Origin of the sequence: Streptomyces sp. NPDC087263 (assembly GCF_044744645.1) — a bacterium.
Taxonomy (GTDB): domain Bacteria; phylum Actinomycetota; class Actinomycetes; order Streptomycetales; family Streptomycetaceae; genus Streptomyces.
In genome coordinates this window covers 54,897-103,566 of record NZ_JBIUYT010000017.1, presented here as the reverse complement: position 1 = coordinate 103,566, position 48,670 = coordinate 54,897, and the positions used below count along the sequence as shown (strand labels likewise).

Annotated in this window: 42 protein-coding genes, 1 pseudogene and 1 riboswitch (1 of these 44 running past the window's edge); of the genes and pseudogenes, 19 read left to right on the top strand and 24 right to left on the bottom strand. The window is 71.0% G+C overall.

The window, feature by feature from the left end; all coding sequences use genetic code 11:
• Positions 1-109 precede the first annotated feature (109 nt).
• From ACIPC1_RS38470 to ACIPC1_RS38450, 5 genes and pseudogenes are all read left to right on the top strand, one after another.
• The gene (locus ACIPC1_RS38470) at positions 110-244 is read left to right on the top strand and encodes a zinc ribbon domain-containing protein (protein ID WP_402525984.1); all 135 of its coding nucleotides are present in this window, start codon (positions 110-112) and stop codon (positions 242-244) included.
• A 101-nt stretch (positions 245-345) separates the two neighbouring features.
• Positions 346-804, top strand: a pseudogene (locus tag ACIPC1_RS38465) (DJ-1/PfpI family protein); the annotation flags it as partial.
• A complete protein-coding gene (locus ACIPC1_RS38460) occupies positions 801-1,301 on the top strand; it encodes a GNAT family N-acetyltransferase (RefSeq protein ID WP_402525970.1) in 501 nt (166 codons plus the stop codon). The pseudogene ACIPC1_RS38465 and the gene ACIPC1_RS38460, both read left to right, overlap by 4 nt.
• A gap of 75 nt (positions 1,302-1,376) precedes the next feature.
• Positions 1,377-2,096: a DsbA family oxidoreductase gene (locus ACIPC1_RS38455; RefSeq protein ID WP_402525967.1), complete on the top strand. Its 720-nt coding sequence runs from the start codon at positions 1,377-1,379 to the stop codon at positions 2,094-2,096.
• A gap of 96 nt (positions 2,097-2,192) precedes the next feature.
• Entirely contained in the window at positions 2,193-3,242 is a 1,050-nt protein-coding gene (locus ACIPC1_RS38450; RefSeq protein ID WP_402525965.1) for an aminotransferase class V-fold PLP-dependent enzyme, read from the top strand.
• Positions 3,243-3,377: 135 nt separating this feature from the next.
• Here the strand turns inward: ACIPC1_RS38450 and thpD are convergent, their stop codons facing one another.
• The 4 genes from thpD to ectA all read right to left on the bottom strand — a co-directional run bounded on the left by thpD (position 3,378) and on the right by ectA (position 6,671).
• On the bottom strand, positions 3,378-4,265 hold the full coding sequence (gene thpD / locus ACIPC1_RS38445) for an ectoine hydroxylase (RefSeq protein WP_402525962.1): 888 nt from the start codon (positions 4,263-4,265) through the stop codon (positions 3,378-3,380).
• Positions 4,266-4,270: 5 nt separating this feature from the next.
• On the bottom strand, positions 4,271-4,675 hold the full coding sequence (locus ACIPC1_RS38440; protein ID WP_402525960.1) for an ectoine synthase: 405 nt from the start codon (positions 4,673-4,675) through the stop codon (positions 4,271-4,273).
• A 72-nt stretch (positions 4,676-4,747) separates the two neighbouring features.
• Positions 4,748-6,019: a diaminobutyrate--2-oxoglutarate transaminase gene (gene ectB, locus ACIPC1_RS38435; RefSeq protein WP_402525958.1), complete on the bottom strand. Its 1,272-nt coding sequence runs from the start codon at positions 6,017-6,019 to the stop codon at positions 4,748-4,750.
• A 112-nt stretch (positions 6,020-6,131) separates the two neighbouring features.
• A complete protein-coding gene (ectA, locus tag ACIPC1_RS38430) occupies positions 6,132-6,671 on the bottom strand; it encodes a diaminobutyrate acetyltransferase (protein WP_402525956.1) in 540 nt (179 codons plus the stop codon).
• 768 nt (positions 6,672-7,439) lie between these two features.
• On the opposite strand from ectA, the gene ACIPC1_RS38425 reads away from it, so the two are divergent.
• Genes ACIPC1_RS38425 through ACIPC1_RS38415 form a run of 3 tightly spaced genes read left to right on the top strand, consistent with a single transcriptional unit; the run spans position 7,440 to position 11,951 of the window.
• On the top strand, positions 7,440-10,340 hold the full coding sequence (locus ACIPC1_RS38425) for a YfhO family protein (protein ID WP_402525953.1): 2,901 nt from the start codon (positions 7,440-7,442) through the stop codon (positions 10,338-10,340).
• A gap of 31 nt (positions 10,341-10,371) precedes the next feature.
• Positions 10,372-11,469, top strand: coding sequence for a glycosyltransferase family 2 protein (locus ACIPC1_RS38420; protein ID WP_402525951.1), 1,098 nt, complete (start codon positions 10,372-10,374; stop codon positions 11,467-11,469).
• On the top strand, positions 11,469-11,951 hold the full coding sequence (locus tag ACIPC1_RS38415; protein WP_402525949.1) for a GtrA family protein: 483 nt from the start codon (positions 11,469-11,471) through the stop codon (positions 11,949-11,951). Before ACIPC1_RS38420 ends, ACIPC1_RS38415 begins: the two co-directional genes overlap by 1 nt.
• Here the strand turns inward: ACIPC1_RS38415 and ACIPC1_RS38410 are convergent.
• Positions 11,863-12,963: a pyridoxal-phosphate-dependent aminotransferase family protein gene (locus ACIPC1_RS38410; protein ID WP_402525981.1), complete on the bottom strand. Its 1,101-nt coding sequence runs from the start codon at positions 12,961-12,963 to the stop codon at positions 11,863-11,865. The genes ACIPC1_RS38415 and ACIPC1_RS38410 overlap by 89 nt on opposite strands.
• A 203-nt stretch (positions 12,964-13,166) precedes the next feature.
• Here ACIPC1_RS38410 and ACIPC1_RS38405 point away from each other — a divergent pair, with 203 nt between their 5' ends.
• From ACIPC1_RS38405 to ACIPC1_RS38390, 4 genes are read left to right on the top strand one after another with little or no spacing between them, the layout of a single operon-like run.
• Positions 13,167-14,099 (top strand): basic amino acid ABC transporter substrate-binding protein, encoded by a 933-nt coding sequence (locus tag ACIPC1_RS38405; RefSeq protein ID WP_402525947.1) that lies wholly within the window; start codon positions 13,167-13,169, stop codon positions 14,097-14,099.
• Entirely contained in the window at positions 14,096-14,929 is an 834-nt protein-coding gene (locus ACIPC1_RS38400; RefSeq protein WP_402525945.1) for an amino acid ABC transporter permease, read from the top strand. The genes ACIPC1_RS38405 and ACIPC1_RS38400 overlap by 4 nt, the downstream gene beginning before the upstream one ends.
• Positions 14,926-15,732 (top strand): amino acid ABC transporter ATP-binding protein, encoded by an 807-nt coding sequence (locus ACIPC1_RS38395; protein ID WP_402525942.1) that lies wholly within the window; start codon positions 14,926-14,928, stop codon positions 15,730-15,732. The genes ACIPC1_RS38400 and ACIPC1_RS38395 overlap by 4 nt, the downstream gene beginning before the upstream one ends.
• Positions 15,733-15,742: 10 nt before the next feature.
• The gene (locus ACIPC1_RS38390) at positions 15,743-16,834 is read left to right on the top strand and encodes an amidohydrolase family protein (protein ID WP_402525940.1); all 1,092 of its coding nucleotides are present in this window, start codon (positions 15,743-15,745) and stop codon (positions 16,832-16,834) included.
• 176 nt (positions 16,835-17,010) lie between these two features.
• Here ACIPC1_RS38390 and ACIPC1_RS38385 read toward each other — a convergent pair whose 3' ends face one another.
• Positions 17,011-18,063: a hypothetical protein gene (locus tag ACIPC1_RS38385; RefSeq protein ID WP_402525938.1), complete on the bottom strand. Its 1,053-nt coding sequence runs from the start codon at positions 18,061-18,063 to the stop codon at positions 17,011-17,013.
• 403 nt (positions 18,064-18,466) lie between these two features.
• Between ACIPC1_RS38385 and ACIPC1_RS38380 the strand changes: the two genes are divergently transcribed.
• Complete coding sequence (locus tag ACIPC1_RS38380; RefSeq protein ID WP_402525936.1) at positions 18,467-19,372, top strand: SCO1860 family LAETG-anchored protein; 906 nt, start codon at positions 18,467-18,469, stop codon at positions 19,370-19,372.
• A 189-nt stretch (positions 19,373-19,561) separates the two neighbouring features.
• Here the strand turns inward: ACIPC1_RS38380 and cobC are convergent, their stop codons facing one another.
• The 6 genes from cobC to cobM are packed head-to-tail and all read right to left on the bottom strand — an operon-like array spanning position 19,562 to position 25,993.
• Entirely contained in the window at positions 19,562-20,656 is a 1,095-nt protein-coding gene (cobC, locus tag ACIPC1_RS38375) for an Rv2231c family pyridoxal phosphate-dependent protein CobC (RefSeq protein ID WP_402525934.1), read from the bottom strand.
• Positions 20,640-21,572: a sirohydrochlorin chelatase gene (locus ACIPC1_RS38370; protein WP_402525932.1), complete on the bottom strand. Its 933-nt coding sequence runs from the start codon at positions 21,570-21,572 to the stop codon at positions 20,640-20,642. Before ACIPC1_RS38370 ends, cobC begins: the two co-directional genes overlap by 17 nt.
• A complete protein-coding gene (locus ACIPC1_RS38365; protein WP_402525979.1) occupies positions 21,569-22,183 on the bottom strand; it encodes a precorrin-8X methylmutase in 615 nt (204 codons plus the stop codon). Before ACIPC1_RS38365 ends, ACIPC1_RS38370 begins: the two co-directional genes overlap by 4 nt.
• A gap of 14 nt (positions 22,184-22,197) precedes the next feature.
• Positions 22,198-23,889, bottom strand: coding sequence for a precorrin-3B C(17)-methyltransferase (gene cobJ, locus ACIPC1_RS38360; protein ID WP_402525930.1), 1,692 nt, complete (start codon positions 23,887-23,889; stop codon positions 22,198-22,200).
• The gene (cbiE, locus tag ACIPC1_RS38355) at positions 23,886-25,160 is read right to left on the bottom strand and encodes a precorrin-6y C5,15-methyltransferase (decarboxylating) subunit CbiE (protein WP_402525928.1); all 1,275 of its coding nucleotides are present in this window, start codon (positions 25,158-25,160) and stop codon (positions 23,886-23,888) included. Before cbiE ends, cobJ begins: the two co-directional genes overlap by 4 nt.
• Positions 25,157-25,993, bottom strand: a complete 837-nt coding sequence (gene cobM, locus ACIPC1_RS38350; RefSeq protein WP_402525925.1) for a precorrin-4 C(11)-methyltransferase — start codon at positions 25,991-25,993, stop codon at positions 25,157-25,159. Before cobM ends, cbiE begins: the two co-directional genes overlap by 4 nt.
• Positions 25,994-26,168: 175 nt before the next feature.
• Here cobM and ACIPC1_RS38345 point away from each other — a divergent pair, with 175 nt between their 5' ends.
• A complete protein-coding gene (locus tag ACIPC1_RS38345; protein ID WP_402525923.1) occupies positions 26,169-26,897 on the top strand; it encodes a ZIP family metal transporter in 729 nt (242 codons plus the stop codon).
• An 11-nt stretch (positions 26,898-26,908) separates the two neighbouring features.
• Here ACIPC1_RS38345 and cobI read toward each other — a convergent pair whose 3' ends face one another.
• From cobI to ACIPC1_RS38295, 10 genes are all read right to left on the bottom strand, one after another.
• Entirely contained in the window at positions 26,909-27,658 is a 750-nt protein-coding gene (gene cobI / locus ACIPC1_RS38340; protein ID WP_402525920.1) for a precorrin-2 C(20)-methyltransferase, read from the bottom strand.
• Entirely contained in the window at positions 27,655-29,097 is a 1,443-nt protein-coding gene (locus tag ACIPC1_RS38335) for a cobyrinate a,c-diamide synthase (protein ID WP_402525918.1), read from the bottom strand. The genes cobI and ACIPC1_RS38335 overlap by 4 nt, the downstream gene beginning before the upstream one ends.
• Positions 29,091-29,690 (bottom strand): cob(I)yrinic acid a,c-diamide adenosyltransferase, encoded by a 600-nt coding sequence (gene cobO / locus ACIPC1_RS38330; RefSeq protein WP_402525916.1) that lies wholly within the window; start codon positions 29,688-29,690, stop codon positions 29,091-29,093. The genes ACIPC1_RS38335 and cobO overlap by 7 nt, the downstream gene beginning before the upstream one ends.
• Entirely contained in the window at positions 29,690-31,690 is a 2,001-nt protein-coding gene (locus ACIPC1_RS38325) for a putative cobaltochelatase (protein ID WP_402525913.1), read from the bottom strand. Before ACIPC1_RS38325 ends, cobO begins: the two co-directional genes overlap by 1 nt.
• The gene (gene cobN / locus ACIPC1_RS38320) at positions 31,687-35,340 is read right to left on the bottom strand and encodes a cobaltochelatase subunit CobN (protein WP_402525911.1); all 3,654 of its coding nucleotides are present in this window, start codon (positions 35,338-35,340) and stop codon (positions 31,687-31,689) included. The genes ACIPC1_RS38325 and cobN overlap by 4 nt, the downstream gene beginning before the upstream one ends.
• On the bottom strand, positions 35,337-36,845 hold the full coding sequence (locus ACIPC1_RS38315; RefSeq protein ID WP_402525909.1) for a cobyric acid synthase: 1,509 nt from the start codon (positions 36,843-36,845) through the stop codon (positions 35,337-35,339). Before ACIPC1_RS38315 ends, cobN begins: the two co-directional genes overlap by 4 nt.
• On the bottom strand, positions 36,842-37,783 hold the full coding sequence (locus ACIPC1_RS38310) for a cobalamin biosynthesis protein (RefSeq protein ID WP_402525906.1): 942 nt from the start codon (positions 37,781-37,783) through the stop codon (positions 36,842-36,844). Before ACIPC1_RS38310 ends, ACIPC1_RS38315 begins: the two co-directional genes overlap by 4 nt.
• 100 nt (positions 37,784-37,883) lie before the next feature.
• Positions 37,884-38,025: riboswitch (cobalamin riboswitch) on the bottom strand.
• A 119-nt stretch (positions 38,026-38,144) separates the two neighbouring features.
• The gene (locus ACIPC1_RS38305) at positions 38,145-38,366 is read right to left on the bottom strand and encodes a hypothetical protein (protein ID WP_365428332.1); all 222 of its coding nucleotides are present in this window, start codon (positions 38,364-38,366) and stop codon (positions 38,145-38,147) included.
• Positions 38,367-38,378: 12 nt separating this feature from the next.
• The gene (locus ACIPC1_RS38300; protein WP_402525903.1) at positions 38,379-39,623 is read right to left on the bottom strand and encodes an anion permease; all 1,245 of its coding nucleotides are present in this window, start codon (positions 39,621-39,623) and stop codon (positions 38,379-38,381) included.
• 201 nt (positions 39,624-39,824) lie between these two features.
• Positions 39,825-40,568: a lysozyme gene (locus ACIPC1_RS38295; RefSeq protein ID WP_402525901.1), complete on the bottom strand. Its 744-nt coding sequence runs from the start codon at positions 40,566-40,568 to the stop codon at positions 39,825-39,827.
• Positions 40,569-40,764: 196 nt separating this feature from the next.
• On the opposite strand from ACIPC1_RS38295, the gene ACIPC1_RS38290 reads away from it, so the two are divergent.
• The 3 genes from ACIPC1_RS38290 (at position 40,765) to ACIPC1_RS38280 (ending at position 45,186) form a co-directional block, all read left to right on the top strand.
• Positions 40,765-41,496, top strand: a complete 732-nt coding sequence (locus tag ACIPC1_RS38290) for a class II aldolase/adducin family protein (RefSeq protein ID WP_402525898.1) — start codon at positions 40,765-40,767, stop codon at positions 41,494-41,496.
• A 1,015-nt stretch (positions 41,497-42,511) separates the two neighbouring features.
• Positions 42,512-43,639, top strand: coding sequence for an alpha/beta hydrolase family protein (locus ACIPC1_RS38285; RefSeq protein ID WP_402525896.1), 1,128 nt, complete (start codon positions 42,512-42,514; stop codon positions 43,637-43,639).
• Positions 43,640-43,785: 146 nt separating this feature from the next.
• Positions 43,786-45,186 carry a hypothetical protein gene (locus ACIPC1_RS38280; RefSeq protein ID WP_384385156.1) on the top strand — a complete coding sequence of 467 codons (1,401 nt, stop codon included), beginning with the start codon at positions 43,786-43,788 and terminating at the stop codon, positions 45,184-45,186.
• A gap of 61 nt (positions 45,187-45,247) precedes the next feature.
• Here the strand turns inward: ACIPC1_RS38280 and ACIPC1_RS38275 are convergent, their stop codons facing one another.
• Positions 45,248-45,661, bottom strand: coding sequence for a VOC family protein (locus ACIPC1_RS38275; RefSeq protein ID WP_402525894.1), 414 nt, complete (start codon positions 45,659-45,661; stop codon positions 45,248-45,250).
• Between the two features lie 95 nt (positions 45,662-45,756).
• Complete coding sequence (locus ACIPC1_RS38270; RefSeq protein WP_402525977.1) at positions 45,757-46,647, bottom strand: neutral zinc metallopeptidase; 891 nt, start codon at positions 46,645-46,647, stop codon at positions 45,757-45,759.
• Positions 46,648-46,839: 192 nt separating this feature from the next.
• On the opposite strand from ACIPC1_RS38270, the gene ACIPC1_RS38265 reads away from it, so the two are divergent.
• Together ACIPC1_RS38265 and ACIPC1_RS38260 are read left to right on the top strand one after the other, a co-directional pair.
• Positions 46,840-47,676, top strand: a complete 837-nt coding sequence (locus ACIPC1_RS38265) for a hypothetical protein (protein WP_402525891.1) — start codon at positions 46,840-46,842, stop codon at positions 47,674-47,676.
• A gap of 91 nt (positions 47,677-47,767) precedes the next feature.
• On the top strand, positions 47,768-48,670 hold the 5' portion of the coding sequence (locus tag ACIPC1_RS38260; protein WP_402525888.1) for an ABC-F family ATP-binding cassette domain-containing protein. The gene runs 696 nt beyond the window's last position; the window shows 903 of its 1,599 coding nt (coding positions 1-903); it begins with the start codon at positions 47,768-47,770; the stop codon falls past the right edge of the window.

Here is a 48,670-nt window from a genome sequence, read left to right as displayed (position 1 = left end):
AAGACCCTCGGCTGGCGGACACCCGCCGAGGTCTTCGAAGAGCAGCTACGCTCGCTGCAACAGCCCGGCGTTGCAACGACTGGTTGAACTCGCCCGGTCTTCCCAGGCCGTGTTCGCCTGCAGGTCCTGCGGCTTCGTTGAGCATGCGGATCTGAACGCGTCCCACAACATCGCCGCTCGCGGATGGTGGTCGTGGGTTTGCGGGGCTGAGTCACAAGCCCCTGTCCTCACGCTCGTCGCGTGACGGCTGGACGCGGCCGGGCCTCATCGAAGCCATCGATGACTCGAGCCGCAAGCCCGGGACCTCAGTCCCTGGTAGTTGACCCTCGCCATTCCGAAGTTGCCACCGGCGAACGCTACCCGTCCGACCCCCGGACCGTCACCGCCGTCCGCGAAGCCGCCGCCGAGGGTAAGCGTATCGCCTTCATCGGCAGAGGCGCCTCCGTCGTCGCCGAGGCGGGGCTGCTCGACGGCCGCAGTGTCACGGCGTACTGGGAACCGGCGGAGGAACTGCGCAAGCGGTACCCGGCGCTCGACCTCAAGGGCGACGTCCTCTACGTGCAGGACGGCCAGGTCATGACCTCCATCGGGTCCGCCACAGGAACCGACCTCTGCCTGCGCATCATCCGGATGGACTGCGGGCCTGCGGCGGCGAATCAGTTGGCCCGCGCCAGCGGCCTGGGCACCGCCGACTCGCTCCGCGCCCACCTGGTTCGCCGTGCCGGTCTCACCCCGAGCGCGTACCGCACGCAGTTCAGCCGCCTCGGAACCACACCGGATCCCGTCCCGTCTTCCCCTGCATGATCAGAACCCACCGCAGCGCCGGCGCCCTCGTGATCAGGACCGCGCTGCCCAGCGAGGCCGCCGCCATCGCAGAGCTGCACGGCCGGGCACGCGCGACCTACTACCCGGACGGCCTGCCGGAAGACGGCTTCGACTGGCCCGCGCGCTGGCGGACTGTTATCGAGCGCCCGGACGCGCACGTCCTGTGTGCGGTCCGCGACGGGCGTCTCGTCGGCATCGCCTCCTTCCGCACCGCCGACGCCGCCCCCGCCGACACCGTGACCCTCTTCCAGTTCCATGTCGACCCCGGAAACTGGCGTACCGGCATCGGCGCCGACCTGCACGCGGCCTGCCTGGAACAGTGGCGGGCCGACGGCAAGCGGACCGCCCTACTCGATGTGCACGTCGACAACGAGCGGGCGCAGGCCTTCTACGCCCGCCAGGGCTGGACCCCGGACCGGGAGCCCGTGGCGGACGAGCACCATGTGACCCTCCGGCTCGTGGTCGCCGGGGAATGAGCGGGGCCGCTTGAACGTTCACGTAGCGAGCGGAGGGCGCCTCCGTACCCGTACGACCTGGAAAGAGCCGAAGACATGCGCGTCGAGATCTGGAGCGACATCGCCTGCCCCTGGTGCTACGTGGGCAAGGCCCGCTTCGAGAAGGCGCTCGACGCCTTCCCGCACCGTGACGAGGTCGAGGTGGTGCACCGTTCCTTCGAGCTCGACCCGAACCGTGCCAAGGACGACATCCAGCCCGTCCTGAAGATGCTGACCAAGAAGTACGGCATGAGCGAGGCGCAGGCGCGGGCCGGTGAGGAGAACCTCGGCACGCAGGCCGCCGCCGAGGGCCTTGCGTACCGCACCCGGGACCGCGACCACGGCAACACCTTCGACATGCACCGCCTGCTCCACTTCGCCAAGGCGCAGGGCAGGCAGGACGAGCTGATCGGCGCCCTCTACCGGGCGAACTTCGCCGAGGAGCGGTCCGTCTTCGGGGACGATGAGCGGCTCGTGGAGCTGGCCGTCGCCGCCGGGCTCGACGCGGACGCGGCCCGCAGGGTGCTCGCCGACCCGGCCGTGTACGCCGAGGACGTCCGCGCCGACGAGCGCGAGGCGGCCGAGCTGGGCGCGAACGGTGTCCCGTTCTTCGTCCTCGACCGCAAGTTCGGTGTCTCCGGCGCCCAGCCCGCCGAGGTCTTCGCGCAGGCGCTGACGCAGGCGTGGGGCGAGCGCCCGCCGCTGAAGCTGATCCAGCAGGGTCCCGCCGACTCCGAGGTCTGCGGGCCGGACGGGTGCGCCGTACCGCAGAACTGAAAAGCCCAGGTCGGAGGGCATGTATAAGCAGCCCTTGGCGGATCTGAGAAGAAAATGGCGATGGACGGGGAGTTCACGGGGCCGCAGAGTGGCCCCATGGAGACCTTCGAGACTCTCGTACAAGCTGAGTTCGCCCCGAAGAACACCTACCTGAACACCGCGAGTACCGGGCTGCTCCCGGCCCGCGCGGTCGCCGCCATGCGGGCCGGCATCGAATCCGTGGCGGCAGGGCAGCCGCAGGACATGTTCGCGGACGTGGAGGCGGCCAGGGCCGGCTTCGCCCGCCTGGTCGGCGTCCCGGACCGCCGGGTCGCGGCCGGGGCCTCGGTCGCCGTCTACACCGGCCTGATCGCCGCCTCGCTCCCCGAGGGTGCCGAAGTCCTCACCGCCGAGGCCGACTTCGCCTCCGTCGTGAACCCGTTCCACATGCGCCGCGACCTCAAGGTCCGCACGGTGCCGCTGGAGCGGATCGCCGAGTCGGTACGCCCGGACACCGCGCTCGTCGCGGTCAGCGCCGCGCAGTCCGCCGACGGCCGGATCGCCGACCTGCCGGCGATCCGCGCGGCCGCGCGCGAGCACGGCGCCCGTACGTACGTGGACGCGTCCCAGGCCGCGGGCTGGCTGCCGGTCGAGGCGGACGCGTACGACTACGTCTCCTCCGTCGCCTTCAAGTGGCTCGTGTGCCCGCGCGGCGTGGCCTTCCTGGTCGTTCCGGAGGACCTCGGCGACCTCGTTCCGGTCTTCGCGAGCTGGGTCGCGGGCGAACATCCCTGGGACAGCTGCTACGGCCCCGTCCAGGAACTCGCCCACTCCGCACGGCGGTTCGACGAGAGCCCCAGCCTCTTCTCGTACGCGGGCGCCCGGCACTCACTGGCGCTGATCGAGGAGCTGGGCGTCGACACCGTACGCGCCCATGACCTCGCCCTGGCCGACCGCTTCCGCGCGGGCCTGCACGGACTGGGGCACGAACTCGTCCCCGCCCCCGGCTCGCCCATCGTCTCCGTGCCCGGACTCGGCCACCGGCAGCCGGAGTTGAGCCGCGCCGGAGTCGAAGTCTCCGACCGCGCGGGTAACTTGAGGGCCGCCTTCCACCTGTACAACACCACCGCCGACGTCGACCGGCTGCTGGACGTCCTGTCCGGCTGAGCCCCTCTCCCACTGGCGCGGGTTCCCCGGGGACGCCAGGAAGGGCACCACGAGGTGGTGGCGCCGGCGGGAACCGACGCTCGTGGTGAGCGGCGGGTACGTACCCGGGGACCGGCTCCGCCGACCGGAAAGGACTCACTTCACCGGCGTGAAGTCCCGCGCCCCGATGAACTCCGGCCGCCGCACCGGCGCCGCGAACGGCTCGACCGCCGCGTTCTCCACGCTGTTGAAGACGATGAAGACGTTGCTGCGCGGGAACGGGGTGATGTTGTCGCCCGAGCCGTGCATGCAGTTGCAGTCGAACCAGGTCGCCGAACCGGCCTTGCCCGTGAAGAGCTTGATGCCGTGCCGGGTGGCGACGCGGGTGAGTGCCTCGTCGGAGGGGGTGCCGGCGTCCTGCATCTGGAGGGACTTCTTGTAGTTGTCCGTCGGCGTGGCGCCCGCGCACCCGAGGAAGGTCTTGTGCGACCCCGGCATGATCATGAGGCCGCCGTTGGTGTCGTAGTTCTCGGTCAGCGCGATCGAGACGGACACGGTCCGCATGTTCGGCAGACCGTCCTCGGCGTGCCAGGTCTCGAAGTCCGAGTGCCAGTAGAAGCCGCTCGCGCCGAAGCCGGGCTTGACGTTGATCCGCGACTGGTGGACGTACACGTCGGAGCCGAGGATCTGCCGGGCCCGGCCGACGACCCGCTCGTCGCGCACGAGACGGGCGAAGACCTCGCTGATCCGGTGCACCTCGAAGACGGACCGGATCTCCTGCGACTTCGGTTCGACGATGGACCGCTCGTCGGCGCGGATCGCGGGATCGGTGACGATCCGCTCCAACTCCTGCCGGTAGACGGCGACTTCGTCATCGCCGATGAGCTCCTTGACAGGGAGGAAGCCGTCGCGCTCGTACGCCTGGAGTTCGGACACCGCGATCGGTCCCGGTGTGCCGGGGGCACCCCAGACGACCGGGTCCCGGCGGGGCGCCGACACCTCGGTGGCGGCGCGGCTCGGATAGAGATCGGTGAGCGTGGTCATGGGATTCAGACCTCCTCGGGTTCGGTCAGCAGGGGGTAGACGCCGTTCTCGTCGTGGTCCTCCCGTCCGGTGACGGGCGGGTTGAAGACGCAGACGCACCGGAAGTCGGTCCTGGGACGCATCGTGTGGCGCTCGTGGCCGTTCAGGAGATACATCGTCCCGGGCTCGATCCAGTGGGTCTCGCCGGTCTCGTCGTTGGTCAGTTCGGCCTCGCCCTCGACGCAGAGCACGGCCTCGATGTGGTTCGCGTACCACATCGACGTCTCGGTACCCGCGTACAGCGTCGTCTCGTGGAGGGAGAAGCCGACCTTCTCCTTGGCGAGCACGATGCGCTTGCTCTCCCAGGTACCGGATGCCGCCTTCACATGCCGGTCGGTGCCTTCGACGTCCTTGAACGAACGGACTATCACGGTGGTGCGCTCCCTTTCTCTCGTGCTCTCTCGTGCTCTCTCGCGCTGTGTTGCTTGTTTCTCTGGTGTCTCTCAGACGGTTTCCCGTACGGCGCGGGCGAGGGTGCGCAGTCCCTCGTCCAGCTCGTCCGGCGTGATCGTCAGTGCCGGAAGCAGCTTGACGACCTCGCTCTCGGGGCCCGAGGTCTCGATGAGCAACCCGAGTTCGAAGGCGCGCTGTGCGATGCGCCCGGCGCGCTTCTTGTCCTTGAACTCGATGCCCCAGACGAGGCCACGCCCCCGGTACTCCTTGATGTCGGCGAGGTTCTCCTCGGTGATGGAGATCAGCGTCTGCTCGACCTGCTCGCCCCGGGCGCGGGTCTGCTTCTCCATGGCGGAGCCGTCGGTCCAGTACGTCTCCAGCGCGGCGGCGGCCGTGACGAACGCCGGGTTGTTGCCGCGGAAGGTGCCGTTGTGCTCGCCCGGCTCCCAGATGTCCAGCTCGGGCTTGAACAGGCAGAGCGACATGGGCAGTCCGTAGCCGGAGATGGACTTGGACACGGTGACGATGTCGGGCACGATCCCCGCCTCCTCGAAGGAGAAGAACGCCCCCGTACGGCCGCAGCCCATCTGGATGTCGTCGACGATCAGCAGCATGTCCTGCCGCTCGCACAGCTCGGCCAGCGCCCGCAGCCACTCCGGGCGCGCGGCGTTGACGCCGCCCTCGCCCTGCACGGTCTCGACGATCACGGCGGCGGGCTTGTTGAGCCCGGAGCCCTGGTCCTCCAGGAGCCGCTCGAACCACAGGAAGTCCGGGACCTGGCCCTCGAAGTAGTTGTCGAACGGCATCGGGGTGCTGTGCACCAGCGGGATGCCGGCGCCGGCCCGCTTGAACGCGTTGCCGGTCACGGCGAGCGAGCCCAGTGACATCCCGTGGAAGGCGTTGGTGAAGGACACGATGGCCTCGCGCCCCTTCACCTTCCGGGCCAGCTTCAGCGCGGACTCGACGGCGTTGGTGCCCGTCGGGCCCGGGAACATGACCTTGTACGGCAGATCGCGCGGCCTCAGGACCACCTTCTGGAAGGACTCCAGGAACGCGCGTTTGGCGGTCGTCGACATGTCGAGGCCGTGGGTGACACCGTCCCGCTCCAGGTAGTCGATCAACGCCCGTTTGAGTACGGGGTTGTTGTGCCCGTAGTTGAGTGACCCGGCGCCCGCGAAGAAGTCCAGGTACTCATGGCCGTCCTCGTCGTACATACGGCTGCCCTGCGCACGGTCGAAGACGGTGGGCCAGCTGCGGCAGTAGCTCCGCACCTCCGACTCCAGGGTCTCGAACACGCTCAGGTCGGGCTGGGTGATGGTCACAGTGAATCTCCTCCTGGAGACGAAGTCGTGGGGGGTCGAAGACGCCGTGTAGTCGGTTCGGATGGACGGGGGGAAACCGTGCGGTTCGTACGGACAGGCGAAGTCGTGGGGTTCAGAACGCCAGGGGCCCGATGCGGTACAGCACCTCGGGGTCGTGCGAGCCGTCCGGGAACTGCCCTGCCTGGAACAGCACTTCACGTTCGACGTCCGCACCGTGGCGACGCGCGTACGAGGTGAACAGCCGCTCGGAGGCGGTGTTGCCCGGCGTGATGGTGGTCTCGACGGTGGTCATCGGCTGTTCCTGGGCGACGCGCGCGGTCAGCCCGTCGAGCAGCGCCGCGGCGAGACCGCGCCCGCGGTGGTCGCCGTCGACGGCGACCTGCCAGACGAGCAGCGTGTCCGGGCGGTCGGGCCGGACGAACCCGGTGACGAAACCGACGGGCACGCCCTGTGCGTCCCGTGCCACCGCCGACGTACCGGCGAAGTCACGGCACCACAGCAGATAGCTGTACGAGGAGTTCAGGTCGAGGGTCCCGGAGTCCTTGGCGATACGCCAGAGAGCGGCCCCGTCGGCCACCTCCGGGCGGTCGATCCGAAGGCTCTGGGGCATTTCCAGGAATTCCGCTTGCGGGTCTGCGTGTGCGGCGGTCATGCGGAATGAATTTACCCAGGGAAATTCTAAATTGCATGGCCGGGTGGGGTTACATACGTGGCGCTCACGTGTTATCACGCAGGCGCGGACGGCCCACGGATGGGTTCTATTTAGTACCTTTTGCCCGGAAAATAGTCCAGAAAACGGACGCTCTGTGGAGTGCGTCACAGTCACGTAATCACCACGAGATGTGCCCGAATTATGAGATCGCCGTTCGCCAAATCTTGGCGTTTACGTACGAAAAAAGCGGGCAGGAGAATATGGGGAGCTGCGCCGAATTAATATCGGAATACGCCTCCGAATAAGCCCCGCAAATCAGGCTTCGCCGACCCGTCGACAGGTCGTGCGCGATGCCGGACGTGTGTGATGCCGGTCGTGTGCGATGCCGGACGGGCACCCGGAGCGGGCCGGCATCCAGGCCTGCCATCCCCGGCCTGGGGCGTCCGCGACTGATCGAGTTCACCTTCTCGTTGTCTGGCGTGCGTTTACTTTCTCTGTGGTCCTAGTTGCCTGATGACGAACTGCCCCAGTGCGATGTGGAGTTCATGTTCACACTTGCGGCGACCGGACAACCCTTCCGCAGGGGTGCGCATCTAGGACAGCGAATCGAGGAGCCGGGGAGCACTCCCCGGCCCAGGGGCCCCGCGCCCCACAATTCTCTGGGGGCTTGTCGAGGATGGTTTGTTCGGTCGTGCGCACGGAGGGGCTTCTCCGTGGTGGGGGCATCGCTCGCGGGACCGCGGTGCGTCGATCGGTCGGGGCCAGGGTGTGAAGCGCATAACCCGCCCCGAGCCGCTGACCGGAACGGTCCACCGCGCCGACCGGTCGCCCGCTCCCGCGCCGCGCCCGCCGGCCCGGTCGCTGTCCGGCCGCGGCCATGGCCGGTGGACGTGGCTCCGGCTGCCGGGCTCGACGGGACCGAGGCCGACCGCCGCCCTGCTCGCGGCCGTCATCACCGTCACCGTGTTCTGCGCCGGTGACGTCGTCGCCGGCAGCTACCCGTTCGGCCCGCGGACCCGGAGCGTCAACGACCTCGGTAACCAGTACGTGCCGTTCCACGCCCACCTGTGGGACCTGCTGCACGGCAGGGCCGACGGCGGCTTGCTCATCAACTGGCAGTCCGGCTTCGGCTCCAGCTTCCTTCCTGACCTCGGTACGTACCTCAGCAGCCCGTTCGCCCTGCTCGTGGTGGTTTTCCCACGGGACGAGATCGACCTCGCGGTGTATGTGATCACGCTGCTGAAGATGGCGTCGGCCGGGGCCGCCATGGCCTGGCTGCTGCTCAGGATGCGCCCCGGCCGCTGGTGGGCGGCGGGACTGCTGGGCGCGTCCTACGCCCTGTGCGGCTGGACCCTGACGAGCGCCGCGTACAACCCGATGTGGCTCGACGGCCTCGTCGCCCTGCCGCTGCTGTGCCTGGTCGGCGAGTGGATGCTGAACGAGCGGCGCCCGGTCCTCGGTGTGCTGATCGTGGCGCTCGCCTGGATCGCCAACTTCTACACCGCGTACATGGCCACGCTGGCCGCCGGTCTCGTGTTCCTGCTCCGGCTGTGGCTCGCCGACCTCCCGCGCCGGCGGAGCCTCGCGGTGGCGGGCCGGGCGGCTGTGACCGTCGCGCTCGGCATGGGCCTGGCCGCACCGCTGGTGATGGTGGTGTACTTCGGCACCACGCACGCCTACCCGGGCGCGGCCGGACAGTTCGAGCCGGCGACGACGCCGGACCTGCTGGCCCGCCTGCTGCCGACGACGTACAGCTTCGGTTCGCCGGCCGTGTACGTGGGCACCACGGCGCTGCTGCTCGTCCTCGCCCTGCCCTTCCACCGGGCGGTACCCCGACGGGTGCGCACGGGGTGGACCCTGCTGGTGGTCGTGGTGGCCCTGTCGTTGCAGTGGGGCCCGACCCATCTGGTCTGGCACGCCTTCGCCACCCCACAGGGGAGTCCCTACCGGCAAGCCTTCGTGCTCTGCGCGCTGCTGGTCATCGCCGCCTGGCACGCGCTCTCCTACGGCGTGCCCGACCGGCGTGCGCTGTGCGCGGCGGGTGCTCTGCTCGCCCTCATCACCGCCGTCGCGAGCGCAAACGGGGCGACGGACCCGCCCTATGTACTGCCGCTGGTGGCACTCGCCGCCGTGGGCGCGCTGGGCGGACTGGCCCTGCTGGCGATCCAGGACCGCGGCCCTGGCTCCGGCCTCAGCCCTGGCTCCGGCCTCAGCTCCCGCCCTGGCCCTGGCCCGGAGTCCGGGGCTGGCTCCGGCTCCGGCCTCAACTCCGGCCCTGGCTCCCGTTTCGGATCCGGCCTCAGCCCCGGCGCAGGCGGTCGGCGCCGCGCCGTACTGACCGGGCTGGCCGTGACGCTCCTCATCGGTACACAGCTCGGCGAGGCCACCGCCACCTCCGCCGTGGCCACCCGACTGCGGCTCGCACACCTGGACGACTACGCGCCCTGGGGAGCACGACAGGAGCAGCAGGCGGAGAAGATCGCCGAGGCCGACGGCTGGCCCCGGTACCGCACCGACCCGGGCCGTGAGCAGACCGTCGGCAACGATCCGCTGCTGGTGGGCGGGCAGGGCGCCCAGTACTACAGCAGCCTCACCGCGGACGTCCTCAGCCGCACGCTCACCGCTCTGGGAGACGGCTGGACCTCGCGGGGCCGCAACGTGCAGAGTCTGGACAACGCCGTCACGGACGTGATCTTCTCGGTCGGCGCGCGGGTGCACTCTCCGCCGGACCCGCATCAGAAGTGGTTCCCGGATGACGGCGGCCGGGCGAGCGTGACCCGCCAGGACGTACCACCGCTGGTCACTGTTCGGCCCGCAGGTTCCGACCAGCAGGCCGCCACAAGCCCCGCCGCCTTCGGAGCGTCGCCGTACCGGAACCAGGAACTGCTGCTGGGCACCCGCGTCTACACCGTGCCCCCCTTCGCGGTGCGGGACAGCGCCGGGAAGACACCGAAGCGCAGTGACGACGACCGGCCCGGTCTGCTCATCCGCGTTCCTCGCGGGACCGCCGCCCAAAATGCGACGATCACGGCCAACTGCCGGGCCGGCAGCGAGGTGTATCTGTGGGCGCCGCACTTCTCGGGCACCGCACAGCTCACCGGCGCGAGCGCGCAGGGCCTGACCGGCCGCTTCAGGTCCGACTATCCCGTCACCAAGATCGCCTCGATGCAACGGCTCGGCACGGTTCCGGCGTCCGGACAAGTCCGCATCGAGCTGTCCCCCGACAAAACGGGCGTCATCCCCGACGGCGCGGTCGGCTGCCTGGACACCGCCAGGCTGAACACCGCGGTCGAACAGCTCAAGGCCACCGGCGCCACCGAGGTGACCGTGTCCGACGGCACCGTCCGGGCCCAACTCCCGGCGGGCAGCACGGGAATCGCCGTCCTCGCGGCCCCTCGCATCGCCGGGTGGCGCTGTGCGCCGGGTGACGGTCCCGCCGTACCCGCGGGGGAGTACTACGGGCTGATCGCCGTACCCCTCGACGGTTCAGCGACCAGCGTCACCTGCACGTTCCACCCGCCCGGTCTGCGACTGGGCACGGCTGTCGGGGCAACCTCGCTGCTGGGCGTGATGCTGCTCGGTGCCCTCACAACCGTCCGCCGACGGCGTGGCGCGGGCCGCCTCGCAGCGTCAACGCCCGCCCGCCGACACGACGGTACGCCCGCATGACCGGCGCTCGCCAAGTCCCAGGGAGAGAACCATGCTCATCTCGATCGTCGCACCCTGTTACGACGAAGAAGACGTCATAGGACGATTCCACGACCAGGTCATGAAGGTCGCGGAGGAACTCCTGCCGCTCGGCCACGACATGGAGTTCGTGTACGTCGACGACGGCAGCGGCGACGGGACCCTCGCCACCCTGGAGAAACTGGCCGAACTCGACCCGCGCGTGCGCTACGTCTCCTTCAGCCGCAACTTCGGCAAGGAAGCGGCGCTGCTGGCCGGCCTGCGGCACGCCTCGGGAGACTCCGTGGTCGTCATGGACGCGGACCTCCAACACCCGCCCGAACTGATAAAGCGCATGGTGGACGTGCGCGGACAGGGCTACGACCAGGTCATCGCCAGGCGTACCAGGAGCGGCGACAGGATCAGCCGCACCGTCACCGCCCGCCTGTACTACCGGCTCGTCAACCGACTCGTCGACGTGGAACTCGTGGACGGTGTGGGCGACTTCCGGCTGCTGTCCCGGCGGGTGGTGGACGCGGTCCTGGACCTCACCGAGTACAACCGGTTCTCCAAGGGCCTGTTCGCGTGGGTCGGTTTCCCCAGCACCACCGTCGAGTACGAGAACGCCCTGCGTGCACAGGGCAGTAGCTCGTGGACCTTCCGAAGCCTGCTCAACTACGGGCTCGACGGACTGCTCTCCTTCAACAACAGGCCGCTGCGCGCCGCTCTCTACCTCGGTATGGGGCTGCTGCTGTGTACCGGGCTGTACACGGCGTGGATCGTGGTCGCCGCACTCGTCCGCGGGGTGGAGACCCCCGGCTATGTCACGATCATCACCGCCGTCACCGCTGCCGCCGCGATGCAAATGATCATGCTCGGAATTATGGGGGAGTACACCGGCCGGATCTACTACGAGGTCAAGGGCCGCCCGCACTTCCTGGTGAAGGCGACCAACGTCGAACGAATACCGGACCGACCGAAGGATCGACTACAGGACCGAGCGCCGGACGGAACGCAGGAACGAACTCAGGACGGAATGCAGGAACGAACCCAGGAACGAACTCAGGACCGAGCGCCGGACGGAACGCAGGACCGCGCACCGAGCCCCACGACCAAGGACCTCATTCCCTGATGCGCACCGGACCCGCTCGCCCGATATCGCGACAGATCATCGCCTTCGCGCTGGTCGGCGTCGTCAACACGCTGACGTACTACGGCTTTTACCTGCTGTTCCTGACCCGGCTGCCGTATCTCGCCGCACACGTTCTCGCGTCCGTCCTCAGCATGATCGGGTCCTTCTTCCTCAACGCGCGGTTCACCTACCGGACGCGGCCGACGCTGCGGAAATTCCTGCTGTTCCCGCTGACGAACGCGACCAACTTCCTGGTCACGACGGCGGGTGTGTACGTGGTCGTCGGCGTCTTCCATGCCGGGGACCGATTCGCTCCGCTGCTCGCCTCCGTGGTGGCGATTCCGGTGACCTTCGTGGTCTCCCGCATGATCATGCTCCCGCAGGGCGCACCCGTTACCGCCACGCCTCCGTCACCGCACGCCGAGCCCCCTCCGTGTCCACCGGCACTCCCTGCTCCGCCAGTGCGGCCCCCAGCGCGGTGAGGCAGGAGCGGACCACCCGCTCACTCGCGTCCGCCCCGTAGTGGTTGACCCGGATCATCTCCTTCGCGAGCGCGCCCCCGCCCGCGGCCAGCGGCAGCGCCGGATCCGCGGCCAGCGCCCTGGCGACCAGCGCGGACGCGTCGAGCCCCGGCGGTGTCCGCAGGGTCGTGGCGACGGGCGCCGCGTCGGCGGCCTCGTGCACATACGGCTCAAGACCCCCGCCCAGGGCGAGGGTCCCCGCCCGGGTGGCCGCCGCGGCCGCCGCGTGCCGTGCCATCACCACGTCGAGCCCCTCACCCTCGATCCGCTCGACACACGCGTCGAGCGCCAGCATCTCCAGCTGTGCGGGGGCGTGCAGCAGGGCCTTGCGGCCCCCGTCGATCCACCGCTCCTTCCAGTCGAGGAGCGAGAGATACGACCGGCGCGGCGCCCGCGGGTTCGCGGCCATCCGCGCCCACGCCCGCTCACTCACCGACACCGCCGACACCCCGGCGGGTCCGCCCATCGCCTTCTGCGCCCCGATCACGCACAGGTCGACACCCCACGCGTCCGGCAGCACCGGCTCGGCGCCGATCGAGGCGACGGCGTCGACATAGAAGAGGGCGCCGTGTTCCCGTACGACTTCGCCGATCTCCGCGACGGGGTTGGTGTTCCCGGTCGCGGCCTCCGCGTGCACCAGCGACACGAAGTCGATCGAGGGATGCCCGGAGAACGCCTCCCGCACCTGCGCGGCGGTGACCGCCGTGTGGAACGGCACCGCCAGGTCGATCACCGTCGCCCCGCAGTCCCGCAGCCAGTCACCGAAGGTCTGCCCGTACGGGCCGGTGATCACGTTGAGCGCGGTCGTGCCGGGCCCCGCCGTCCCGCGGATGGCCCCCTCCAGGGGAAGCAGCGCCTCGCCCTGCATGATCACGACGTCCTGCTCGGTGGAGAGCAGCCGCGCCACACGGTCCTCGATCGCCGCGAAGTGCGCCGCGTCGAGCGGGGCCAGGTCCAGGAAGGGGTGGGTCACGACGGTGCTCTCTTCGCTCACAGGGTCTAACGAGGCCCACGAGGGGCAATGAATCGGATGGGTCAGAGCGTAACCGGCGCTGTTGCTCAGCCCCGGACCGGCGACTTCTGAGGCCGGACGGCCCAGTGACCATCGGATTGGTTTGAGTGCCCCAAACCTTTCCTTATAATCAGAACCCACTGTTCCCCCACAGGAGGTCTCCCGTGAACCCGGTCCTCGGACGCCGATCCCGCTTTCTGGCCGCCACCACCGCGACGGCCGGGCTGCTGCTCGTGGCCGGCTGCTCCTCGGACGGCGGCGGAGGCTCGACCACCGTCAAGGGCGTCAAGCTCGTCAAGGCGGGACAGATCACCACCTGCACCCACCTTCCCTACCCGCCCTTCCAGTCGGAGATCGACGGCAAGGTGCAGGGCTTCGACGTCTCGCTGATCGATCTGGTCGCCAAGGACCTGGGCGTGAAGCAGGAGTTCATCGACACGCCCTTCGAGAACTTCAAGACCGGCGCGTTCCTCAACTCCGGCGAGTGCGACCTCGCCGCGGCCGGCATGACGATCACCGACGAGCGCAAGAAGAACGTCGACTTCTCGGACCCGTACTTCGACGCGACGCAGGCCGTCCTCGTCGACAAGAAGAGCGGCATCACCTCCTTCGCCGACCTCAAGGGCAAGAAGGTCGGCACCCAGGCCCAGACCACCGGCGAGGACTACGCCACGAGCCACGGCCTGGACCCCGTCTCCTTCGAGTCCTCCGACGCCGTCCTCAACGGCCTGCGCACCGGCCAGGTCCAGGCCGTCATCATCGACTACCCGGTCGTCCAGGGCTGGTTGAAGGACAAGGCCAACGCGGACGCCTTCCAGGTCGCCGACAACATCAACACCGGTGAGCAGTACGGCTTCTCGGTGAAGAAGGGCAACACCGCGCTCCTCGACGCCATCAACAAGGCGCTCACGGACGCGAAGGCGGACGGCACGTACAAGACGCTGTACGAGAAGTGGATCGGCCCGTACGACGAGTCCGCGGCCTCCGCGTCCCCGTCGGCCTCGGCGTCCCCCTCGCCGTCCGACTCGGCCGTCTCCACCCCGTCCGACTCCACCACCCCGACAGACGCCGTCTCGGCCTCCGTCTCCGCCTCATGAGTGGTAGCGACGCGCAACTCCAGCCCCGCAAAAGCGGACTGACCCGACGTCAGAAGCGCACACTGTCACGCGGCGCCCAGTACGTCGTGTTCGTCGCGGCCGTGATCGCCTTCGCGCTCACGGCCGACTGGGCGCAGTTGAAGAACCAGTTCGCGCAGTGGGACCTGGTCACGCAGATGTTCCCGGACGTCATCACGATGGCGCTGAAGAACACCGTGCTCTACACGATGTCCGGCTTCGTCTTCGGCCTCGTGCTCGGCATGGTCGTCGCCCTGATGCGGCTGTCCCCGGTGGGCCCCTACCGCTGGGTCGCCGGCATCTACATCGAGATCTTCCGCGGCCTGCCCGCCCTGCTGATCTTCGTGTTCGTGGGCGTCGCCGTGCCGCTCGCGTTCCCGGGCACGGAGATCCCCGGCGGCACCTACGGCAAGGTGGCCCTCGCCCTCGGCCTGGTCTCGGCCGCGTACATGGCCGAGACGATCCGCGCGGGCATCCAGGCGGTGCCCAAGGGGCAGATGGAGGCGGCCCGTTCGCTGGGCTTCTCGCACACCCGGGCCATGGTCTCGATCATCATCCCGCAGGCGTTCCGCATCGTGATCCCGCCGCTCACCAACGAACTCGTCCTCCTCTTCAAGGACTCCTCGCTGGTGCTGTTCCTCGGTGTCACGCTGGAGGAGCGCGAACTCACCAAGTTCGGGCGCGACCTGGCGAGCCAGACCGCCAACTCCACGCCGATCCTGGTCGCGGGCCTGTGCTATCTGCTGGTCACGATCCCGCTCGGCTTCGTCGTGCGCCGCCTCGAGACGAAGGCCGGGGAGGCCACCAAGTGAGCAGCACTCCAGAAATCCAAGTAAAGGGCCTGCACAAGTCCTTCGGCGACAACGAGGTGCTGCGCGGCATCGACCTGGAGATCGGCTCGGGCGAGGTCGTCTGCGTCATCGGCCCGTCCGGCTCGGGCAAGTCCACCCTGCTGCGCTGTGTGAACCTCCTTGAGGAGCCCACCAAGGGCGAGGTCTTCGTCGGCGGTACGGAGGTCACGCACCCCGACGTCGACATCGACGCCGTACGCCGCCGTATCGGCATGGTCTTCCAGCAGTTCAACCTCTTCCCGCACCTGTCGGTCACCGACAACCTCACGCTGCCGCAGCGCCGGGTGCTGAAGCGGGACAAGGCCGAGGCCGCCCGGATCGCCGCGGAGAACCTGCGGCGCGTGGGCCTGTCCGAGAAGGCCGACGCCTACCCGGCCTCCCTCTCCGGCGGCCAGCAGCAGCGCGTCGCGATCGCCCGCGCGCTGGCCATGGGCCCCGAGGTGATGCTCTTCGACGAGCCGACCTCGGCCCTCGACCCCGAACTCGTCGGCGACGTACTCGCGGTCATGCGGATGCTCGCCAACGAGGGCATGACGATGATGGTCGTCACCCACGAGATGACCTTCGCCCGCGAGGTCGCCGACCGCGTCGTCTTCATGGACGGCGGCGTGATCGTCGAGGAGGGCGCCCCCGCCCAGGTCATCGGCAACCCGAGCCATGAGCGCACCCGCCACTTCCTGTCCCGTCTCCTCGACCCCGCGATGGCGGACGTGGAGGAAGAGGTCCCGGACCAGGGGGGCAAGGGAGAGCAGGGCCCCAATTAGGGTGCAGTCCATGAGCGATCGCACCGTGCTGCACGTGAGGGGACGGGTCCTCGTCGGGCCCGAGGACGTCCGGGACGAACTCTGGGTCGTCGGCGGCCGGATCTCGTACGAGCGCCCCGCCGGCGCCCGTGACATCCGCACCGTCGACGGCTGGGCCCTGCCCGGTCTCGTCGACGCGCACTGCCACGTCGGGCTCGGACTGCACGGCCCCGTCCCCGCCGAGGTAGCCGAGAAGCAGGCGCTGACCGACCGCGAGGCCGGCACCCTGCTCCTCCGGGACGCGGGTTCGCCCTCCGACACCCGCTGGACCGACGACCGCGAAGACCTCCCGAAGATCATCCGCGCGGGCCGCCACATCGCGCGCACCCGCCGCTACATCCGCAACTTCGCCCACGAGATCGAGCCGGAGGATCTCGTCGCGTACGTCGCCCAGGAGGCCCGGCGCGGTGACGGCTGGGTCAAGCTGGTGGGCGACTGGATCGACCGCGGCACCGGCGATCTGAGCGCCTGCTGGCCCCGGGACGCGGTCGAGGCCGCGATCGCCGAGGCCCACCGTCTCGGTGCCCGCGTCACCGCGCACTGCTTCGCCGAGGACTCCCTGCGGGACCTGGTCGAGGCCGGCATCGACTGCATCGAGCACGCGACGGGCCTGACCGAGGACACCATCCCGCTCTTCGCCGAGCACGGAGTGGCGATCGTCCCGACCCTCGTCAACATCGCGACCTTCCCGCAGCTCGCCGACGGCGGCGAGGCGAGGTTCCCCCAATGGTCCACGCACATGCGCCAGTTGCACGACCGCCGCTACGACACCGTGCGCGCCGCCTACGACGCCGGGATCCCCGTGTACGTCGGCACCGACGCGGGCGGTGCGCTGGCGCACGGGCTGGTGGCGGACGAGGTCGCCGAGCTGACGAAGGCGGGTCTGCCGCCGGTCGAGGCGCTGTCGGCCACGACGTGGGGTGCACGGCGGTGGCTGGGACGGCCGGGGCTGGACGAGGGGGCACCTGCGGACCTCGTGGTGTACGAGGGGGATCCGCGGGCCGACGTACGGGTGCTGGCCGATCCTCGTCGGGTGGTGCTGAACGGGCGGGTGGTGGGTTAGATCCGGGGGCGGAGGTCGTGGCTCAGGCCTTGGGGGCGGAGGTCGTGGCTCAGGCCTTGGGGCAGAGAGGTTCACTCGCCTTCAGTGAGAGAGCGCCGCCCGGGGATGATCGATTCGGCAAGCGTCGACGTGGCCGAATTCATCGGGCGCCGGTAGGGAGGGCATCGCCCGGCGTCTCATCCTCCATTCTGGTCGTCGAGCAGGACGCGCATGCTGTCGACGGCCCGTACCGCCTGTTCCGATGTACGGCGGCCCAGGCCGCAGGCGGTGGCGATGTCCGCCCGGCGGCCGAGTGCTCCTTCCACCAGGGCCCGGACCGCCACCTGCTCACCCACCGACTGCTCCTCGTGCGCGATCCCGGCCACCACCGGGACGTCTGCCGGAACCCGCAGCCGGCGGAGCGGGTCGTAGTAGGCGGCGGAGGTGACGGGGGGTTGATCGCCACCGGACAGCGGGAGGTGGACGAACTCCAGCGGCCGATCCCGGGGCCAGCGGCGTACCAGAGCGTTGGCCAGGACCACCTGGGGGGCTGCCGACGACGGTATTTTCAAGGCCCGGTGGCCAAGATCTCCGAGGCACAGGTGGACACCGAAGCGGCTGCCCCGTGGTGCCTTCGCGACCTGGCTGGTGACCAGGCGCGCCATCAGCCGGGCGAGCAGCGGACGCAGCGGGCGGGGCGCCGACACCACGGCGATGAGGGCGGCGGGCACTTCCAGCTGGAAGACCACGGCGTCGCCGGCCGCGCGGTGGACGTCCGCGATCTGCTCGGCCGTCGCGTCGCGGAACGCACGGGCGTGGCGGAAGACACCGACCGGTCCGAAGACGAACAGGGCCATGTCGAGGTAGCCCGGTACGCCGACCTGTAGGGGCAGACCGGCGGATGCCGGCGTGCCGAGGGCGTCCAACGCGGCCAGTTCCTCCCGCGCGTACTCGCCCAGCCGCATCGGGATGTCGCCGGGCGTGAGGCGGCTGCCGCGCTGGACCTTCAGCCGGTCCGTGTCGTCGTAGCCGGTCCACTCACCGTCCTGCACGGTACGGATGTGCGGCAGCCCCTTGAGGGCCTTGACCAGGGGCACGAACCACTGAAGTCGCGGTCCGGTCTCGCCGCCGGACAGGCGCCGCACGCGTCCCGCGAGCTCATCCTGCTGCCAGCGGAGGGCGGACTTGGCGTCGTCGAACTGCGGCAGGCTGCCGACGAAGTGCAGACGACGGCGGTCGGTGGAAGCCACCTGGGAACGCTCCTGGTGTCGTGATGACCGTCGAACAAAGAGACAGTCGAACAAAGAGACAGTCGGCTCACCCTAGGACATCGCGCGGCACGCACTTCCAGTCGCCCCTCGTCCAGTGCCGCCCGTCCGTGGAGCCACAGATCGCACAGGGCGCTCTGGTTGACGGAGCGTGACGAGCTGGTGTGTTGACTCGTTGTGCACCCCGTCCTGCGCGCCCGGCAACAACCGGCGTGTTCGCGCAGGGGGGTCGAACGGGTGACGGTGGCGAACAACCGTGTCGTGTGATTCGAAGAGATGTGCTGAATCTCCACGTTGGAGTGAAGTCACGCCGGATTACTGACTGTTCACTCTCAGTGCGTAATTCTTGCCGGGTCCCGAGCTATCTCTTATGGGGGTCCCACCCTTGAACAGCAACAACTTGCCCATGTCCGCGCGCCGTTGTGCCGTCGTCGCCGCGGCCACCGTCCTCGCCGCCGGTCCTGCGGTGCTGGCCGGATCGGTGTCCGCGCACGCGACCGACGACACGGCCGAGCAGGGTCGAGCGAGCGCCGTCGTGCTGCGCACCGGGCTCGACGTGTCCCTGCTCAACAAGACGGTGAACGTTCCGCTCGCCGTCTCCCTAAACGAGGTCTCGGCGCCGCAGAGCGCCGAGAGGACCGCGCTCACCGCCCGCTTGGACGGCGTCGACGGCGGAAAGGCGTTCACCGTGCTGGGCGCGGAGGTCGCCACCGCGAGGGCGACGGTGTCGGCGACGAAGGCCGAGGGGTACACCAACCTCGCGCACGCGAAGGTCCATGTCCCCGGGCTTCCGCTGCTCTCCCTCATCGAGGTCGAGTCGGTCACTTCGAAGGCGACCTGTGAGGCGGGCAAGACGCCCGTGGCCACCTCGAATCTGCTGGGCGCGGTCACGGTGCTCGGCAAGAAGGTGACGCTGTCCGCCGGCGGCCCGACGGTGGTGAACGTGCCCGCCGTCGGCGAGGTCCGGCTCGACCTCTCCAAGACGCAGACCACGTCCCGTACGGCGGCTGCGTCCGCGCTCGAACTCACGGTGTCCATCAACCCGTTGAAGCTGAACGTGGCCGAGGTTGAAGGAACGTTGACCCTGGCGGGGGCGACCTGCGAAGCGCCGGCCGTACCGGCGACCCCCGAAAAGCCGGTGGCCGACGTGAAGCCGCAGGGGGCACCCGCGGAGGCGGGGCTCGCCGAGACCGGAGGCGGGTCGATGACGCCGTACGTCGTGGGTGGGGCGGTTGTGCTGCTTGCGGTGGGTGGGGGAGCGGTGCTGGCGGGGCGGCGTAGTCGGGGGTGACGGGGGCTTTTTCGCCCTCTCCGCCCCTACCCGTCCCTTGTTCCTGGGGGCCGCCGCCCCCAGACCCCTGCATCGCGCTGAACGCGCTCGTCCTCAAACGCCGGGCGGGCTGAAAATCTCCAGCGGGGTCTGGGGCGGAGCCCCAGAAACACGGGACGGGCAGGGGCGGAGAGGGCGATACCCCCCACCTCAACCCCCCACCACCGTCACCGCCCGATCAAGCGCCAGCAAGAACCCATTCACCGTCACCCGGTCCCGAACAGCCACCCGTATCCACTCCTCTCCCAGCCCGGGAAAGGTGTCCCCCCGCCGCACGGCGAAACCGAGCCCCCGCAGCTGACGCCGTACGAGGGCGGCCCGCGGCAGCCGCACCAGCACGAACGGCCCCTCCGCAGGCCCCACCACCCGCACCCCGTCCGACTCGAACTCCTGGAGCCCGGCCACCAGATGGGCCCGATCCGCCGAGACCCGCCGCGCCGCGAGGGCGGCCTCCGCGAGCGCCCCGGAGGACACGCACGCCGACGCCGCGGCGAGCGCGGGCGTGGACACCGGCCACAGCGGCTGGGCACGCTCCAGTTCCACGATCGTCTCGGGGCCGGCGAGGACGTAGCCGATACGAAGTCCGGCCAGCCCCCACGTCTTCGTGAGGCTCCGCAGTACCACGAGACCGGGCACGTCCGTCCGCCCGGCGAGCGCCTCCCGCTCGTCCGGCACGGCGTCCATGAACGCCTCGTCGACGACCAACGTCCGCCAGGGCCGGGCGAGTCCGGCGATCAGGGCGGCCGGATGCAGCACGGAGGTCGGATTGGTCGGGTTCCCGATCACGACGAGATCCGCGTCCTCGGGAACGGCCGCGGGGTCGAGCCGGAAGCCGTCCTCCTCGCGGAGCAGGACCCGGTCGACGGAGTGCCCGGCGCCCCGCAGCGCCGCCTCCGGCTCGGTGAACTGCGGGTGCACGACCACCGTCCGGCGCACCTTCAGGGCGCGTGCGAGCAGCACGAAGGCCTCGGCGGCACCCGCCGTGAGCAGCACCCGTTCGACGGGCAGCCCGTGTCGCTCCGCCACCGCGACCCGCGCGTCCCGCCCGTCGGGGTACGCGGCAAGCCCGGTCAGCGAGGCGGCGATCCGCTCGCGCAGCCACTCCGGAGGCGTGCCCGCGCGGACGTTCACCGCCAGATCGGTGAGCGCCGAACCGTCGTCGCGCACCTCGGCGTCCCCGTGGTGGCGCAGATCGTGCCCGTCGCCCACGCCCGCCGAGGGCGCCCCCTCAGTGGGCGTGGGCATGGCCGTCATGGTGGTGCCCGTGGTGTCCGTGGTGGTGGTCACCGTCGTCGTCCGGGTGGAAGTGCGGCTGCTGGGGCAGACCGACCTTGTCCTCGAAGCCGGGCAGGGCGATGCGGTACACGCAGGAGTCGCAGTTCATCCGCAGGTCCCCTCGCACCGCCTCGCGGTAGCGCTCCATGACGAGGTCGAGCAACTCCGGCTCGGGGCCGATGACATCGGCGGAGCGCACCTCGACGTCCGGGTGCGCGGCCGCCCAGCCCTCGGTCTGCCGGCGCACCCGGTCCGGCAGGATGCCGGTGAAGAGGAAGTAGGGGAGGACGACGATCCGGCGCGCCCCCAGCTTCACGCAGCGGTCGAGACCGGACGGCACGTCCGGCGCGGCCAGCGACACGAACGCCGTCTCGACGCCCGCGTACCCCCGGCCCTCCCACAGCAGTCGCGCCGCCTTGAGCACTTCGGCGTTGGCGTCCGGGTCGGTGGAGCCGCGGCCCACCAGCAGCACGGTCACATCGGCCCGGTCCTGGGGACTGCGGGAGGCGGAGCCCAGGACCTCGTCGAGCCGCCGCTCAAGGACGCTGAGGAGCGCCGGGTGCGGACCCAGCGGACGCCCGTAGGTGTACGAGATCCCGGGGTGCCGCTCCTTCTCACGGGTCAGCGCCGCCGGGATGTCCCCCTTGGCGTGCCCGGCGGAGACCAGCATCAGCGGTACGGCGGCGAAACGTCGTACCCCCTGCTCGACCAGCTCGGTCACGGCGTCACCCAGCGGCGGCGGCGACAGCTCGATGAAGCCGCCCGCGACGGGCAGTTCGGGATTGCGGCGCCCCAACTCCCGTACGAAGGCCCGGAAGGCATCGGCACCGGCCTCGTCCCGGGTGCCGTGTCCGGCGATGAGCAGGGCGGGGGGCGGGGTGGTCACGACTTCTCCTCAGGAACAGAAACAGAAACAGGTACAGAGACAGAAACAGGTTGGTACAGCAGGGCGTTGAGCGCCGCCGCGGCGACCGCGGAGCCGCCCTTCTCGGACACGTTGCTGACGGCGGGCAGTCCGCTCGCGCGCAACGCGGCCTTGGACTCGGCCGCGCCGACGAAACCGACGGGCAGACCGATGACGAGCGCGGGATCGGCGTCCAGGGTGAGCAGTTCCTCCAGGGCGGTCGGCGCGCAGCCGATCACCCAGAGCGCACCGGGCCCGACCTCCTCGTACGCGAGGCGGATCGCGTGCGCCGAACGGGTCAGCCCAGGACCGGACCTGGCGTCCTTGAGGCGACAGACCGTGTCGCGGCGGGTGATGCCCGCCGCGACCATCTCGACGTCGACGACGACGGGCGCCCCGGCGTGCAGTGCGAGATGCCCGCGCTCCAGGGCACGTTCGTCGACGACGAGATCGTCCGCGTACTCCAGGTCGGCCGCGGAGTGGATGACCCGCTCCACGACCGCCCGCGTCAGCGGCGGGAAGTGTGAGGTGTCCAGGCGCGTGCGCAGCCGCCGGAAGGACTCCTGCTCGATGGGGTGCACCACACGGGGCACCCCGGTCGTAGCGCTCACTTGGCCTCCTCCTGCCAGCGGTAGCCGCGCGGTGTCACCATGCGGCCGGCGATCTCACGGGTCGCCGTGTTGCCTACGGTCACCACGGTCATCATGTCCACCGTCGCCGGGTCGAGTCCCGAGAGGGTGGTGAGGCGGCTGGACTCGTCGGGGCGGGAGGCGTTCCGTACGACACCCACCGGCGTCGTCGGTTCCCGGTGCTCGGCGAGGACCGCCAGCGCCTTCGGAAGCTGCCAGTCACGGCCCCGGCTGCGCGGGTTGTAGAACGTCACGACGATGTCGGCCTCGGCCGCCGCCCGTACCCGCCGTTCGATGACCTCCCACGGCGTGTGCAGATCGGAGAGGCTGATCGACACATGGTCGTGCCCGAGCGGCGCGCCCAGGATCGCCCCCGCGGCCAGCGCGGCGGTCACCCCGGGCACCCCGACCACGTCGATGTCGTCGGACGCCTCGGCCAGCGCGGGCGACGCCATCGCGTACACCCCCGCGTCCCCGCTGCCGATCAGGGCGACGGCCTGCCCGCGCCGGGCCTCCTCGACCGCCGTACGCGCCCGCTCCTCCTCGGCGCCGAGCCCCGACTCCAGGACGCGGGTCCCCGGCCGCAGCAGATCGCGGATCTGGTCGACGTACTGGTCGAGCCCGACGAGCACGGACGCCCGCCGCAGCTCCGCCTTCGCGCGCGGCGTCAGCAGGTCGCGGGCGCCGGGACCGAGCCCGACCACCGCGAGCCGGCCGCGCGCGGCCCGGCGTACCACCGCACACGTCGCCATCGCCGGCCGTCCGTCCGCGCGTACCGACTTCCGCTTGGGGACGAGGAGTTCACCGCCGCCCGCGAGCGCCGCGGCCTCCGCGACGGAGGGAGTACCGACCGCGGCGAGCGGCGCGTCGGAGGGGTTCGGCACGTCGACCTTCGCCAACTCCTCGGCGCTGTACGTCACCACGGGCACCCCGAGCCGCTCGGCGGCCCCGACGATGCCGGGCTCCTGCGCCTTGGCATCGACGGTCGCGAACCCGGCGACCGACTTCACCGACAACCCGGCGTCGAGCAGGGCGCCTTGGACGAGATCGAGGACTTCGTCGACGGGCGCACCCTTGGAGGCGCCGACACCGACGACGAGGGAGGGCGGACGCAGCACCACGTTCTGGTCGGCGGGCGGAACCAGACGGTCGGTGACCCGGATCGCGTGCACACCTCCCGACGCGACCGGCAGCGGCGGGAGAGGCCACGCCAACTCGGCGTGCAGAGCGACGGGTTCACCGTCGAGCAGAGCCCGGGTGACCCCGGCGACATCCCCCTCCACCGGGAAACCGAGCGTGTCGAGCCCCGGCATCCCCACCGAATCGGTCGCCGTGGTCACCACCGGCTCCGCCCCGAGCAACTCACCCACCTCGCAGGCGAGTTCATTGGCGCCCCCGGCATGCCCTCCGACCAGCGACACGGCGAACCGCCCCGCCTCGTCGACGCACACGACCCCCGGGTCCGACGCTTTGTCGCCCAACAGCGGTGCGATCAACCGCACCACCGCCCCGGTGGCGAGGAAGCACACCACCTGCTCGCACTCGGCGAACGCCCTCCGCACGGCGTCCCCGACGGACCCGTCGTACACCCGCGCACGCGTGGGCCAGGCCGCGGCCAGCCGGTCACGGCCGGCCGCGCCGGCCGCCGTGGCGGAAATCAGGCCGATCACTGGGGGACTCCTTCGGTACGCGCCGGAGGCCGGACGCCCCACAGCAGGAAAACGGGATTGGTGGCCGAGAGCCGGTCGACGCCACCGGGCAGCGGCGCGAGCCGGGACGACTGCAACAGCACGCCCTCGCAGTCGAACCCGGCACCGGTGAGCGCGTCCCGCGCCGCGGGCACCCGGTCGAGGGCGGCCATCGCGACCACGACGGCCCGCCGGGTCCGCCGCGCGCAGGCCGTGACGATGGCAGGCAGTTCGCGCCCCCCGCCGCCGATGAAGACGGCGTCCGGGTCGTCCAGATCGGACAGCACCGTCGGCGCGGCCCCGTGCACGACGTGTACGTCCACGCCGTGCGCCTCGGCGTTGGCGCGGACGCGCTCGCAGCCGTCCCGCGTCTTCTCGACGGCGGTGACGGCGGCGCCGAAGCGCGCGCACTCCACGGCGACGGAGCCGGAGCCCGCGCCGATGTCCCAGATCAGCTCGCCGAGCCGCGGACCTATCCGGGCCAGTGCGAGTGCCCGTACCTCGAACTTGCTGATCATCGAGTCGCGGTGGGTGAACTCCCGCTCGTCCAGAGCCCATTGGGCGGGCCCGGCGGACGGTCCGGCGACGGTCCGCACGGGGGCGAGGGCGCGCGACTCGTCCAGGCACAGGACGACGCTCACCGCCGTACCCCAGTCACGGGCGGCGGCCTCGGCGGGCGTGACGCGCTCCACGCGCTCGTGCTCGGGGTCGCCCAGGGCGCTCGCGACGACGAGGACGCGTTCGCGGGGGTGGTAGGCGAGCGCGGCGCCCAGTTCGGCGGGCCCGGAGCCCGGACCGGTCAGCACGGCCACCTTCGGCCGCGACCGGCAGACGTTGACGGCCGTACGCAGCTCGCGACCGTGAGCGCTGACCACCACGGCGTCGTCCCAGGGCAGCCCGATCCGGGCGAAGGCGGTGGCGACGGACGAGACGCCGGGCCGGACGTCCAGCCGCTCCGCGCCGAAGCGGTCGGCCAGCGCCCGCACGATCCCGAAGAACCCGGGGTCACCGGAGGCGAGCACGACGACCCGGCCCTGCTTGTCCACATACCGTTCGATCACGTCGAGCGCGGGCACGAGCGGACCGAGCACGAGCTGCTCCGCCCCCTCCGGCAGCCGTGCCGCCGCCAGATGCCGCCGGGCCCCGACGACGAGCCCGGCCTCGGCGAGGGCGGACTCCGCTTCGGGAGGCAACGGCGCCCCCGTACCCGTACCGACGACGGTGATCGCAGCCGCACCTTCGACGGCCGTCACGACGGACTGTCCTGGCGCGCCGCACGCCGCGCCGCGCGCAGTTCCGCCCGCGCCCGAGGATCGGCCTTGCGGAACTCGTGGAAGTGACCGGGGTGGTAGAGGTGCGAGCGCGTGCCGCTCGCGTCCAGGGCCGGGCCGACCAGGAAGAGGGTGTGCTTCCAGAGCTTGTGTTCCTTGACGGTCTCCTCCAGCGTCTCGATCGTGCACCGCACGAGGAGTTCCTCCGGCCAGGTCACCTGGTAGGCCACCACGACCGGCGTGGACGTCGGGTAGCCGCCCTCAAGGAGCTCGCGCACCAGCTGGCCGCTGCGCGCCGCCGACAGGAACAGCGCCATGGTCGTCCCGTGCCGGGCGAACTCCCGTACTTCCTCACCCGGAGGCATCGGTGTCTTGCCGCCGCCGAGCCGGGTGAGGATCACCGACTGCGCGACCTCGGGAATCGTCAGCTCGCGTTGCGCGAGCGCGGCCACGGCGGAGAAGGAGGAGACGCCCGGGATGATCTCGGTCTCGACCCCGATGTCCGCACACCGGTCGAGCTGCTCCTGCGTACCGCCCCACAGCGCGGGATCGCCGGAGTGGATGCGGGCCACCTTCAGCCCCTGCTCGGCGGCGCGCTCGTACACGGCGACCACGTCCTCCAGCGACATCGTCGCCGAATCCAGGATCTCCGCGCCCGCGCGCGCGTGGTCCAGGACCTCCGCCTGCACCAGGCTGGCCGCCCAGATCACGACGTCGGCCTCGGCGATGGCGCACGCGGCGCGGAACGTCAGCAGGTCGGCGGCGCCGGGCCCTGCCCCGACGATGGTCACCTTGCCGGTGGGGGCGTCGGCCATGGGATGGGGTCCTCTCCTACAGAGCATGCGAATCACGGGGAACATGCGAATCACGTGGAACATGTGGAACATCAGTGCGCTCGTACGGTGTGTGCGTTGCGAAACTTCAGGGTGTACCCGCGGACACGGGCCCGCGGAGGTGCGCGAACGGCGGTTGATCGGATAGCAAGGGCTTATGGCGGTCCTCGTCGCGCTCGGCGCGTTCCTGATGACGCTGGCCGGCGGCTGGACGGCACAGCGGGTGACCGACCGCCGTCATCTGGTCCTGGGCCTGGCCGGCGGCCTGATGCTCGGCGTGGTCGGCCTCGATCTGCTGCCGGAGGCGCTGCATGCGGCGGGCGAGGAGGTCTTCGGCGTACCGGCCGCGCTGCTGCTCTTCGTGGCCGGGTTCCTCCTCGCCCATCTGGTGGAACGTCTGCTGGCGGCACGCCAGGCGGCGCACGGCGGCGAGGAGAAGGAGGGCCGGGCGCCCGAGGTGGGCCTGACGGCGGCTGCCGCGATGGTCGGCCACAGCGTGATGGACGGTGTGGCGATCGGTGCGGCCTTCCAGGTCGGCGGCGGAATGGGCCTGGCCGTGGCCCTCGCGGTGATCGCCCACGACTTCGCGGACGGCTTCAACACGTACACGATCACGAGCCTGTACGGGAACGACCGCCGCAAGGCGATCATGATGCTCGTCGCCGACGCGGCGGCCCCCGTGGTCGGCGCCGCCTCGACGCTCTTCGTCACCATCCCGGAGCAACTGCTCGGCTGCTATCTCGGCCTCTTCGGCGGCGTACTCCTCTATCTCGCGGCCGCCGAGATCCTCCCCGAGGCACACCACGAACACCCCGCCCGTTCGACCCTGCTGTGCACGGTCGCGGGCGCGGCCTTCATCTGGCTGGTGGTGGGCCTCGCGGGCTGACGAACCGCTTGTCATAGTTTCCCGCCGCGTCCGCTCTCGCGCCGCGCGGGCGCGATGAGCGTGGAGAGGTAGGGCAGCGGTCCGCCGTCGAGTTCGGCCGCGGGCCGGATCGACTCGTTCTCCAGGCCGAGCGCGGACCCCCACACGGCGTCGTCGAGCCGCCCGGTCTCGCGCAGCGCCTCGGCCACCTCCGCGGCCTGCCGCCCGAACTTGTACGCGACGACGGTGCCCGGCCCGTTGAGAGCGTCCTTGAGGACAGCGGCCCCGGCCGTCACCGGCACGAGGGTGAGCGGTTCGGTCCCCTCGGTGAGTACGGCTCCCGACCGCGCGGCGAGATCCTGCATGGCGGTGATACCGGGCACGGTCTCGACGACGGTCCCCGGCACCAGCTCCGCGATGGTCTGCGCGAGATAGGTGAAGGTGGAGTACACGTTGGGATCGCCGATGGTGGCGAAGGCGACGACGGCGTGCGCGCCCAGCAGTCCGGCCACCCGCTCCCCGGCCGCATCCCAGGCGGCCTCCCGCCGCCCCCGGTCGGTCCGCTCGTTCAGCGCGAACACGACCCGTACGACCTTCTCCTCGGGCACGTAGTGCAGGACGGTGGCCTCGGCCCGCCCCCGCTCGCCCCCATCTTTTCCATCAGACGCAGCCATCACGGGTACGACGACGACCTCGGCGGCGCGCAGGGCGTTGACGCCCTTGACGGTCACCAGCTCGGGGTCACCGGGCCCGACCCCGACTCCGATCAGTTTGCTGCTCATGACGTCAGGCACCTCTCCACGAACCGACGGGCGACACCGGGCTCGGACGCCCAGTGCGTGTGCAGATAACTCGCGTGCACCCCGTGTTGTACGAAACCTTCGACCCGCTTCCGAGGCGCTCGCACACCCCAGGCGGGAGCCGCCCCGGCGCCGGGCTCGACGACGGTCCGGTGGAACTCGTGCCCCCGCATCCGCGTCCCGGCCACGGCCAGCACACTGTCCGAGACGGCGACGGCGTCCCGGTATCCCAGGGTCAGCCGCTCGTCCATACGGGCCTTCGCGTCGATGACCCCGCACATCGGCTGCCCGTCGAGCTCACGCGACAGATACAGCAGCCCGGCACACTCGGCGGCGACCGGCGCCCCACTCTCGGCGAGCGCCGCAACAGCCATCCGCAAGGGCTCATTGGCGGACAACTCAGGCGCGAACACCTCGGGAAACCCACCCCCGATGACCAACCCGCCCGTCCCTTCGGGCAGTTGCTCATCACGCAGGGGATCAAAGGTGACAACTTCGGCCCCGGCAGCGGAGAGCAACTCGGCGTGCTCGGCGTAGGAGAAGGTGAAGGCGGCCCCACCGGCCACGGCGACAACTTTCAGCCCGTCCGGCGTTTGAGGACGAGGCCGTTCAGGCCGATACGGGGGTCTGGGGGCAGAGCCCCCAGTGCCGGGAACGGGCAGGGGCGGAGGGGGCGAAACACCCACAACCTCAGCCGCATCCCAAGCCGCACCCGACAACGCAGGCGCACTACGCGCCAACGCAAGCAGAGCATCGAGATCGCACCCCTCCCGCACCTGCGAGGCCATGGCGGCAACCGCCGAAACGGCTTCCGACGCCCGCTCGGCAACAGGCACCAGCCCAAGATGCCGAGAAGGCGTCTCCACCTGAGGCGCCCGCCGCAGAACCCCGAGCACAGGCACCCCCGACTCGTCGAGAGCCTCCCGCAGCATGCCCTCGTGCCGAACGGAACCCACCTTGTTGAGAATCACCCCGGCCACCCGCACCTCCGGATCCCACGAAGCGAACCCATGCACAAGAGCGGCCACGGACCGGGACTGCGACGATGCGTCGACAACCAGCACCACAGGCGCCCGAAGCAACTTCGCGACATGAGCGGTGGAGGCCAACTCCCCTTCCCCCGCGGCCCCGTCGTACAGCCCCATCACACCCTCGACAACAGCGAGATCGCACCCCCGGGCCCCGTGCCCGAACAACGGCGCGACCAACTCCGCCCCACACAGATACGCGTCGAGGTTCCGCCCCACACGCCCGGTGGCGAGCGCGTGATACCCGGGATCGATGTAGTCGGGCCCCACCTTATGCGGGGACACGGCAAGGCCCCGCGAGGCGAACGCGGCCATCAGCCCCGTGGCAACGGTGGTCTTGCCGCTGCCCGAGGAAGGCGCGGCAATGACCAGCCGAGGAACGGAAATCACCACTCGATGCCCCTCTGGCCCTTCTGGCCGGCGTCCATCGGATGCTTGACCTTGGACATGTCGGTCACCAGATCGGCGAGTTCCACCAGCTTCTCGGGAGCATTACGCCCGGTGATCACCACATGCTGGGTCCCGGGCCGGTCCCGCAGCACACCCACCACCTCGTCGACATCGATCCAGCCCCAGTGCATGGGGTAGGCGAACTCGTCGAGCACGTACAGCTGGTACGTCTCGGCGGCCAGGTCCCTCTTGACCTGCTCCCACCCCTCGCGGGCCTTCTCCTCGTTGTCCATCTGGGAGTCGCGTTGCACCCAGGACCAGCCCTCGCCCATCTTGTGCCAGTCGACGGTCCCGCCCTCACCGCTGGCGCCGAGCACCCGCAGCGCGTTCTCCTCGCCGACCTTCCACTTCGCCGACTTGACGAACTGGAACACGCCGATGGGCCAGCCCTGATTCCAGGCGCGCAGCGCAAGCCCGAACGCGGCCGTCGACTTGCCCTTCCCCACGCCCGTGTGCACCACGACCAGCGGTCGGTTCCGCCGCTGCCGTGTCGTCAGCCCGTCCTCCGGTACGACACTCGGCTGCCCCTGCGGCACTACGCGGCCCTCCTGTTGTTGCCCTGCACGTCCCTGACCAGACCGGCGATGGAGTCGGCCCGCAACTCCTCCAGGGTCACCGCGGTGCCCCCCAGCTCCACGGCGAGCTGCCCGGCGAGCCCCAGCCGTACGGCCCCCGCCTCGCAGTCCACGACCACGGAGGCGACCGAGTCGGCTGCGAACAGCCGCGCCGCACGCCCGGCCAGCGTCACCGGCTCCGGACCTCCGGTGGCCCGCCCGTCCGTCACCAGGACGACCAACGGCCGCCGCGCGGCATCCCGCAGCCGCTCGACCCGCAGCACGTCATGCGCCTTGAGCAGACCCGCCGCGAGCGGCGTCCGGCCGCCCGTCGGCAGGGACTCCAGCCGTGCCGCCGCCGCGTCCACCGAGGAGGTGGGCGGCAACGCGAGCTCGGCCGCGGACCCGCGGAAGGTCACGAGCCCCACCTTGTCCCGCCGCTGATACGCGTCGAGCAGCAGTGACAGCACCGCACCCTTCACGGCGCTCATCCGCTGCCGCGCAGCCATCGACCCGGAGGCGTCCACCACGAAGAGCACGAGGTTCCCCTCACGCCCCTCCCGGGTGGCCTGCCGCAGATCGTCCCGCCGTACGACCAGGCCGCGCCCCGACCGCCCGCGCGCCAGCTGATGCGGCGCCGCCGCCTGCACGGTCGCCGCCAGATGGAGCTTGGTGAGCGCCCCTCGGGGCCGCCGGGATCCGGTCGTCCGCCCGTGCTCGGTCCGCGCCCGCGAACGCCGCCCGGCGGCACCTTCCCCGAGCCCCGGCACACTCAGCACCTTGGTACGAAAGGGCTCGGCGGCCCGTACGGGGGACTGCTCGCCGCCGCCCTGGGGCTGTCCACCCTCACCGGGCTCGGCCTGGGCAGGAGCGCCACCGGGCGCGGAACCGTCGTCGGGCCCGTCCTGCGGAGGCTGTCCTCCGCCACCGGGCCCGTCCGGATCCGGGTCAGGGTCCGGGTCGTTGTCGGATCCCCCGAACTCCTCCAGCGTCTCGTCGAGCTTGTCCTCGTCAAGTCCCGGCGCGTCAAAGGGATTCCGCCGACGCCGGTGCGGCAGCGCGAGCAGCGCCGCCTGCCGTACGTCCTCCGGGAGCACCTCGGTGCGCCCGGCCCACGCGGCCAGCGCGGTCGCCGTCCGCGCCATCACGATGTCGGCGCGCATACCGTCCACCTCGAAGGCCGCGCAGGTCGCCGCGATCTGCCGCAGCGCCCCGTCCCCGAGATGCACGGACGGCAACAGCGCACGCGCCGCCACGATCTGTGCCCGTACGGCGGACTCCTCGTCCGCCCACCGCGCCGCGAAGCCGTCCGGATCGTCGTCGTACGCGAGCCTCCTGCGCACCACCTCGACCCGCTGGTCGGGCTCCCGCGAGGCGGCGACCTCGACGGTCAGCCCGAAGCGGTCGAGCAACTGCGGCCGCAGTTCCCCCTCTTCGGGGTTCATGGTGCCGACGAGCAGGAAACGGGCGGCATGCCGTACGGAGACACCCTCGCGCTCGACGTAGGAGGCGCCCATCGCGGCCGCGTCGAGCAGCAGGTCGACCAGGTGGTCGTGGAGCAGGTTGACCTCGTCGACGTAGAGAATCCCGCGGTGCGCGTCGGCCAGCAGCCCCGGCTCGAAGGCCTTCACGCCCTCCGCGAGGGCCCGTTCGATGTCGAGGGCGCCCACGAGCCGGTCCTCGGAGGCGCCGACGGGCAGTTCGACCATCCGGGCCGGACGCTTCGTACCGGGACCGACCTCGTGCGGCCCGTCCGGGCAGGCGGGATCGGGAGAGGCCGGCGCGCACGAGAACCGGCACCCGGCGACGACGTCCACCTCGGGGATGAGCACCGAAAGGGCGCGTACCGCAGTGGACTTGGCGGTGCCCTTCTCGCCGCGCACCAGCACACCGCCCACCGCGGGCGACACGGCGTTCAGCAGCAGCGCGAGCCGCAGGTCGTCCTGGCCGACAACGGCCGTGAACGGAAAGGGAGTACTCACTGGTCGTCGCCCTCCAAGTCGCCTTCGAGCTCCAGATAGGTGGCGCGCAACCGCTCCAGCGTCTCCGCGTCGGGCTCCGCCCACAGCCCCCGGTCGGCGGCCTCCAGCAAACGTTCGGTGATCCCGCGCAGCGCCCAGGGGTTGGACTTCTTCATGAAGTCCCGGTTCTCGGGGTCGAAGACGTACTCCGCGCTGAGCTTCTCGTACATCCAGTCGTCCACGACCCCGGCCGTCGCGTCGTACCCGAAGAGGTAGTCGACGGTCGCCGCCATCTCGAAGGCGCCCTTGTAGCCGTGCCGCCGCATCGCCGCCATCCAGCGGGGGTTGACCACCCGGGCGCGGAACACCCGGTGTGTCTCCTCGCCCAGCGTGCGGGTCTTCACCTGGTCGGGCGTGGCGGAGTCGCCGACGTAGGCCTCGGGGCTGGTGCCCGTCAGATGGCGGACCATGGCGACCATGCCGCCGTGGTACTGGAAGTAGTCGTCCGCGTCGACGAGGTCGTGCTCGCGGGTGTCGACGTTCTTGGCGGCGACGGCGATGCGCTTGAACGCGGTCTCCATGTCGCCGCGTGCCGCCCGCCCGTCGAGCCCGCGCCCGTAGGCGTAGCCGCCCCACACCGCGTACACCTCGGCGAGGTCGGCGTCCGAGCGCCAGTTCCGCGCGTCGATGAGCGGCAGCAGCCCCGCCCCGTACGCGCCCGGCTTCGACCCGAAGATACGAGCCGTCGCGCGCCGCCGGTCGCCGTGCTCGGCGGTGTCCTCGTCGGCGTGCTTGCGCACGTAGTTCCCCTCGGCGGGCTCGTCCAGCTCGGCCACCGCGCGCACCGCGTCGTCGATGAGACCGACCACGTGCGGGAACGCGTCCCGGAAGAACCCGGAGATACGGACCGTGACGTCGATACGCGGCCGGCCCAACTCCGCCAGGCCCACGATCTCGAAGCCCGTCACGCGCCGCGAGGCGTCGTCCCACACCGGACGGCAGCCGAGCAGCGCGAGGATCTCCGCTATGTCGTCGCCCTGGGTGCGCATGGCGGAGGTGCCCCAGACGGTCAGTCCGACGGACGTCGGGTACGCGCCGGTGTCACTCAGGTACCGCTGGATCAGCGAGTCCGCGAGCGCCTGCCCGACCTCCCAACTCAGCCTGGACGGGATCGCCTTGGGGTCGACGGAGTAGAAGTTGCGGCCGGTCGGAAGGACGTTGACGAGTCCGCGGGTCGGGGACCCGGAGGGGCCCGCCGGGACGAAACCGCCGTCAAGTGCCTTCAGGATGTGGTCGATCTCATCGGTCGTCTTCGCGAGCCGGGGCACGACCTCGTCGCAGGCGAACTTCAACACCGCGACTGCGGCCGGGAGTTCGACGCCCACGACCTCGCGCACGAGAGCGGGAACGGCCGCCGCGTCCCAGCCGCGCTCCTCCATGCCCTCCGCGAACCGGCGGCACAGCTGCTCAAGGAGGTCGATGGCGTCGGCGCCGGTCCGCGCGGGCCCGTCGACGAGGTCCGTCAGCTCCACCGACACCTTCACCGGTGCACCGGGCTCGCCGAGCAACTCCTTCTCCACCAGGCCGAAATGCTCGGCGAGGCAGGCCCGCAGACCGGGCAGTGCGTTCGCCTTGCCGCCCCACACCTGCGAGGCCCGCAGCACGGCCAGTACGAGGTTCACCCGCGGTTCGGCCTCCGGGCCGCCGCCGAGAATGTGCAGGCCGTCCCTGATCTGCACGTCCTTGATCTCGCACAGATAGCCGTCGATGTGCATGACGAACGAGTCGAAGTCACCGTCGTCCGGCTGGTCGTCGACATGCAGGTCGTGGTGCAGCTCGGCCGCCTTGACCAGCGTCCAGATCTGCGCGCGCACGGCCGGAGCCTTCGTCGGGTCCAGGTCGGACACGAGCGCGTACTCGTCGAGGAGCTGCTCCAGCTTCGCCAGATCGCCGTACGTGTCGGCGCGCGCCATCGGCGGTACGAGGTGGTCGACGACCGTGGCGTGCCCGCGCCGCTTGGCCTGGGTGCCCTCGCCGGGGTCGTTGACGATGAAGGGGTAGATGAGGGGGAGTTCACCGAGCACGGCGTCGGGCGCGCAGCCGCCACTGAGGCCGAGTCCCTTGCCGGGCAGCCATTCCATCGTGCCGTGCTTGCCCATGTGGACCACCGCGTCCGCGCCGAACGAGTTCTCCAGCCACCGGTACGCGGCCATGTAGTGGTGTGAGGGCGGCATGTCCGGGTCGTGGTAGATCGCGATCGGGTTCTCGCCGAAGCCGCGCGGCGGCTGGATCATCACGACGACGTTCCCGAACTGGAGGGAGGCCAGCACGATGTCGTCGCCGTCGATGTACAGGTTGCCCGGCGGCTCGCCCCACGCCTCCACCATCCCGTTGCGCAGCTTGGGTTCGAGCTTGTCGAACCATGCCTGGTAGTCGGCGAGCGGCACGCGTGCGGGGGCCGACGCGAGCTGTTCCTCGGTCAGCCACTCGACGTCGTGGCCGCCCGCCGCGATGAGGCGGTGGATCAACTCGTCGCCGTTGTCCGGGTATTCCGTCAGCGCGTATCCGGCGCCCCGCAGCGCGTCGAGCACCCGCACCGCCGAGGCGGGCGTGTCGAGACCCACCGCGTTGCCGACCCGGGAGTGCTTCGTCGGGTAGGCGGTGAAGACGAGCGCGAGTTTCTTGTCCTTGTTCGGCTTGTGCTTCAACCGGGCGTGGCGCACGGCGATTCCGGCGACGCGCGCGGCCCGCTCGGGGTTGGCGACGTACACCGGGACGTCGTCGGGACCCTGCTCCTTGAAGGAGAACGGCACGGTGATGAGCCGCCCGTCGAACTCCGGGATCGCGACCTGCATCGCCGCGTCCATGGGGGAGAGGGCGGCGTCCGACGCCTCCCACGCGGCATGCGAGGAGGTGAGGCAGAGCCCTTGCAGCACAGGGATGTCGAGGTCGGCGAGCGCCCCGATGTCCCAGGCCTCCTCATCACCTCCGGCCGAGGCCTCCGAGGCGTGCGTGCCGCCGGCCGCGAGCACGGTGGCGACCAGCGTGTCGGCCCTGGCGAGGATCTCGTACAGTCCCGCGTCGGCGTCACGCAGCGAACCGCAGTACACGGCAAGGGCGTTGGCCCCCCGCGCCTCGATCGCGTCGCACAGCGTGTCGACGAAGGCGGTGTTGCCGGACAGCTCGTGCGCCCGATAGAAGAGCACGCCGATCGTCGGCCGGCCCTCGACGAACGCCCGCTCGCCGCTCACACCGAACTCGGCCATCTTGCGCGGCTCTTCGAAGCCCTCGCCGGTGAGCAGCACGGTGTCGGAGAGGAAGCGGGCCAGTTCGGCCAGGTTCTCCGGGCCGCCCTCGACGAGATAGCGCAGCGCCTCGGCGACCACCCCGGCGGGCACGGACGACTCGGCCATCAACTCCGCGTCGGGGACGGTCTCCCCGCCGAGCAGCACGGTCGGAATGCCGGACGACTTGAGGAAGGCGAGCCCGTCCTCCCAGGCCCGCTTCCCGCCAAGGAGCCGTACGACGGCGACGTCCGCGCCCCTGACCAGCTCAGGGAGTTCGGTGGTGACGTCCACCCGGGTCGGATTGCCGATCCGGTACGCGGCGCCGGAGGCCCGGGCCGCCAGCAGATCCGTGTCGGCGGTCGACAACAACAACACTGTGCTCATGCGGGCGCTCCCGGTGGAATGAAAGGCAGTCCTGACGGCGCGCCCGACTCGATGAGCCGCCACAGCGCGTCCGTATCCGCGTGTTCCTCGATCAGATCGCCGAGCAGGTCCAACTGCTCCTCGCGCAGCGCCGCGAACGACGTGTCGGCGGCCGGTACGAAGCGGCGCCCCGCGGCGGCCGCCACCTCGCGCAGAAAGGCACGCCGGAACCCGTCCGACTCCAGCGAGCCGTGCCAGTGCGTGCCCCAGACCTCACCGACCCGGCACCCGTCCAAGAAGGCTTCCCCGCCGGTGACCTGGGCAACGCCGTGATGAATCTCGTACCCCTCGACATGCTCGCCGAGCGCCTCGCCCACGGGCCGCGTGAGTGTCTTCTCCCGCGCGAACCGCACCCGTACAGGTAGCAGCCCGAGCCCGTCGACATGACCGGCCCGCGACTCGACCTCGTCCTCGATGTGCTCACCGAGGAGCTGGAAGCCGCCGCAGATACCGAGCACGGGCCGCCCCTCGGCGGCCCGTCGGGCGATCGCGTCCGCGAGCCCGCGCTCCCGCAGCCACTCCAGCGCCTTCACCGTGCCCCGGGTTCCGGGTACGACGACGAGGTCCGCGTCGGCCAGTTCCTCGGCCCGGTCCACGAAGCGCACGACGACACCCGGCTCGGCGGCCAGCGCGTCCACGTCCGTGAAGTTGGACATGAGGGGGACGGCGCAGACGGCGACCCGGAGGATGTCCTGGCCGACGGGGTCGGCCACCGCCGACTCCCGGACGGCCCCCCGCAGCGAGACCGCCATCCCGTCCTCCTCGTCGATCCCGAGGCCGTGCCGGAAGGGCAGCACGCCGTAACTGGGCCGCCCGGTGAGCCCGTGGAGCATGTCGAGCCCCGGCTCCAGCAGGGAGACGTCCCCGCGGAACTTGTTCACCAGGAACCCGGCGACGAGTTCCTGGTCCTCGCGGGACAGCAGCGCGACGGTCCCGAAGAAGGACGCGAAGACGCCCCCACGATCGATGTCGCCCACGACCAGCACGGGCAGTCGCGCATTGCGCGCGATCCCCATGTTCACGATGTCCGTCCGCCGCAGATTGATCTCGGCAGGACTCCCCGCCCCCTCGCAGATCACCGCGTCATACGTGCCCCGCAACTCGGCGAGGCACTCCAGCACGGTCCCTAGCAGCGCCTCCTGCCGCCCGCCGTGGTAGCCGCGCGCACTCATCTCACCCACGGGCTTCCCCATGAGCACGACCTGACTGCTCCGGTCACCCCCCGGCTTCAGCAGTACGGGATTCATGAGCGCGGTCGGCTCCACGCGCGCGGCCTGCGCCTGCATCGCCTGGGCCCGCCCGATCTCGGCGCCCTCCCGCGTCACGAACGAGTTCAGCGACATGTTCTGCGCCTTGAAGGGCGCCACCTTGACGCCCTGCCGCACCAGCCACCGGCAGATCCCGGCGGTCACGACACTCTTGCCCGCGTCGGAGGTGGTCCCGGCGACCAGCAGCCCGCCGCTCACGAGGCACGCCCCTTCATGAGGAGCCGTCCGGCAGCACACACACCCAGCGCGAGCCAGCTCACGCGCCGCGACAGCCGTACGGCCCGCTCGATGTCACCGACCGCGACGGCGCGCCCCCCGCCGTTCAGAACGGGCCGGTGCTCGACCCGTCCGCCGTATGCGAGGGTCCCGCCGAGCCGCACCCCGAGCGCCCCCGCGAACGAGGCCTCCACCGGCCCGGCGTTCGGGCTCGGATGCTTGCAGGCGTCCACCCGCCACGCGCGTACGGCGCCCCGCGGATCGCCTCCGGCAGCGCCGGCGAGGGCAGCGGTGAGTCGCGCCCCCGGCCAGCCCGCGACATCGTCGAGCCGCGCGGAGGCCCAGCCGTAACGCCGGTACTTGGGCGACTTGTGCCCGACCATGGCGTCGAGCGTGTTCACGGCCCGAAACCCGACAAGCCCGGGCACACCACCGACGGCCCCCCACACGAGGGCCCCCACCACGGCGTCGGAGGTGTTCTCGGCGACGGACTCGACGACGGCCCGCGCGATCCCGTCCGCGTCGAGCGCCTGCGGATCCCGCCCGCACAGATGCGGCAGCCGCTCCCGGGCCAGCTCGACATCGCCGGCTTCCAGCGCGCTGCCGATCGCCCGGGCTTCCCGGCCGAGCGAGGTCCCCCCGACGACGGCCCACGTGGCGGCGGCGGTCAGCGCGAGGGAGGCGGTATGTGATCCCCGTACGGAATGACTCGCGAGCGCCGCGAGCACGGTGGCACCGCCCGCACACACGGCCGTGTGCAGCGCGCCCCAGCCGCGGTCGTCCCGCCACAGCACCTGCTCCACGGCTCCCGCGGCCCGCCCGAACGCGGCGACCGGATGCCCGTGGCGGGGATCGCCGAGCAGTAGATCACCGAGGAGGCCGGCGGCGGCGCCGTACGCGAAGACGCGATCGGCACGCACCGGTTCAGCCGACCGTCAGGTCGGGCACAACCGTCGTTCGCAAGGCACTTGGGCAGCCGCGCATGGCGATATGTCCTCACTCAGGGTGTCCACGCCCTGGTTCGAAGAGACCGACGGTGGGAGTTCCTGGCTTCCGGGGACTACCTTCCCCGGTGACAGTGGCGGGACCGCGCCGGATTCGCACCGGCTTCCTCTCGTGCCGTCGTACTTGGCTCCGGCAGTCCACCACGGTGTTGGAAGACCCGTCAACTTGCTGTTGACCTGCGGAGGGAGAGTGTGCGAAGGCCCACATACGGGTGGGGCGTGGGACGTTGACACGTCCCACGCCCCACCTTGTTTGTGCGCTTGTCCGACGTGACCGTCAGGCGACGATCAGATAGATCCCGTACGCCACCGCCGCCGCGCAGGCGGCGAAGCAGGCGTACGCGCCGGTGACCGCGAGAGCGGCGGAGCCGCCCTGTGCCGAGGCCGACTCGCGCCTGGAGAGGCCGACGATGCCCAGGGTGAAGAGGCCGACGAGGGCCACGGTGGTCACGAGGCTGACTCCGAAGACGGAGCCGAGGGCTGCCCAGTCGATGTGCATGCTGTTCGTTCCTTACACCGTGGCCGGAGAGGTGGGCTCCGCGTCCGGGGACGGGATGGTGGCCTTCAGTTCGCCGGTCAGGTCCCCGGTGAGCGGACCCGCGGGCGGCGGGGTGACCGCGGCGATCGCCACGGTGACGACGCCCGAGGGCTCGGCGGTGACCTCGTTGACGTTGTCGATGGTCACCGGCTGGCGGCGTGACAGCTTCCAGATGGTGCCCGCGCCGGCCACCAGGAGTACGCCCGTCAGGACGATGCCCCAGGTGCCCTGCTTGGTGAGGAACTCCGCGCCCGCGCCGACCAGGCCGGCCGCCGGGAGCGTGAGGCCCCAGGCGATGAACATCCGGCGCGCGGTCGACCAGCGGACGACACCGCCCTTGCGGCCGAGACCGGAGCCCATCACGGCGCCGGAGCAGGACTGCGTGGTGGAGAGCGAGAAGCCCAGGTGGGAGGAGGCCAGGATGACCGTGGCCGCGCTGGTCTGGGCGGCGAAGCCCTGCGGCGGCGCGAGGTCGGTGAGGCCCTTGCCCATCGTGCGGATGATGCGCCAGCCGCCCAGGTAGGTGCCGAGCGCGATGGCCATACCGGCCGAGATGATGACCCAGGTGGGAGGGTTCGAGTCCGGCGCGATCACACCGCCGGTGACCAGCGCGAGGGTGATGATGCCCATCGTCTTCTGCGCGTCGTTCGTGCCGTGGGCCAGCGAGACGAGGCCCGCCGAGGCGATCTGCCCGGCGCGGTAGCCCTTGGCCGTCGCCTTCTCGTCGGCGCGGCTGCCGATCCTGTACGTCAGCCTGGTGGCCAGCATCGCGGCGAGTCCGGCCACGACGGGCGCGGCGATCGCGGGAAGCAGCACCTTGGTGACGACGGTCGAGCCGTTCACGGACGACCAGCCGGCCGACATCACCGCGGCGCCGATGAGGCCGCCGAAGAGTGCGTGGGAGGAACTGGAGGGCAGACCCAGAAGCCAGGTCAGCAGATTCCAGAGGATGGCGCCGACGAGCGCCGCGAAGATCACTTCGGTGCGTATGCCCTCTTCGTTGATGATCCCGCCGGAGATCGTCTTGGCGACCTCCACGGAGAGGAACGCACCGACGAGATTCAGCACGGCGGACATGGCCACCGCCGTCTTGGGTCTGAGAGCACCGGTCGAAATGGTCGTAGCCATCGCATTGGCGGTGTCGTGGAAACCGTTCGTGAAATCGAACACGAGAGCGGTGACGATCACGATTCCGAGGAGGAGCGTGATGTGTTCCATTTACCCAGGCTTCTGTTTGACGTCAGTGGCACGAGGACCGTAGGCAACCTGGGTGAACGGAAGATGAACTTGGGCGGGCTTTCGAGTGTCTCTATGGCGAGCGCTCCTCCAATTGTGCCGGAGGGCGGCTCTAGGTCCGGTCCGATGTCTCGAACATAGGCGGAATTCTGGGTTCCGATAGCTCCGCCAGGTCCTGTCGGCCTAGCCCTTCGCGAGCTTCTTGAGCTGGGTCGTGGATCCGTTGAAGAGATTCTGGTCGCCCGGCAGGCTGCCGCTGTTGTCGTACTGCCAGAAGGTCCAGAAGGACCAGCCGGCCGGCAGGGTACCCGCGGTCGCCGAGTCGTAGCGCGCGAGCCACAGGGAGTGGTTCGCGCCGAAGGCGCTGCTGCTGCCGGTGCAGGTGTTCCACCAGTGCGTGGTCGTGTAGATCACCGGACGGCGTCCGGTCTGCCGCTTGACCTCGTCGCTGAAGGCCTTGATCCAGCTCACCATCCTGGCTTTGGTCAGGCCGTAGCACTTGTTCGTGCCGTACGGGTTGTACTCGATGTCGAGCGCGGGCGGCAGCGTCCAGCCGTCCGCCCGCCAGGCGCCGCCGTTGCGCACGAAGTGCGCGGCCTGGGCGGTGCCGGACGACTTGTTCGGCAGGGCGAAGTGGTAGGCGCCGCGGATGATGCCCGCGTTGCGTGCCCCGTTGTACTGCTGGCTGAAGTACGGGTTGCGGTAGGTGTGGGACTCGGTCGCCTTGACGTAGACGAACTGTGCGCCCTTCGCCTTGGTGCTCGGCCAGTCGACGTTCTTCTGGTGCGAGGAGACGTCGTGCCCCTTGGGCTTGCCGGCCGCGGAGGCCGGAACCTCGGCGAGAGCGGTTCCCCCGACGGTGAGTGCTGTGACGATGGCCGCGACGACGCGGGCGCGATGGCGGGACGGTCTGTTACCACGGGCCATATTTCCCCCCGGAATGGCGACGTGCGTGACAAAACCCCCAGAGGCTACTGGAAGATCATCGAAAACTCGTCGATCTCCGGCCAATTGCCCTCAGGGGGCGATGTATGCCCCTATGCGATCTTACGGACGAAGGGATTCCGCCCTAAAGTGCCCTCGCCGCCGCCGTGTTGACTCCGGGGCCTGGCAAGATCGCGGCATGGCTGAGCAGCGGCGGGACGCACGGGGCGATCGGGGCGGACGGGAGGGCGCGCAGGTGGCGCGTGAGCGGCACGCTCCGGACGCCCGGGGCGCGGAGGAGCGGGCGTGGGACGAGCTCGTCGCCACGGCGCGGCGCACGGTGGCCGAGGGGCTGGTGGTCGGCACCTCGGGCAACGTCTCAGTACGCGTCGGGGACACCGTCCTGGTCACACCGACGGGGGTGCCCTACGACAGGCTGACGCCCGGCGACGCCGTGGGGGTCGACCTCGACGGGCGGCAGGTGCGCGGTTCGCTCCTTCCGACTAGCGAACTGCCCATGCACCTCGCCGTCTACCGCACCACCGACGCACGCGCCGTCGTCCACACCCACGCCCCGCACGCGACGGCCGTCTCGACGCTCGTCCCCGAGCTCCCCCTGATCCACTACATGGCGGGCGACCTGGGCGGCCCGGTCCGTGTTGCCCCCTATGCGACCTACGGCACCCCAGAGTTGGCCGAGAACATGCGCCAGGCCCTCACCCACCGCACGGCCTGCCTCCTCCAGAACCACGGCACGATCGCCTACGGCACGTCCCTCGGCCAGGCCTACGACCGCACCGCCCAGCTGGAATGGATGTGCCGGGTCTGGCTGACCGCCTCCTCCGTACCCGGCCTGTCACCCACGCTCCTGACACGAGAGCAGGTGGAGGAGGCGGGGGACCGGCTGAGGGGGTACGGGCAACGGGAGTAGGAGGTGGGGGGTGCGCTCCTGGGGTGCGGGGTTCCTTGGCGGGCGGCCGGTGGGCTGCGCCCGGGGGCGGGCGGGGCGGGGCGGTCGGCGACGCGGGGCCGCGGGACGGCGGGGTCGCGGGATCGCGGGCGGGTCGGCGGCCTGGCCGGTCGGCGCGGCGGGTCGACAGGTCGGCGGGCCAGTAGGCCAGTAGGTCGGCGGGCCTGTAGGTCGGCGGGTCGGCTGGGGTTCGCTCCCCGAGCGGGGGCGGGGGCTGCTGCTGCCTCTGGCTGCCTCCGCCGAGCGGCGCTCCGCTTCGTCCCGCCGGTGGCAGTTCCTCCCGCCGCAGCGCCGCTCGGCCCACACGCACCGATCCGGCGGTGCCGAACCATCCGGTGGCCCGGGGCCTGCCCGCCCCACGCGGGCGACGGTGTGCAGCCTGCCCGGGTGTCCTGGCGGGAGGTCGGCTCCGGCGGCTTGGTGTCGGTGAGTCATGTGCGGCGGGTCTGTGGGTCTGGTCGCCCTGCGTGGGCGACGGTGTGTGGCTTGTGCGGGTGTTCTGGTGGGAGGTCGGTTCCGGCGGCTTGGTGTCGGTGAGTCATGTGTGGCGGCTCGGTGGGTCGGTGGGTCGGTGGGTTTGCCCGTCACGCGGGCAGGCGGTGCCGGAGCCTGCCGTGGGTGCCGTGGGTGCCGTGGGTGCCGTGGGTGCCGTGGGTGCCGTGGGTGCCCCGGGTGCCCCGGGTGCCCCGGGTGCCCCGGGTGCCCCGGCGGGGCGTCGGCGGGCGTCGGCGGGCGGCGGCGAAGCATCAACTCCGACGAACCGGCGTCGGTGAATGATGCGCCCCGGGTCTGCCCGCCACGGATGGGCGACGGCAGGCTGCCGACGCCGGACGGCCCCGGCGTACAACCGACCTCACCAACCCGCCGCCGAATCACACGCGCCGCCGGAAACAGCAGCCCCATCCCCGCCGGGGAGACGTCATCCCAAGCCCCGCCCCCGCTGGCCGATTACGGGCTCCCCCGGGAGACTGGACGCGTGCGCACTGTCAAAGCGACGGCCACAGCCGTCACCGTAGCCATCGCCGCGGGCGCAGCCTCCGTCGTGGCGGGCCGGTTCGCCAGCGACGCCGCGCTGAAGGCGCCGCCCGGCAGGCCGTTGCCCACCGAACCCCGGCTCACCGTGCACGCCACGGCGGCGGGCGGGATCACGCTCACCCGTGACCTGGCCTCGCTGCGCCCGGGCAGGTACGGTCTCGCCGGCGACGGCTCCCACGCGGTCGTCGGCCCGGTCATGGAGAGCGTGCCGCACTCCGCCGACACCGTCGTACGCCGCCTGGAACGCGTCACCCACGGCACCCTGGCGCCCGGCGACAAGGTGTGGTTCACCCCGAACGTGCACATCGGCAACCCGAGCGCCGCCCTCGGCCTCGACCACGCCGACGTCGACGTCCCCGGCGAACTCGGCGCCCTGCCCGCCTGGTTCGTGCCCGGCTTCCGCGACACCTGGGTGATCACCGTGCACGGCCTGGGCGCCACCCGCGAACACCCCATGAACGTGCTGAAGTTCCTGAACCGCCACCAGTTCCCGGTACTCGACCTCGCCTACCGCGGCGACCTCGGCGCACCCCGCTCCCCGGACGGCCTGAACCATCTCGGCGAGACCGAGTGGCGCGACGTCGACGCGGCGATCCGCTACGCCGTGCGCTACGGCGCCGACCAGGTCGTCCTTTTCGGCTGGTCCACCGGCGCCACCATGGCCCTGCGCGCCGCCGCGCACTCCGCGCTGCGGGAGCGGATCTCCGGCCTCGTGCTGGACTCGCCCGTCCTCAACTGGGAGACCACGCTGCGCGCCCTCGCCACCGCCCGCCACACCCCCAGTGCTCTGCTGCCGCTCGCGGTGCGTGCCGCCCAGGGCCGAACGGGGGTGCGCGGCGACCGTATCGAGAACGCCGCGCATCCCGACCACCTCAAGGTGCCGACCCTGCTGATGCACGGCCCGGACGACACCATCGCCCCTTGGGGCCCCTCCCGCCGCCTCGCCGAGCGCCGCCCGGAGCTGGTCACCCTGCACACGGTCCCGGACGCCCCGCACGGCGCCATGTGGAACGCCGACCCGGCAGGCTACGAAGAGATCCTGCGCCGCTTCCTCACTCCGCTGATGTAGCAGCGGCCCAAGGGGCTGTTTTCAGCCTGTCCGCCGCGCGTGGACCGGCCCGTTTCGGGCGAGCGGGGGCATACGGGCAGGGCCCGCGGAAGCGCCAGGGCTCATTCCGTTTGGGTTTTCGGACGGTCAACCGGAAGACTGCACCCGTGACGTCCCGTAACCCGCGCGACTCCAGGCTCCGACTCGTCCGCCCGCGGTCCCTGGCCGCCGCCCCCCGGGCGGCTACCCAGCGCCGCTCGCAACGCCCGGCACCGCGCCCGCCCGAGGGCACTCCGCCGCCCGCGGAACTGGCCCGCATGGCACGCACCGGCCTCTCCGACGCGGCCCGCGTGGCCCGTTGGGCCGACGCCGCACTCGGCCCGGGCCGCGACGGCGCGATGCCCGACGACAAGGGCACCCTCTCCGACGCGTCCGCCGAACGGGCCGCCGCCGAAATGGGTCTGACCCCGGCTCAGGTTCGCGCGGACTGGGACACCGCACGCCTTGCGGGCCTCATCGAGGTGCACGGCGGCAGCGCCCGCCCCGGCTGGCGGCTGCGCGCCTGGAACCGCGACGACAGCGCCGTACTGCGCGGCTGGGTCGCCCTCTTCGACGCCTGGTCGCTCGCGTACCCGGAACCCGCCGACCGGGAACCGTCCGCCGTCGCCGAGGTCGTCTCCGCGATGCCCCAGGTGCTCTCCTTCCTCCAACTCTCCGCCGGACCCGTCCCCGTGGAGCAGCTCCTCGACCTCCTCGAACAGCGCGTCACGGAACTGCGCACCGAGCGCTGCGAAATCCCCTACGGCCCCCAGCCGGAGCCGGTCGCCCAGGCCGCCGCCGAGGACACCCCCCTCGCCCCCCTCCTCGACTGGGCCCTGCACGCCCTGGCCTCCGTGGGCGCGCTCACGTGCGCCGACGGACAGGCCACCCTCACCCCGCTCGGCAGCTGGGCGGTCTGGGTCAAGCTGGAGCAGATCTGCGTCGCCGCACAGAGCCCGGCCGGGAACATCGAGGCCTCCGCCGAGGACATGCTCCGCGGCTGCGCCCAGCTGCGCCCGAACGCGGCCCGCGCCGAGTACCGCGCCTGGCTCGCCGCCCGCCCCGTCGGCAGCGCCATCACCGAACTCCTCGACGCAGCCCGTGGCGAGGACGCCCTCAGCCGCGGCCTCGCCTTCGAGGCGCTGCGGGTGGTCGGCGCCCCCGCCGAACCCGACGTACGCGCAGTGGCCGAAGAGACCTCGCTGCGGCCCTACGCGCTGCTGTGGCTCGCTGTGCACGACGGCCACGACCCCGAGGACGCCCACGAGGTGCTCACCCGCGCGGAAGCCACCTGGCTGTGGGTCGACACCGCCGCCGCCGTCGCCGACCACGGGGAAGCACCGCTCCTGGTACGCCACTTGGAGTCGGCCGTGCAGCCCACCGTGCCCATGCTCCTCGACGAGGTCCGTGCCGTCGGGCACCCGCGCACCGTGCAGGTCCTGGTCGCGCTCGCCGCCGCCCACCCGGACCCGGCACTGGCCAAGGCCGTACGCCGGGCCGCCTTCCAGGTGCACACCGGGGGGAGCTGACCGGAGCCCCGGTGAAGTGCCCGCACCGGGGCGGGCTCCTGCCCGGGGAGGGCCCTACGCCCTACGCCGCTATCTCGGGGGCGTACGTCCCGAAGCTCCAGATGTTGCCCTCGATGTCCCGGGCCATGTAGTCCCGCGAGCCGTAGTCCTGGTCCGTCGGAGGCATCAGGATCTCCGCGCCGTGGTCCACGGCCTGCTGGTGGTGGCTGTCGACGTCGTCCACGACGACGTACACCCCCGCCGGGCCCGCGCCCTTCATCGCGCTGTCGAAGACGCCGCCGCGGCCCTTGGAACCGAGCATCACCGCGCCGTTCCCCTGCGTCAGTTCGGCGTGCATCACCGCGCCGTCCTCGCCCTCGTACACCGAAAGCTCGGTGAAGCCGAAAGCCTCCGTGAGCTGCCTGATCGCCGCCTTGGCATCCGCGTACAACAATGTCGGACAGATGCTCGGGCGCCCGCTGTCGATGCCTGTCATGCCGGTCACTCCCTCTCGTCCCGCCGCCGGAATCCGATCCGCTGTCCAGTCTGGCACCGGGCACTGACAACGCCCTGCCGAGCGGCCGCGACAGGTCAGCGGAAGGTGTTGCAGCGGGCCATGTCGCCGGTGCTGTAACCCTGGTGGAACCACTGCTGTCGCTGCCCGGCCGAGCCGTGCGTCCAGGTCTCCGGCGTCACCTGGCCCTGGAACCTCTCCTGGATCCGGTCGTCGCCCACGGCCGCCGCCGCGTCCATGCCGTCACGGATGTCGGCGTCGGTGAGGCTGGTCAGCAGCGGCCTGCCCGTCGACGGGCTCTTCGTGGTCGTCGCGTGGTGCGCCCACACCCCGGCGTAGCAGTCGGCCTGCAGTTCGACCTTCACCGAGTTGCTGTTCGCGCCGGTCACACCGTCCTGAGCCCTGCCCAGCGTCCCCATCAGGTCCTGCACATGGTGCCCGTACTCGTGCGCCACCACGTACGCCTGCGCGAACGGGCCACCGCTGGAGCCGAACTTGGTGCGCAGCTCGTCGAAGAAGCCCAGATCCAGATAGACCTTGCGGTCGCCCGGGCAGTAGAAGGGCCCCACGGCGGACGTCGCGGTCCCGCACGCGGTGCCGACGCGGCCGCTGAAGAACACCGTGGGCGAGCGCGTGTAGGTGCCGCTGCGGCGCGTGAACTCCTGCGTCCAGTACGTCTGCACGCTGTTGACGACCGCCACGATGCGGCAGTCGTCCTTGGCGTTGGCGTCCTGTCCCGTACGACAGGTCTGCTGCACCTGCGCGAGGGAGGAGGCGGTCGCCGCGGGCTCGTCGTTGCCGGAGGAGAGTCCGAGCTGGTCGGGTCCCACTCCGAAGAACAGGCCGAGGAGGAGGGCGATGAGCCCGGCGACGCCGCCGCCCACGGTCGCCCTGCCGCCGGGGATCCGGCTGCCGCGCACATCCTGCACCTCGGAGGTGTCCAGGTCGGCGTCGTCGTCGAACTGCACGGACACACCACCCTCTGCCGTACGGCCGTCACTCTGTGGCGCCATCCTGATACGCCCCAGGGGCCCCGGCCCCGAGCGGAGGTCCGAACGGGGGACACACCCTCACCCATCCGCCGTGTCCCGAGCACCACCCCGCCGACCCGCGCCTACGCTCTGCGCCTGATCCGTGGACCGAGTGGGCGAGGGGAAAACGTGGCTGTTGCACCGGTCGAGGTGGCGGCCCCGCACCCACAGGACGTCTTCCGGGCCGTCACCGCGCCTGCCGCGGTGGCACCGGCACCGGGCCGCTCGGCGCCCCCGCACTCAGCGACGGCGCGGCACCACTTCCTCTTCGTCCGCCGCTTCCTTCCCCCGGCCCTCGCTCTCCTCCTCGCGGCCCTCCTCCTCGCCGCGGCCCACCAGGCGCGCCCCAGCCCCTTCGGGGACCACATCACCGTCCACGCGCGCGTGGACGGTGATGCGCGGCCCTCGCTACGTACGGCGAAGGACGCCGTCGAGGCGTACGACGAGGCGACCGGGCGCCCTCGCTGGAGCTACGCACGGGAGGGGCACCGTCCGCTGGCCGTGGTCCCCGCGCGCGGGGACGCGATCGCGCTCTGGGACGACGGGCTGGTCACCGACACCGCGCCCGGCGGCAACGCGGTGCGCTGGCACCGGGCCCTCCCCGGGGCCGCCCCCTGGCTCGGAACCCAAGGCGGCAGCGGCGTACTGCGGCCGCTCGGCGCCCGTATGCTCGCCGTCGTCACCCCGCAGCGCATCACCGCCTACCGCCTCGCGGACGGCGATCTGCGCTGGGTGCTGCCCGCCCGTCGCGGATGTGAGTTCGTCCCCACGCGCGCGGTGCGCCACGGCAGGGCGCTCCTGATCGCACAGCCCTGCCCCGATGACGGCGGCACCGACGACTGGACCGCCGAGATCATCGCGGTGGACGACCTCGGCCGGATCGCCCCGGACCGCACGCCGCTGGGCAATGAGCGTCACACCGCCGAACGCCCCAAGGCAGAAAAAACGGTTGCACGGCCCCGTTAGACTTGGCCCATGGCCATTCTCCTCGCGCATTAGACGGCGGGAACGTCCTCAGCCGTCCACCCCGCCAACCACCCTGCCCTGGAGTCTGTCCGTGATCTCCGCCTCCGGTATCGAGCTGCGCGCCGGCGCCCGCCTACTCATCGAGTCCGCCACCTTCCGTATCGCCAGGGGCGACCGCATCGGTCTGGTCGGCCGCAATGGCGCGGGCAAGACGACGCTCACCAAGGTCCTCGCAGGCGAGGGCACCCCCGCCGCGGGCAATGTCACCCGCTCCGGCGAGGTCGGCTACCTCCCGCAGGACCCGCGCACCGGCGACCTCGACATGCTCGCCGGCGACCGTGTCCTCTCCGCCCGCGGTCTGGACACCCTGATCCGCAAGATGCGCGAGAACGAACAGCGCATCGCCAACGGCTCGGGCGCCACCCGCGAGAAGGCCATGCGGCAGTACGAGCGCCAGGAGACCGAGTTCCTCACCAAGGGCGGGTACTCCGCCGAGGCCGAGGCCGCCACCATCGCCGCCGCGCTCAACCTGCCCGACCGGGTGCTCGGCCAGCCCCTGCACACACTCTCCGGCGGTCAGCGCCGCCGTATCGAGCTGGCCCGCATCCTCTTCTCGGACGCCGACACCCTCCTCCTCGACGAGCCGACGAACCACCTCGACGCCGACTCGATCGTCTGGCTGCGCGACTACCTGAAGACCTACCGCGGCGGCTTCATCGTGATCTCCCACGACGTCGACCTCGTGGAGACGGTCGTCAACAAGGTCTTCTACCTGGACGCCAACCGCGCCCAGATCGACGTCTACAACATGGGCTGGAAGCTCTACCAGCAGCAGCGCGAGGCCGACGAGAAGCGCCGCAAGCGCGAGCGGCAGAACGCCGAGAAGAAGGCCGCCGTACTGCACTCGCAGGCCGACAAGATGCGCGCCAAGGCCACCAAGACGGTCGCCGCGCAGAACATGGCCAAGCGGGCCGACCGGCTGCTCGCCGGACTC

Excerpts from the sequence above, each read along its gene's own strand:
- ACIPC1_RS38460 (WP_402525970.1), top strand. The coding sequence starts at position 801 with ATGATCAGAACCCACCGCAGCGCCGGCGCCCTCGTGATCAGGACCGCG.
- ACIPC1_RS38455 (WP_402525967.1), top strand. The coding sequence starts at position 1,377 with ATGCGCGTCGAGATCTGGAGCGACATCGCCTGCCCCTGGTGCTACGTG.
- ACIPC1_RS38450 (WP_402525965.1), top strand. The coding sequence starts at position 2,193 with ATGGAGACCTTCGAGACTCTCGTACAAGCTGAGTTCGCCCCGAAGAAC.
- thpD (WP_402525962.1), bottom strand. The coding sequence starts at position 4,265 with ATGACCACGCTCACCGATCTCTATCCGAGCCGCGCCGCCACCGAGGTG.
- ectA (WP_402525956.1), bottom strand. The coding sequence starts at position 6,671 with ATGACCGCCGCACACGCAGACCCGCAAGCGGAATTCCTGGAAATGCCC.
- ACIPC1_RS38420 (WP_402525951.1), top strand. The coding sequence starts at position 10,372 with ATGCTCATCTCGATCGTCGCACCCTGTTACGACGAAGAAGACGTCATA.
- ACIPC1_RS38415 (WP_402525949.1), top strand. The coding sequence starts at position 11,469 with ATGCGCACCGGACCCGCTCGCCCGATATCGCGACAGATCATCGCCTTC.
- ACIPC1_RS38400 (WP_402525945.1), top strand. The coding sequence starts at position 14,096 with ATGAGTGGTAGCGACGCGCAACTCCAGCCCCGCAAAAGCGGACTGACC.
- ACIPC1_RS38390 (WP_402525940.1), top strand. The coding sequence starts at position 15,743 with ATGAGCGATCGCACCGTGCTGCACGTGAGGGGACGGGTCCTCGTCGGG.
- cobC (WP_402525934.1), bottom strand. The coding sequence starts at position 20,656 with ATGCCCACGCCCACTGAGGGGGCGCCCTCGGCGGGCGTGGGCGACGGG.
- cobM (WP_402525925.1), bottom strand. The coding sequence starts at position 25,993 with ATGGCCGACGCCCCCACCGGCAAGGTGACCATCGTCGGGGCAGGGCCC.
- ACIPC1_RS38345 (WP_402525923.1), top strand. The coding sequence starts at position 26,169 with ATGGCGGTCCTCGTCGCGCTCGGCGCGTTCCTGATGACGCTGGCCGGC.
- cobI (WP_402525920.1), bottom strand. The coding sequence starts at position 27,658 with ATGAGCAGCAAACTGATCGGAGTCGGGGTCGGGCCCGGTGACCCCGAG.
- cobN (WP_402525911.1), bottom strand. The coding sequence starts at position 35,340 with ATGAGCACAGTGTTGTTGTTGTCGACCGCCGACACGGATCTGCTGGCG.
- ACIPC1_RS38305 (WP_365428332.1), bottom strand. The coding sequence starts at position 38,366 with ATGCACATCGACTGGGCAGCCCTCGGCTCCGTCTTCGGAGTCAGCCTC.
- ACIPC1_RS38300 (WP_402525903.1), bottom strand. The coding sequence starts at position 39,623 with ATGGAACACATCACGCTCCTCCTCGGAATCGTGATCGTCACCGCTCTC.
- ACIPC1_RS38295 (WP_402525901.1), bottom strand. The coding sequence starts at position 40,568 with ATGGCCCGTGGTAACAGACCGTCCCGCCATCGCGCCCGCGTCGTCGCG.
- ACIPC1_RS38290 (WP_402525898.1), top strand. The coding sequence starts at position 40,765 with ATGGCTGAGCAGCGGCGGGACGCACGGGGCGATCGGGGCGGACGGGAG.
- ACIPC1_RS38275 (WP_402525894.1), bottom strand. The coding sequence starts at position 45,661 with ATGACAGGCATCGACAGCGGGCGCCCGAGCATCTGTCCGACATTGTTG.